The 57,671-nt window shown below is 65.1% G+C and carries 48 protein-coding genes, 4 pseudogenes and 1 riboswitch (2 of these 53 cut by a window edge); of the genes and pseudogenes, 18 read left to right on the top strand and 34 right to left on the bottom strand.

Annotated features, from left to right (window positions below; all coding sequences use genetic code 11):
• From pcaH to EAH89_RS15990, 6 genes are all read left to right on the top strand, one after another.
• Positions 1-317 carry the 3' portion of a protocatechuate 3,4-dioxygenase subunit beta gene (gene pcaH, locus EAH89_RS16015; RefSeq protein WP_140884694.1) on the top strand. The gene continues 430 nt to the left of window position 1, outside the view, so the window shows 317 of its 747 coding nt (coding positions 431-747); its start codon lies off the left edge, out of view; it ends in the stop codon at positions 315-317.
• A 1-nt stretch (position 318) separates the two neighbouring features.
• A complete protein-coding gene (gene pcaG / locus EAH89_RS16010) occupies positions 319-960 on the top strand; it encodes a protocatechuate 3,4-dioxygenase subunit alpha (RefSeq protein WP_140884693.1) in 642 nt (213 codons plus the stop codon).
• A gap of 1,298 nt (positions 961-2,258) precedes the next feature.
• Positions 2,259-3,074, top strand: a complete 816-nt coding sequence (locus EAH89_RS16005) for a cellulose synthase operon protein YhjQ/BcsQ (RefSeq protein ID WP_140884692.1) — start codon at positions 2,259-2,261, stop codon at positions 3,072-3,074.
• A gap of 59 nt (positions 3,075-3,133) precedes the next feature.
• On the top strand, positions 3,134-7,666 hold the full coding sequence (gene bcsA / locus EAH89_RS16000; protein WP_161993624.1) for a UDP-forming cellulose synthase catalytic subunit: 4,533 nt from the start codon (positions 3,134-3,136) through the stop codon (positions 7,664-7,666).
• A gap of 4 nt (positions 7,667-7,670) precedes the next feature.
• Positions 7,671-11,444 (top strand): cellulose synthase subunit BcsC-related outer membrane protein, encoded by a 3,774-nt coding sequence (locus EAH89_RS15995; RefSeq protein WP_140884690.1) that lies wholly within the window; start codon positions 7,671-7,673, stop codon positions 11,442-11,444.
• 1,503 nt (positions 11,445-12,947) lie between these two features.
• Complete coding sequence (locus EAH89_RS15990) at positions 12,948-13,274, top strand: 4-fold beta flower protein (protein ID WP_140884689.1); 327 nt, start codon at positions 12,948-12,950, stop codon at positions 13,272-13,274.
• 270 nt (positions 13,275-13,544) lie between these two features.
• On the opposite strand, the gene EAH89_RS15985 is transcribed toward EAH89_RS15990, so the two are convergent.
• From EAH89_RS15985 to argC, 5 genes are all read right to left on the bottom strand, one after another.
• On the bottom strand, positions 13,545-14,420 hold the full coding sequence (locus EAH89_RS15985; protein WP_140884688.1) for a TraB/GumN family protein: 876 nt from the start codon (positions 14,418-14,420) through the stop codon (positions 13,545-13,547).
• Between the two features lie 633 nt (positions 14,421-15,053).
• Complete coding sequence (locus EAH89_RS31295; RefSeq protein WP_161993623.1) at positions 15,054-15,287, bottom strand: transposase; 234 nt, start codon at positions 15,285-15,287, stop codon at positions 15,054-15,056.
• A 77-nt stretch (positions 15,288-15,364) separates the two neighbouring features.
• Positions 15,365-16,311, bottom strand: a protein-coding gene (locus EAH89_RS15975; protein ID WP_408906299.1) for an IS630 family transposase whose coding sequence is annotated in 2 segments (ribosomal slippage) — positions 15,365-15,970 and positions 15,973-16,311 — 945 coding nt in all. Because the reading frame shifts where the segments join, the coding sequence is not laid out codon by codon here.
• Positions 16,312-16,330: 19 nt separating this feature from the next.
• Positions 16,331-17,017 (bottom strand): IS5 family transposase, encoded by a 687-nt coding sequence (locus EAH89_RS15970; protein ID WP_140884685.1) that lies wholly within the window; start codon positions 17,015-17,017, stop codon positions 16,331-16,333.
• Between the two features lie 156 nt (positions 17,018-17,173).
• Positions 17,174-18,151 (bottom strand): N-acetyl-gamma-glutamyl-phosphate reductase, encoded by a 978-nt coding sequence (argC, locus tag EAH89_RS15965; RefSeq protein WP_140884684.1) that lies wholly within the window; start codon positions 18,149-18,151, stop codon positions 17,174-17,176.
• A 611-nt stretch (positions 18,152-18,762) separates the two neighbouring features.
• Here argC and EAH89_RS15960 point away from each other — a divergent pair.
• Both EAH89_RS15960 and EAH89_RS15955 read left to right on the top strand, forming a co-directional pair.
• Positions 18,763-19,116 (top strand): patatin-like phospholipase family protein, encoded by a 354-nt coding sequence (locus EAH89_RS15960; protein ID WP_206667573.1) that lies wholly within the window; start codon positions 18,763-18,765, stop codon positions 19,114-19,116.
• A gap of 108 nt (positions 19,117-19,224) precedes the next feature.
• On the top strand, positions 19,225-20,358 hold the full coding sequence (locus tag EAH89_RS15955; protein WP_140884682.1) for a M20 family metallopeptidase: 1,134 nt from the start codon (positions 19,225-19,227) through the stop codon (positions 20,356-20,358).
• Between the two features lie 122 nt (positions 20,359-20,480).
• Here EAH89_RS15955 and EAH89_RS15950 read toward each other — a convergent pair whose 3' ends face one another.
• The 8 genes and pseudogenes from EAH89_RS15950 to EAH89_RS33465 form a co-directional block, all read right to left on the bottom strand.
• On the bottom strand, positions 20,481-21,563 hold the full coding sequence (locus EAH89_RS15950) for a single-stranded-DNA-specific exonuclease RecJ family protein (RefSeq protein WP_140884681.1): 1,083 nt from the start codon (positions 21,561-21,563) through the stop codon (positions 20,481-20,483).
• A 328-nt stretch (positions 21,564-21,891) separates the two neighbouring features.
• A complete protein-coding gene (locus tag EAH89_RS15945; protein WP_194152339.1) occupies positions 21,892-23,985 on the bottom strand; it encodes an alpha/beta hydrolase domain-containing protein in 2,094 nt (697 codons plus the stop codon).
• A gap of 1,122 nt (positions 23,986-25,107) precedes the next feature.
• The gene (locus tag EAH89_RS15940; protein ID WP_241667046.1) at positions 25,108-25,602 is read right to left on the bottom strand and encodes a GNAT family N-acetyltransferase; all 495 of its coding nucleotides are present in this window, start codon (positions 25,600-25,602) and stop codon (positions 25,108-25,110) included.
• A 399-nt stretch (positions 25,603-26,001) separates the two neighbouring features.
• Entirely contained in the window at positions 26,002-26,646 is a 645-nt protein-coding gene (locus EAH89_RS15935) for a hypothetical protein (RefSeq protein WP_140884680.1), read from the bottom strand.
• Between the two features lie 443 nt (positions 26,647-27,089).
• Entirely contained in the window at positions 27,090-27,536 is a 447-nt protein-coding gene (locus EAH89_RS15925) for a hypothetical protein (protein ID WP_140884678.1), read from the bottom strand.
• A gap of 10 nt (positions 27,537-27,546) precedes the next feature.
• Positions 27,547-28,329, bottom strand: a pseudogene (locus EAH89_RS15920) (IS5 family transposase).
• A 68-nt stretch (positions 28,330-28,397) separates the two neighbouring features.
• The gene (locus EAH89_RS31770) at positions 28,398-28,760 is read right to left on the bottom strand and encodes a hypothetical protein (protein ID WP_162559126.1); all 363 of its coding nucleotides are present in this window, start codon (positions 28,758-28,760) and stop codon (positions 28,398-28,400) included.
• Complete coding sequence (locus tag EAH89_RS33465; RefSeq protein WP_408906298.1) at positions 28,724-28,864, bottom strand: recombinase family protein; 141 nt, start codon at positions 28,862-28,864, stop codon at positions 28,724-28,726. The genes EAH89_RS31770 and EAH89_RS33465 overlap by 37 nt, the downstream gene beginning before the upstream one ends.
• 33 nt (positions 28,865-28,897) lie before the next feature.
• On the opposite strand from EAH89_RS33465, the gene EAH89_RS32640 reads away from it, so the two are divergent.
• On the top strand, positions 28,898-29,083 hold the full coding sequence (locus EAH89_RS32640; RefSeq protein WP_241667045.1) for a hypothetical protein: 186 nt from the start codon (positions 28,898-28,900) through the stop codon (positions 29,081-29,083).
• A 48-nt stretch (positions 29,084-29,131) separates the two neighbouring features.
• Here the strand turns inward: EAH89_RS32640 and EAH89_RS15910 are convergent, their stop codons facing one another.
• The 3 genes from EAH89_RS15910 to EAH89_RS15900 all read right to left on the bottom strand — a co-directional run bounded on the left by EAH89_RS15910 (position 29,132) and on the right by EAH89_RS15900 (position 31,021).
• On the bottom strand, positions 29,132-29,809 hold the full coding sequence (locus EAH89_RS15910; protein WP_140884676.1) for a hypothetical protein: 678 nt from the start codon (positions 29,807-29,809) through the stop codon (positions 29,132-29,134).
• A 159-nt stretch (positions 29,810-29,968) separates the two neighbouring features.
• Complete coding sequence (locus EAH89_RS15905) at positions 29,969-30,547, bottom strand: histidine phosphatase family protein (RefSeq protein WP_140884675.1); 579 nt, start codon at positions 30,545-30,547, stop codon at positions 29,969-29,971.
• 135 nt (positions 30,548-30,682) lie between these two features.
• Positions 30,683-31,021: a YunG family protein gene (locus EAH89_RS15900; RefSeq protein ID WP_140884674.1), complete on the bottom strand. Its 339-nt coding sequence runs from the start codon at positions 31,019-31,021 to the stop codon at positions 30,683-30,685.
• Positions 31,022-31,365: 344 nt separating this feature from the next.
• Here EAH89_RS15900 and EAH89_RS15895 point away from each other — a divergent pair, with 344 nt between their 5' ends.
• Both EAH89_RS15895 and EAH89_RS15890 read left to right on the top strand, forming a co-directional pair.
• A complete protein-coding gene (locus EAH89_RS15895; RefSeq protein WP_140884673.1) occupies positions 31,366-31,557 on the top strand; it encodes a hypothetical protein in 192 nt (63 codons plus the stop codon).
• Between the two features lie 78 nt (positions 31,558-31,635).
• Positions 31,636-31,815: pseudogene (locus EAH89_RS15890) on the top strand (IS5/IS1182 family transposase); the annotation flags it as partial.
• A gap of 378 nt (positions 31,816-32,193) precedes the next feature.
• Here EAH89_RS15890 and EAH89_RS15885 read toward each other — a convergent pair.
• Positions 32,194-32,433 carry a hypothetical protein gene (locus EAH89_RS15885; protein WP_140884672.1) on the bottom strand — a complete coding sequence of 80 codons (240 nt, stop codon included), beginning with the start codon at positions 32,431-32,433 and terminating at the stop codon, positions 32,194-32,196.
• Between the two features lie 231 nt (positions 32,434-32,664).
• Here EAH89_RS15885 and EAH89_RS15880 point away from each other — a divergent pair, with 231 nt between their 5' ends.
• A complete protein-coding gene (locus EAH89_RS15880; RefSeq protein WP_194152337.1) occupies positions 32,665-33,396 on the top strand; it encodes a tetratricopeptide repeat protein in 732 nt (243 codons plus the stop codon).
• 132 nt (positions 33,397-33,528) lie between these two features.
• Here EAH89_RS15880 and EAH89_RS15875 read toward each other — a convergent pair whose 3' ends face one another.
• Positions 33,529-34,137, bottom strand: coding sequence for a hypothetical protein (locus EAH89_RS15875; RefSeq protein ID WP_140884671.1), 609 nt, complete (start codon positions 34,135-34,137; stop codon positions 33,529-33,531).
• Between the two features lie 171 nt (positions 34,138-34,308).
• On the opposite strand from EAH89_RS15875, the pseudogene EAH89_RS15870 reads away from it, so the two are divergent.
• Positions 34,309-35,678, top strand: a pseudogene (locus EAH89_RS15870) (transposase).
• Positions 35,679-35,771: 93 nt separating this feature from the next.
• Here the strand turns inward: EAH89_RS15870 and EAH89_RS15865 are convergent.
• Positions 35,772-36,275 (bottom strand): histidine phosphatase family protein, encoded by a 504-nt coding sequence (locus tag EAH89_RS15865; protein ID WP_140884670.1) that lies wholly within the window; start codon positions 36,273-36,275, stop codon positions 35,772-35,774.
• 270 nt (positions 36,276-36,545) lie between these two features.
• Complete coding sequence (locus EAH89_RS15860; RefSeq protein WP_206667572.1) at positions 36,546-37,289, bottom strand: metallophosphoesterase family protein; 744 nt, start codon at positions 37,287-37,289, stop codon at positions 36,546-36,548.
• A 140-nt stretch (positions 37,290-37,429) separates the two neighbouring features.
• A riboswitch (SAM-I-IV-variant riboswitch) is annotated at positions 37,430-37,537 on the bottom strand.
• A gap of 161 nt (positions 37,538-37,698) precedes the next feature.
• Between EAH89_RS15860 and EAH89_RS15855 the strand changes: the two genes are divergently transcribed.
• Both EAH89_RS15855 and EAH89_RS15850 read left to right on the top strand, forming a co-directional pair.
• Positions 37,699-38,148, top strand: a complete 450-nt coding sequence (locus EAH89_RS15855) for a GNAT family N-acetyltransferase (RefSeq protein WP_140884669.1) — start codon at positions 37,699-37,701, stop codon at positions 38,146-38,148.
• Positions 38,149-38,503: 355 nt separating this feature from the next.
• Positions 38,504-39,154: a transposase gene (locus EAH89_RS15850; RefSeq protein ID WP_140884668.1), complete on the top strand. Its 651-nt coding sequence runs from the start codon at positions 38,504-38,506 to the stop codon at positions 39,152-39,154.
• Between the two features lie 44 nt (positions 39,155-39,198).
• On the opposite strand, the gene EAH89_RS15845 is transcribed toward EAH89_RS15850, so the two are convergent.
• Both EAH89_RS15845 and EAH89_RS15840 read right to left on the bottom strand, forming a co-directional pair.
• On the bottom strand, positions 39,199-39,786 hold the full coding sequence (locus EAH89_RS15845) for a GDSL-type esterase/lipase family protein (protein WP_140884667.1): 588 nt from the start codon (positions 39,784-39,786) through the stop codon (positions 39,199-39,201).
• Between the two features lie 81 nt (positions 39,787-39,867).
• Positions 39,868-40,257, bottom strand: a complete 390-nt coding sequence (locus EAH89_RS15840) for a cupin domain-containing protein (protein ID WP_140884666.1) — start codon at positions 40,255-40,257, stop codon at positions 39,868-39,870.
• 246 nt (positions 40,258-40,503) lie between these two features.
• Between EAH89_RS15840 and EAH89_RS15835 the strand changes: the two genes are divergently transcribed.
• Positions 40,504-41,064, top strand: a complete 561-nt coding sequence (locus EAH89_RS15835) for a hypothetical protein (RefSeq protein ID WP_140884665.1) — start codon at positions 40,504-40,506, stop codon at positions 41,062-41,064.
• A gap of 129 nt (positions 41,065-41,193) precedes the next feature.
• Positions 41,194-41,541 (top strand): hypothetical protein, encoded by a 348-nt coding sequence (locus tag EAH89_RS15830; protein WP_140884664.1) that lies wholly within the window; start codon positions 41,194-41,196, stop codon positions 41,539-41,541.
• A gap of 337 nt (positions 41,542-41,878) precedes the next feature.
• On the opposite strand, the gene EAH89_RS15825 is transcribed toward EAH89_RS15830, so the two are convergent.
• From EAH89_RS15825 to EAH89_RS33100, 9 genes and pseudogenes are all read right to left on the bottom strand, one after another.
• Entirely contained in the window at positions 41,879-43,555 is a 1,677-nt protein-coding gene (locus EAH89_RS15825; protein ID WP_241667044.1) for a hypothetical protein, read from the bottom strand.
• 228 nt (positions 43,556-43,783) lie between these two features.
• Positions 43,784-44,185, bottom strand: a pseudogene (locus EAH89_RS33460) (TniQ family protein); the annotation flags it as partial.
• Positions 44,182-45,177 (bottom strand): ATP-binding protein, encoded by a 996-nt coding sequence (locus EAH89_RS15820; RefSeq protein WP_140884662.1) that lies wholly within the window; start codon positions 45,175-45,177, stop codon positions 44,182-44,184. The pseudogene EAH89_RS33460 and the gene EAH89_RS15820, both read right to left, overlap by 4 nt.
• Before the next feature lie 5 nt (positions 45,178-45,182).
• Positions 45,183-47,309, bottom strand: a complete 2,127-nt coding sequence (locus tag EAH89_RS15815) for an integrase catalytic domain-containing protein (protein ID WP_140884661.1) — start codon at positions 47,307-47,309, stop codon at positions 45,183-45,185.
• A complete protein-coding gene (locus EAH89_RS15810; RefSeq protein ID WP_140884660.1) occupies positions 47,309-48,001 on the bottom strand; it encodes a hypothetical protein in 693 nt (230 codons plus the stop codon). Before EAH89_RS15810 ends, EAH89_RS15815 begins: the two co-directional genes overlap by 1 nt.
• 101 nt (positions 48,002-48,102) lie before the next feature.
• On the bottom strand, positions 48,103-48,855 hold the full coding sequence (locus EAH89_RS15805) for a hypothetical protein (protein WP_140884659.1): 753 nt from the start codon (positions 48,853-48,855) through the stop codon (positions 48,103-48,105).
• A gap of 375 nt (positions 48,856-49,230) precedes the next feature.
• Positions 49,231-50,241, bottom strand: coding sequence for a nucleotidyl transferase AbiEii/AbiGii toxin family protein (locus EAH89_RS33455; protein ID WP_140884658.1), 1,011 nt, complete (start codon positions 50,239-50,241; stop codon positions 49,231-49,233).
• A gap of 109 nt (positions 50,242-50,350) precedes the next feature.
• A complete protein-coding gene (locus EAH89_RS15795; protein ID WP_140884657.1) occupies positions 50,351-50,950 on the bottom strand; it encodes a type IV toxin-antitoxin system AbiEi family antitoxin domain-containing protein in 600 nt (199 codons plus the stop codon).
• Positions 50,951-51,375: 425 nt separating this feature from the next.
• Positions 51,376-51,945, bottom strand: coding sequence for an IS110 family transposase (locus tag EAH89_RS33100; RefSeq protein ID WP_277753840.1), 570 nt, complete (start codon positions 51,943-51,945; stop codon positions 51,376-51,378).
• 180 nt (positions 51,946-52,125) lie between these two features.
• Between EAH89_RS33100 and EAH89_RS15785 the strand changes: the two genes are divergently transcribed.
• A complete protein-coding gene (locus tag EAH89_RS15785) occupies positions 52,126-53,163 on the top strand; it encodes a PDDEXK family nuclease (RefSeq protein WP_140884656.1) in 1,038 nt (345 codons plus the stop codon).
• A gap of 692 nt (positions 53,164-53,855) precedes the next feature.
• On the opposite strand, the gene EAH89_RS15780 is transcribed toward EAH89_RS15785, so the two are convergent.
• The 3 genes from EAH89_RS15780 to EAH89_RS15770 all read right to left on the bottom strand — a co-directional run.
• The gene (locus EAH89_RS15780) at positions 53,856-54,575 is read right to left on the bottom strand and encodes a hypothetical protein (protein WP_140884655.1); all 720 of its coding nucleotides are present in this window, start codon (positions 54,573-54,575) and stop codon (positions 53,856-53,858) included.
• A 110-nt stretch (positions 54,576-54,685) separates the two neighbouring features.
• Complete coding sequence (locus EAH89_RS15775) at positions 54,686-56,149, bottom strand: hypothetical protein (protein WP_140884654.1); 1,464 nt, start codon at positions 56,147-56,149, stop codon at positions 54,686-54,688.
• A protein-coding gene (locus EAH89_RS15770; protein WP_140884653.1) for an AAA domain-containing protein crosses the window boundary here: on the bottom strand, positions 56,146-57,671 show its 3' end. It continues 3,298 nt past the right edge of the window; 1,526 of the gene's 4,824 nt are visible here — the last part of the coding sequence; its start codon lies beyond the right edge, outside the window; it ends in the stop codon at positions 56,146-56,148. Before EAH89_RS15770 ends, EAH89_RS15775 begins: the two co-directional genes overlap by 4 nt.

Here is a 57,671-nt window from a genome sequence, read left to right as displayed (position 1 = left end):
ACTTCCGCACGGTCAAGCCCGGCCCCTATCCCTACCGCAACCGCGGCAACGACTGGCGGCCCGCCCATATCCACCTCTCGGTCTTTGGCACGGGCTTCGCGCAGCGCCTGATCAGCCAGATGTACTTCGAGGGCGACCCGCTGATCCCGCATGACAGCATTCTCGCCACGATCCCCGACCCCGCGGCGCGGGAGCGCCTCGTGGCGCGGCTCGACCTCGGCGCGACCATCCCGCTGCACACCCTCGCCTATCGGTGGGACATCGTGCTGCGGGGCTCCCGCTCGACCCTGTTCGAGAACCGGCTGGAGGGAAACTAGGATGGTGCTCACCCCCGACGCCCTGGGATACCTGCCCGAGACGCCGTCCCAGACGGCGGGGCCCTACGTGCATATCGGCCTCATCCCGCGCCAGGCCGGCTTCGCGATCTTCGAGGCGGACCTCGGCACCGCGCTGGTGACGCCGGAGACCAAGGGGGAGCGCATCCGCGTGGAGGGCCGAATCTTTGACGGCACCGGCGCGCTCGTCCGCGACGCCATGGTCGAGCTGTGGCAGGCCGACGCGGCGGGGCGCTACGCGAGCCCCGCGGACCAGCAGGGCGGCAAGGACGCCGACCCGGCCTTTCGCGGCTGGGGCCGCACCGGCACCGACTTCGCGACCGGCCTCTGGTTCTTCGACACGATCAAGCCCGGCCCGGTCGAGGGGCGCCGCGGGCACCGGCTGATGGCGCCGCATCTCAGCCTCTGGATCACCGCCCGCGGCATCAACCTTGGCCTCCACACCCGTCTTTACTTCGGCGACGAGGAGGCGCGGAACGCCGAGGACCCGGTGCTGAACATCATCGAGCAGCCGGAACGCCGGAAGACCCTCGTCGCGCGGCGCGAGGAGCGGGACGGCGTGCCGACCTACGTGCTCGACATCCGCCTCCAGGGCGAGGGCGAGACGGTTTTCTTCGACATCTAGCGCGCCCAGCCGTCGGCGACCCCGCGCGCCCCTCGCGGAAGGGGCGGCGTGCCGGTGAGCGAGCGGGGTGCCTCCCCTTGTCGAGGCATCAGCAACGCCAGACCTCGGGCGCACCCTGACCCCTGAAATCTGGACACCCTTCCTCAGCATTGCCTGTCATTGGGTTGGAGCAAGGCGTGTCATCAGCCGATAAGGCTTTGGACGCAAAGGAGCCTCCACGCGAGCCTCAGCCCTCGTCCTGCATCCTCCTTTCTGAACCTCGGAACAAAACCTGTGCCGGGCCTCGATCATCGCGCGGGTCCCCTCGCCGGGTCCGGCCAGCAGCGCGCCCGCCTCCGGCGGCACGGCGGGCTGGTGCGGCACGAGGACGCTCGTGTCCGCTGGGTTCGGGGCGCTGTGCCAGGGAAGGCGCTGGCCACCCGGCGCCGAGGAGAAGGTGCCGGGAGGCCCGGCGGCCGCGACTAGTTTAGGCGAGCGCTGCGGCGCACCCCGTGCGGTGCACGGCCAAACAACGGGCAGGGAAGGGTGGCCCTTAGAAGCAACAGCTTCAGAGGACAGAACCCTGGGGCGTCCACGATGGTGGTTGGCGGACCCTGCGAGGTCTTGTGCTGCCCTGGGGAGGGGCATGCCGGTGTGGACGTCGCCCGATGCGGTTGCTTCAAGCAGCAGAAGAGCACCAATCGCGCCATCGTGATTCACCTAGTAAACCTCGGAGAAAATCGTTACGATCAACCTTAAGTGGCAGCCAGCAAGGTTCACTCGCGCGTGGAAGACCCGATCAACCGCCTCCTGCGCACCTGCGGCCTGCGCGAATTTGTCTATCTCCGATACCCGCCCTTCCGTGTCGAAGGCGGCGCCGACCCCGTCGACGAACCGCTCGCGGCCACCGGGCAGGACCAGACGGAGGCCGCAAGTCCTGAGGAGGCGGCGGCGCCAGGCATCCAGCCCGGCAGGTCGGAGGGGAGGCCAAGCCGCACGGCGTCTGCTTCCGGGGCGCTCGCGGCTGGGCTTCCTGCTCCCGAGCCCGATCTCCCCCTCGCCTCCGGCGTGCTGCACGCCTTGCCGCTGACAGGCCGTCCGCCGCGGCCCCGACTCGTTCCGCTGCCCAGCGCTCTCTCCCCACCCCATCCCGGCCGGCGCTTCGCCTTGCTCGACGAGATTGCGGCCGAGGTCGCGGCACCCCGCTTCTCGCCCCTCGGCCGTCAGGCAGCGACGCCTCCTGCTTCCCTTGCGAATCCGCCCGCCGCCCGGCTTCGCGTGCGCCTTCGAAGGCCGGTCCGACCCCAAAGGGAAACCTGATGCCGCTCGTCGCCTTTGTCTCGCCCAAGGGTGGCGTGGGGAAGACCACGCTTGCCGCGAACTTGGCCGCGCTCCTCGCCGCCCGCGGCCACGACGTCGTCGCGCTCGACCTTGATCCGCAGAACGCCCTCCGCCTGCATCTCGGCCACTCCCTGCGGGAGGAGGAGGGCTTCCTCTCGGGCCTCGCTCAGGGAAGAGGCTGGCGCTCGGCCTTGCGGCCCACCTCCTACGGCGTCTCCCTCCTGCCTTTCGGCGCGACGGAGCCGCGGCAGGCGATGGAACTCGGGCGCCTGTTGCTCGATCGCCCGGAGGCGCTGGCGGACCCCGTGGGCGAGATGCTGGCCGATCCCCGCCGCGTCCTTGTCGTGGATACCCCGCCAGGACCGTCGCCGGCGCTCTCGGCCCTCCTCCCGTTGCTGGACGTCACGGTGGTCGTCCTCCTCGCCGATGGCGGCAGCGTGTCGCTCATTCCCCGCGTCGCCGACGGCACCTTCCTGGGTCGTGGAACACTGGCCGTGCGGGCAGCCAGGCAGGCCGTGCTGGCGTTGAACCAGCTGGAACTCGACCAGCCGCTCTCCGACGCCGTTCTCGACCTCGCCCGCGCGTCGATGGGGTCGCGCCTGCTCGGCGTGGTCGGGCGAGACCCGGAGGTGGCCGAGGCGCTCGCCGACCGTCGGCTGCCCGTCGAGATGCCGGGCGGCCGCGCCGCCGAGGATCTCTCCCTGCTGGCGGAGGGGCTGCTCGGACGCCTTGAGCCGCCGGCCCTCGCCACGGCGCACGAATCCGTTCTGCAGGACTGGAGGGCTCGCCAGTGACGGCCATGCGGATGACCGCGGCAACCGCCCGCCTTCCACTCCTCGGGCGCGCCATGAGAATGGCCAGCATCCTGTTGGGAGCCCTCGCCACGCTTTTCGTCGTCACCGTGCCGCTCAGCGGGGAGCAGCAGGTGGTGCTCACCCTGACCGGCATTGCCGCCTTCCTGCTCATCGGCCGATCGAAGTCCCGCCGCGCGACCGTGCTCCTCGTCGTGCTCTCCTTCGCCGTCACCTCCCGCTATCTCTGGTGGCGGCTGACGGAGACGCTGGAGTTCGAGGGCTTCCTGCAAGGCTTCCTCTCCATCGGCCTTCTTGCCGCGGAGTTCTACGCCGGCGCCCTCCTCTTCCTGTCCTACGTCCAGCTCACCTACCCTCTGGACCGCAAGCCCACCGCGCTGCCCCGCGACCCCGCGGACTGGCCGAGTGTGGACGTCTACGTTCCCTCCTACAACGAGAGCCTGGAGATCGTGCGGCCGACGGTGCTCGCCTGCATGAACATGGACTGGCCGCGCGACAAGATGAACGTCTATGTCCTGGACGACGGGCGCCGCCCGGAGTTCCGCGCGTTCTGCGAGGAGATCGGCTGCGGCTACATCGTCCGTCCAGACAACAAGGGCGCCAAGGCAGGCAATATCAACCACGCGCTGCGCCACACGGACGGCGACTACATCGCCATCTTCGACTGCGACCACGCGCCCACCCGCGCCTTCCTGCAGATGACGGCGGGCTGGCTGGTCCGTGACCAGCGCCTGTCGATGGTGCAGACGCCGCACCACTTCTACTCGCCCGATCCGTTCGAGCGGAACCTCGCGCGCAGCCGCCCCGTGCCGAACGAGGGGCTGCTCTTCTACGGGGCCATCCAGCCCGGAAACGATCTCTGGAACGCCGCCTTCTTCTGTGGCTCCTGCGCGCTCATCCGGCGCACCGCGCTCATGGAAGTCGGTGGCGTCCCGCACGAGACGGTGACGGAGGACTGCCACTGCTCCCTACGGATGCAGCAGAAGGGCTGGCACACCGCCTATATCCGCCTGCCGCTTGCGGCCGGCTTGGCGACGGAGCGGCTGGCCATCCATATCGGCCAGCGCATGCGCTGGGCCCGTGGCATGATCCAGATCATGCGGCTGGAGAACACGCCCTTTGCGCCCGGCCTGACCTGGGCGCAGCGGCTCTGCTACTTCACCGCCGGCTTCTCCTTCCTCTTCGCGCTGCCGCGAATCGTCTTCCTGACCTCGCCCTTCGCCTTCCTCTTCTTCGGGCAGAACATCATCGCGGCGTCCCCACTGGCCATCATCGCCTACGCCGGCAGCCACATGTTCCACGCTTTCGGCACCGCCTCACGCCTCAATGGGAAGAACCGGCACTCCTTCTGGTCCGAGATCTACGAGGCCTGCATGGCGGCGCCCCTCATCCTCGTCACGCTCGCCACGCTGTGGAATCCACGGAAGGGCAAGTTCAACGTGACGGACAAGGGCGGCCGGCTGGAAGAAGGCTATCTCGACGTCCGGGCCGTGTTGCCGACGCTTATTCTCCTTGGCGCACAGATCGTCGCCGTCAGCATCGGCCTTTACGGCACCCTCACCACGGAGCCGGGATCGCTCGAGTTCCACGCGTATCTCCTGAATACTCTCTGGACCACCCTCTGCCTGGTGCCCGTCTCGGCCGCCATCGCCGTGGGGCTGGAGCGCGAGCAGATGCGCGATCGTGCCCGCGTCGAGGTGAACCTGCCGGCCGAGTTGGTCTTCCCCGACGGGTGCCGCGCGACGGCGCGGTCCTCTGACATCTCCATGTCGGGCGCCCGTCTCCTCCTGGATCGCCCCCTCGGCGTCGCGGACGGCGACCGCTGCACCGTGGCCTTCGACCTCGGCGACGAGGTCGTGGAGGTCCGCTCCACCCTCCTCCACTGGGACGAGGGTGAGGCCCTGCTGCGTTTCAACATCGAGAACGTGGCCGACGAGGCCGCGATGGTGCGCGTCTTCTTCGGCCGCCCTGATGCCTGGCTGCACTGGGACCAGTGGCCGCAGGACCGCCCTCTGCGGGCGCTGCGCGACGTGGTCATGGCCACCAAGGACGCGGTCTTCCGCAAGTACCGTTTCAAGATGACGAAGGTCACCAGTCGCGTGAGCAAGCCAATATCCGCCGACCAGATTCGCAAGTCCGACGTGGTCCGGCCGAAGGTGCAGGTCGCGGCGCCGAGGCCGCGCGTGAAGGAGACCACCGCGGCAGCCCTCGCGCTGATCGCCGTGCTGCTGCCGGGCGTCGCCCGAGCTCAACCCCAGGCGAGCGCCGCACCTGGCGCGCGGGGGGCTCAGGTGCGGCCCTCCGCCGGCCAGCCCCTGGCGCTGCCGGCCACCCAGCCCTTTCCTGTAGCGGAACCCTCGCCGCCGCCCGTTCCGGGCGCTCCGGTTCAGGTCGCCCCGTCGCCGGCCGTCTCCCCGGCGCCTGCCGGCAGCGTGCGCGAGGCGCGGCTGACCTTCCGCGAGCTCGGGCTCACGGGGCCCATGCAGTTCCGCGGCACCGCGGACCTCCAGGGCGTGCTCTTCGGCCTCTCCCGCGACGAGGTGGTGACCGCCGCGCGGCTCACCGTTCAGGGCGGCGCCTCCGCGGCCTTGATTCCCTCCCTCAGCCAGATCGCCGTCACGCTAAACGAGCAGTTCGTCGGCAACATCGCCCTTGATCCGGCGCGGCAGGCCTTCGGTCCGCTGTCCTTCGACATCGATCCCGTGAGCTTTGCGGAGGTGAACCGGCTGAACTTCCGCTTCGCCGGCCGCTACGCGCCCGACTGCAACGACCCGCTCTCCGGCCTGCTCTACGCCAACATCTCCGACCTCTCGACCCTGAATCTGACCATCGAGCGCCTGCCGCCGCAGCGCGACTTGGCCCGCCTTCCGGAGCCTCTCTTCGATCGCCGCGTGCTGCGCGGCGCCCTCACCCTTCCGGTGGTGATCCCCGCCGAGACAGGGGTGCAGGGGCTCCGCGCTGCGGCGATTGCCGCCTCCTGGTTCGCGGTGGCGGCGGATTATCGCGGCGCCAGCTTCCCGGTGGATCGCGGCGTGTCGGGTCAGGGAAACGCGCTGGTCATCGCCGCCGGGCCGGACGCCGTCCCGGGTTTGGCCCTGCCGCGCTTCGAGGGGCCGACCCTGGCCCTGGTGCCCAACCCTTCCGACCCTTACGGCACGCTCCTCGTGCTTGGCGGCCGGTCGGAGGCCGAGGTCGCGCAGGCCGCGCTGTCCCTCGCCGCCGGCCGGGGCAGCGTCGGCGGCGAGGTCGCCCGCGTCTCCCCGCCCAGCCTCCTGCCGCGCGCGCCCTACGATGCTCCGCGCTGGTTGCCGGCGGACCGCCCGGTGCAGTTCGGCTCGCTGGTCGACCGCTCCGAGCTCCAGGCCTACGGCTACACCCCTGGCACGATTCGCGTGCCCCTCCGCACGGCGCCTGATCTCCTCACCTGGTCCGACCGGGGCATTCCGACGGACATCCGCTTCCGCGGCCCCAACGGTCAGGCGGTGGACGCCGCCGCGGCGCGCCTCGACGTGCTGGTGTCCGACAAGTTCCTGAAGTCGTTCCCGCTCGGCTCGGGCGAGCGGGTCTGGCCGCTGAACCAGTTGACCGGCTGGCTTGCCCCAGATGCCGCGGTGCGCAACGGCCGCGCCATGGTGCCCACCTACCTCCTGTTCGGCCGGGAGGAGCTGCAGATGCGCTTCGACATGCGGCCGATGAACCGCGGCGAATGCGCCGCCGTGCCCGGTGACATCCACGCCGCCGTCGACCCGGACAGCACGATCGACCTCACGCGCGCCTGGCGCTACGCGCGCCTTCCCAGCCTCGGCTTCTTCGCCTCGGCTGGTTTTCCGTTCACCCGCCTGGCCGACCTGTCTGGCACCGCCGTCGTCCTGCCGGAGCGGCCGAACACGCTCGAGACCGGCGCCTTCCTCGACACCATCGGGATGCTGGCGGCGAATGTCGGCCTTCCCGCGACCGGCCTGACCGTCGTCTTCCCGCCGCTACTGCATACGGTGGCGGCGCAGGACCTTCTGGTGATCGGGACGCTGGGGCGCCAGCCCGCGGCCGCGACGCTCCTCCGCAACAGCGCCGTGACTGTGCAGAACGACCGCCTGACCATCGCGGCGCCGGACGCGCTGGCCGACATCCGGGCCCTCTTCCTTGACCGTCCGGGCGCCGCCGAGGTCACCCGCGCCTCCGCCGCCCTCGCCGACCTTGGCGAGAGCGTCTCGGTGCTCGTCGCGGCCGAGAACCCGCTGACGCCGGGCAAGTCCCTGGTGGCGATGCTCGGCGCGACCCCGGCGGCGCTGTCGGATGTCGTCGCCACGCTGCGCAACCCCGAGGCGGCGGCCCGCGTGCAGGGCGATCTCGTCATCATCAATGGTGGTCGTGCCACCGGCTATCGCACTGGCGCGACCTACGGCGTCGGCAACCCGCCGCTCTGGCTGCTGCCCTACATCTGGCTTGGCGGCAGCCCCTGGCGGGTGGCGGGACTGATGATCGCCGCCGCGCTGCTGCTCGGCCTTCCCTTCTACTGGCTCCTGCGACGCCGCGCGGCCATCCGGCTGCGTGCCAGAACCCCGAAGGAGCTTTGAGGCGATGAGCCATCCTCGTCGGGCGTCCCTGCGCGCCACGCTGCACGTCACCCTGGGCACCGCCCTTCTCGCGGCCTGGCCCGGCCTGTCGGCGGCCCAGCTTCCCCCCACGTCGCCCGCCGCGGTGGAGGTGCTGGTCCGCCAGGCCGAGCGCTGGCTCGCGCAGGACCGGGTGGACCTCGCGACCCCCGTGGTGGAGCGCGCCGTGGCCGCTGCCCCGGACAGCGCCTCCGTCCTCTCGGTGGCCGCGCGGCTGGAGGTGGCGCGCGGCAACCGCGACGCGGCCAACACCTTCCTGGCCCGCCTCCGCGCCGTCGGCGCCACGCCCGAGCAGCGCTCCCAGGCGGAGTCCGCCCTGCGCAGCGCGACCATCGACCGCAACGCCATCGGGGAGGCGCAGCGCCTCGCGCGCGAGGGCCGGGCCGAGGCCGCGGTCCAGCGCTATCGCCAGGCCTTCGGCGCCGATGGCCCGACGGACGCCTTTGCCCAGGAGTACTACCAGACCCTTTCTGGAACCGAGGCCGGCCGCGCAGAGGGGCAGCGCGGGCTCGCGGCCCTGGCCGCCCGCCCGGGCGCGACCGACCGGACGCGCCTGGCCTATGCCCAGAGCCTGACCTACAGCGCCTCCACCCGCGACGAGGGCATCCGGCGGCTGGCCGAGCTGGCCGACCGCCCGGAGGTCGCGCAGGAGGCGCGGCAGTCCTGGCGCGCTGCCCTGGGGTTCTTCGGCAACAGCCCCGCGGCCGCGCCGGGCATCGAAGCCTACCTCCTGCGCTTCCAAGACGACGCGGAGCTCCGCCGCCGGCTGGAGGCGCTGCGCGCGGCGCCGCCTCCCGCTCCGGCCGACCCGAACGCGGCGGCGCGGCAGGCCGCCTTTGCCCGCCTCGATTCCGGTGCCCCGGCGGAGGCCGCGCGAGCCTTCGAGGCCGTTCTCGCCGCCAACCCGGGCGACGCGGATGCCCTGGGCGGCCTTGGCGTCGTGCGCCTGCGCCAGGGCAACCAGGCGGAGGCTCGCCGCCTCCTCGAACGCGCGGTCGCGGCCGATCCGTCCCGGGCGCCGCAATGGCAGCGGGCGCTCGATGCTGCCTCCTACTCCACCGATCTTGCCGAGGCGGGGGCGCGCCTGCGCCGGAACGACCTCGAGGGTGCCGACGCGGCCGCCCGGCGCGCCGCGCTGCGCGAGGTGGACGACCGGTCCGATGCGGAGGCCCTGCTGGGCGAGCTGGCCTTGCGCCGCAACGACGCCGCGGGCGCCGAGGCCCGCTTCCGCGCCGCGCTCAGCCGTCGCCCGGGCTTCGGCGTCGCGCAGCAGGGGCTGAACGCGGCGCTGCGCGCCCAGGGGCGCCCGCCCGCCTTCGCCCTGGCGGAGCCCGCCTCGACCAGTCGTCCCGCCACGGGGGCCGCGAGTCCCGAGGCCAATTCCTACCGTGCGGAAGCCGCCCGCGTGGCCGACCCCGCCGCGGCGGCCGCCCTGCTTCGCAACGCGGTCGCCGCGGCGCCCGAGGATCCATGGATCCGCCTCGACCTCGCCCGCGCGCTCCGCCGCCAGGGCCGCGGTGCCGAGGCGCGCGCCGCGGTCGAGGAGCTCGCCGCCCGCTCGACGCTGCCCGACGCTTCTTACGCCGCCGCCCTCTTCGCCGAGGAGGACAACCGCGTTGCCGACGCCGATGCTCTCCTCTCCCGCGTCCCGGCCAATCGGCGCAGCCCGGACATGTCGCGCCTGGCCACCCGCATCCGCGGCCAGCGCGACGTCCAGGCCGCCGCCGCCCTGCTGCCGCTGAGCCCCGTTGAGGGGCGTTCCCGCCTGCTCGCCCTCGCGGCTCGCCCGGACCCCACGGGCAGCACCGCCGTGGCGGTGATTCGCGCCTTCGGCGAGGCGAACGACCGTCCGGGCGCGGCGGAGGCCGCCCGCGTTGCCGTCGCGAACCGCGCCTCGGGCGGTGCGGCCGCGCGAATCGCCATCGCCGGCGCCCTTCTCGGCGCCGGGCTCGACGCCGAGGCCACGGCCCTGGCCGCCGAGGCGGAGGGGGCGGGCGCCACCGCCGAGCAGCGGCGCGACCTCGCCCAGCTTCGGGCGGGCGTCGCCGTGCGCGCCGCCGACCGGCTGAACGAGGCCGGCTCCCAGGCCGACGCCTTCGAACGCCTGCGCCCCGTCCTTGCCGAGGACCCGAACAACGGCGATGCCCGCCTCGCGCTCTCCCGCCTCTACCTCGGCGCCCGCCGCCCGGAGGAGGCGCTGCGCGTGGCCGAGGCGGTGCTGGTCCGCGATCCCCGCAACCTCGATGCCCGCCGCACGGCGATCGAGGCGGCCCTCTCCCTGGGAGACCGCTCGCGCGCCGAGGGCCTGCTGGCCGCCGCCCAGGCAAGCAGCCCCCGCGATTCCCGCGTGGCGCTGCTGGAGGCCCGTGTCGCCCGTGCGGCCGGTGACGAAACCCGCGCCCGCCGCGCGCTGGACTTGGCGGGCAGCCTTCGCAGCGCGGAGCTCGGCGGCAGCGCGCGTGCCAGCACCGTCGCCGCGCCGGGGGCGATTCCAACGCCTGGCCTCTCCAACCCCTTTCTGCGCACCGCGTCGGGTGCCGGACCTACGTTCACCGTGGCCCAGTCCAGCGACCCCGTCTTGCGCGGCATCCAGGCCGAGGCGGACGCGCTGCGGAACGAGGCCGGCACGCTCCTCGCTGGCGGCATCGCCGCGCGTCTCCGCTCCGGTGATCCCGGCCTCGATCGGCTGCGGGAGCTCGGCGCGGTCTTCCAGGCGGAGATCTCGCCCGGCACACTCGGCGGGCGGCTGACCGGGTCGGTGCAGCCCGTCGCCATCGACTCCGGCTCGCCGAGCGCCGACGTGCAGGCGCTGCGGCGGTTCGGGACGAATGCCCTGAACACCTCCCTTACCGGCAGCGCCGCTGGCCTCGCGCAGCGGCGCGACACCAGCGCTGCCGGCGTCGCGCTCGCCGTCAACTACGTGCGGGCGGACTGGCTGAAGCTCGACATCGGCAGCACGCCGCTGGGCTTCCGCGGAAGCAACGTCGTCGGTGGCCTCGAACTGTCGCCCGCGTTGACGGATCGCCTGCGCCTCCGCGTCGCCGGCGAGCGGCGCGCCGTGACGGACAGCCTTCTGTCCTGGGCGGGCGCCGTGGACGACCGCACCGGCGCCAGCATGGGCCCGGTGATGCGCACCACCGGCCGTGCCCAGCTGGAGGTGCCGATCGGCGCCGGCTTTGCTTACGGCGGCGGCGGCTACTCGAGCTTCGAGGGCGACAACGTCGCCAGCAACACCCGCATCGAGGCCGGCGCCGGCGTTTCGCTGCCCATTACCAAGACCGAGAGCGGCGAGCTGACCGCCGGCGTGGACCTCGTCTATCTCGGCTACGACCGCAACCTGCGCTACTTCACCCTCGGCCACGGTGGCTACTTCAGCCCGCAGCAATACACCGCGCTGAACATTCCCGTGGACTACCGGGGCCGCGCGGGCGATGTCCGCTACCGGATCGGCGCCACCGCGGGCTACGCCGCCTACCACGAGGACCGGGCGCCGCTCTTTCCCAACAGCCCGGGCCTGCAGGGGCAGGCGGAAGCGCTGGCTGCCGTGACGGCCGGCAGTGCCTCACCCGTCAATGCCTTTTACCCCGGCCAGTCGCAGAGCGGCTTCGTGGGTGGTGTGCGGGCCGAACTGGAATGGGCCATCAACCCCGCCCTGACCCTCGGAGGGGCCATCCGATACGACAAGGCGGCCAACTTTGATGAGACGCGGGTCCTTATGCGTCTCCAAAATCGCTTTTGACGAAGCGTCGCACGAACCTTCCCCTAGCCGGAGGGCGGATAGGGGAAGGGGGCCGCGGCAGGAAGGTCGGAGCGTCGAGGAGCACCTGGTGGGGCGTTTGCAGGCGGGTACCCCACCGCTCAGTTAAACGGATGCACAGTTATAATCGACCTCTATCAACTGAGCGCCTCCCCATCGCTGCTTCATGGGTGAGACGAGATGAAGGGCAGCACGAGACGACACACCTTCCCTCATGAGTGCCATACCTCGAACCCGCAAACTTCACGAGCCATGTTGAGCAGAAATTCGCAGTCACGAGCACATTTCCATAACATCGAATTTTTTTGAAGTACTTATTTTCTAGTATGAGACAACGCTGGATGCCGAAAGCGAACTCAATTCAACTTGCATTAAGTTAATGATTTTTTGCTGCTACTATCCCAATGACTTGCCGTGTCAATGACAAGCAATGCTGTTAAGTGTCACGCGTTGCTGTTCTCTACGAAAATGTCAGGGGGGCAATAAGTTGATCCCCTTCCCACCCCCGTAACCCGTTGCAAAAAAACGAAACCTACTCCAGGCCTAGGATATCGTCTCCCCCCTGAATGATGAGCTTACAGCGGGTTTGCCGCCCATAAGCGGGTAGAAATCATCAGGCGTATGGAGGGCGGCCTCTGAATACTCGGTCACCCGGCAGCGAATACTGAGATCAGGGCGTCACCGCCATCAGGGACGCCTCGCTTAGTTCGATGGTGCCCAGAACCGTCGATGCAAGCCAAGATTTCAGCTTTCGTATGGACGGCACGCTCTACTCAACGGAGGTGCGGGCTGCACGATTACGTTTGGAACGGACGTGTACGGTGAGGGGGCGCCTAATGGACTGGCGGGACCGCCTGCACGGAGTGGCGGACGGAGGTAGCGCCTTCTAGGTCGTCATGGATGACGGGCGCGACGGCTTTTCTAAGGGAGCAATTCAGATTGCGGTAACGAAGACCGTCGCTTCTCATTTCAAGGGGAGGCCGAGGTGATACCGAGAGCTTGCAGGGCGCCGGTGCGGCGCTGATAGACGCCATACATTAGAGAGCGCCTCCGCCAAGGTTTTCAGACGTTGAGGCGCAGCAACAGCTGCATGCTCTCGCTGACCAAGGCTGCGGCTTTTTTTGAACTAGACGACTGGCGAATAGAGAACGGCTAGGTGAGCTTGACTTCGGGTATTTCAGAGGCGGTCACGTCATCTGAATGGGGCGGCGCGCCATTTTAGAATGCCAGAAATCTGGCAAACCGGTATGATCGGAAGCCTGAGTTTAGTTTTGTCAGGTTGTATCCTGCACGCGCTAAAAGCTGGACTGACAAGGAAGAGAGCCTCCTCGAGTGAGCTACCCAGGATTGCGCTCCCTCCCCCGCTTGAAACTCGGGGGAAGAGCTATGATATCCGAATTTGAACGTTACTACCGGCGTTGCTAGATCGGCAGGCGTTGGTGTTCGTTCTTGCGATGCTGCTTGTTTCTGAATTCGGAGCGCAAGATGACTGATTTCCTGTTTGACTCATCAGGTAATTGGATCGCATTCAGGCGGAGCTCCAAGGATAACTATGTTTTTGGCAAGGACGGCCAGTGGATAGGCTGGCTACCTTGGAATGAAGCTGAAGTCGTAGACAAGGCTGGTAAGTACCTTGGCACGATTGTCGGCAACAGATTGGTTGCTTTTGGCCGTCCATACCGCGGGTACCCGGGATACCCAGGTTACCCGGGATACGCTGGATATCCCGGTTATCCGGGTTTTGCTGGCTATCAACCTTTGCCGCCAGGTGCCTCCGATGTTAGCAGCCTCAAAAAAGGTCGAGACGACTGATGTAGAAAAGGGAATCCGATTCTGCGCTACGCAAACTGGTCTGTCGTAGACATCTGCTTCCTCTGACTAAAAGATACTGTTTGGTGCTAAACCGACGGATGTCGCGTCCTTCAATGGTAAATTCGTCACGCACGAAGAGTGGACGTGGTCGCTTGTATCAAGTTTTTTGCTCCTCTCCCGCGGGCATCACATCTCCTGAGAGTTGCGTCCATGCTTTGGTGGGCCGCTAAATACCTAAAGGTGCCGCTCCGACGAACGTTGTACTTGATTTTACGGAGTAGGAGGCCGCCCCACTGCAGGAATCCGGATGCTCTCGATTTGATACCCTTTTTTGCTGAGCAGGGCAGGCAACCCGTTCTCCCCACACAGGTGCGATGCTCCAACCATAATGACGGCCTGACCCTCCTCCAGATATCGTTCAAGCACCGGCATCCAGTGAGCGTTGCGCTCGGAGACTAGCCGCTGCTCGAAGAGGTCCCAATCGGCAGAGCTGGCGAAGTTCTCCCGAACCAACCCGCAAATTCCCTCGTAGTCCCCTGTGTTCAGAAACGTGGTCAGCCTTGCAAATAGATCGCTCCCTTGGGAGGAGAGAATGCGCCGTACGTTGGAAATGAAAATTCGATCGGGCAAGGCGGCACGCTGCATTGAGGAATCCTGTGTTCCCTCCAGGCTATCGAGGGGCACCCCACGGGCAGCGGCTGCCTTCTTGAGCCAACTCTCGACGCTGGGTTGTCCAGGCGTGGGGCAGAGTGCCGCGAAATCGGCCGTGACCCGGATTGGTCCCGAGAGAGCAAACGATGTGACGACCTCGATGTCTGAAGGGGTGGAGTTCTGCGGTAGATGGCATTGTACCCGGGTGCGCAGAGTTGCTTTCTCGCCCTCATCAAGGATGGAACCCAAGGATATCTGGGGTGACAAGTCGGGCGGGGGGCCACCAGCGCGCGGGGGCAGGGGCCGCGCCAAGAGATCGCTCGCCACGACCAATCGCAGGGCCTGCTCCACCACTACGGGTAATGGAAGCGGAACGCGGTCGTCTCCCTGGTGCATGGTTCCCAGCAGCAAGCTGGTTCCGCCGTCGGGCGTGGTGATCTGCAGAGCCGGGTAGTCCACCCGCTGAGCGTGAATAGGCGTCATTACGGCGAACACGAGCAAGAAACCTAGCGAGGTAAGGGAGTGTCGCACTGGTCTACTATCTGCCTCCGGTCATCAACCGGACAGTGGCAGACGCGTCCAGTTCTGCCTACGACATCGTCTTTATGTTTCGACAACCGCTTGTTAGCGGTCGCGGGTTAGCTCAGGTGGCACCAAACGCCGCGCTGGGATTGCTGATGTTTTCGGCAACCATGTCCGAGTCAAAAAGGTTCGCATACAAGCTGTGGGGCTCCCCAAGATGCTGCTAGTTGGAGAGAAGTCGCGTGATCCCGACGTCCCGTCCCTCTTTCAGCGATGACCCACTGAGTGGTCGCCAGAACCCAGTGCCGGAGCAAGACGAGAAGATCCGGGACGCCCTTCGCGCCGTCGCCCGGCATTTCGGCTTATCGTGGCTTGCAAAGGCCCACGGACCCGCCCTGCTCCAACAGCTGTGGTCCCGAAAGGACACCCTTTCGAGAATTAACTCGCGGCTGTCGGGTTCTCCCTCTTATGAGATCTGTGCGCGGATGTGCGGGTAGGCGACGGTTACCTGCTTTTCCTTGTGTTGGGCGCCGTCTAGGCGACAGGTGTGCCCGAATGGCAGCGTGGTGCGGCCTGCTGGCGTGATCCAGGCAGACTCCTCCTGTCTCAAGCGGCAGCGTGCAGCAGGGTGACCGTGCGCCGGAGATTGTAGGCGATGGCGGTGAGACGGGCTTGCAGTCCAGCTTTGGCCAGACCGAGCCACCGCATCCGCCGCAGGCCATAGGAGCGCTTGCAGGTGCCGAACACCTTTTCAATCCAGCAGCGTATGCGCCGGACCCGGGCGTTGTGCTTCTTCAGCCGGGCGAGCGCCGCGGCCCCGCCCCAGGTACCCGTCTGCACGACCTGCGGGATGCCGCCACGCGCACGGATTGCTTTCCAAGGCTTGTCGCCGTTGAAGGCACTAGAGCTTTTCCATCTTACTCGAACGCGTAGCCTGAGTTGGCGAGGTAGTTCCTGCACTCGGCTGGGGTGAAGTTTCCGAGCAGTCGGCCGATGGTGGTCCAGAGCGCCTCTCGGGTTCGGGCGGCAGCCTTTCGGAGCAGCGCCTTCAGCTTGGCAAAGGCCTGCTCGATGGGGTTCAGGTCGGGGGAGTAGGGCGGCAGGTAGAGCAAGCTGGCACCGGTGGCGCGGATCGCCTCACGCACACCGGTGACCTTGTGAGCGGCGAGGTTATCGAGAACCACGACGTCGCCCTTGGAGAGAGTGGGGGCGAGGAACTGTCCGATGTAGGCGAGGAAGGCCTCACCGGTCATCGGGCCGTCCAGCACGAGAGGCGCGACAAGGCCGGTGCTGCGCAGGCCCGCGATGAAGGTGGTGGTGCGCCAGTGGCCATGCGGCGTGGTATCGACCAAGCGCTCGCCCCGTGGTCCCCAGCCGTAGCGGCGGATCATGTTGGTGGCCGCGCCGGTCTCATCGAGAAAGACGAAGCGCTCGGGGTCCATGTAGCGCTGCCAGACACGCCAGTGGTGTCGATGGGCCGCTACGTCGGGCCGGTCCTGCTCCGCCGCCCTCAGGCTCTTTTTTTATGCGACTGATCGAGCCGCTTCAGCATGGTCCAGATTGTCATCAGCGACACAGGCGCCACGCCGCGCTCGATCAGGGCTGCCCGGATCTCGGCCAAGGTGATCCCCTTCCGGCTGGCCGTCAGCTCCCGCAGGAACTCTTCCTGCCCGGCCAGCAACGGCTTGCGGTAGCCGCCGATCTTGGCAGGAGCCGTGCTGCCGGTCTGGCGTACTCGCCGCACCAGCTTGATCGCTGCCGACGCGCTGACGGCGAAGCGGGCCGCTGCCTCCCGTGCCGAGGCGCCCTCCTCCACAGCCCGAACCAGGCGCTTGCGCAGGTCCTGTGACAGGGGTGCCGTCATCACCAGCCTCGCTGCTTCATCAACAGCGTCGAATCAGAACCCACGAGTCCATGCAAGCTTGAAGTGCTCTATCGGCATAGACGTTTCCCGCCTCGGGCGGCAGCACGGCTTCCAGTTCGGCGGCGTCATGGATGTTGGCCGTGGTCACCTCCAAGCCGCGGATCAGGCCTGCACCTTCATCGGTCGCCACATGCGCCTTGTAGCCGTGCACGGGCTTGCGGCGGCGATGCCCGGCCCAGCGCGCCTCTTCGTCCTTCTGGATGCTGGCCGAGGGGATCAGCGTCGCGTCCACCAGCGTGCCGGTGCGCACCATCAAGCCCTTGGCTTCGAGTTGGCGGGTCACCGTCTCGAACAGCCCGCGGCCGAGGCTGCGCCGCACCAACTCCCGCCGGAACCGGACAAAGGTGGTGCGCTCGGGCGTCGGCTCGTGGGCAGCGAAGCCGCAGAACCGGCGGAAGCTGGTCCGGTCGTCCAGCGCCTCGGCCAGCTTCACGTCCGACAGGTCATACCAGGTGGCCAGCAACAAGCCACGGAAGAGAGCCAGTGGTGGCCAGCCACGTTCGCCCTTTGCCGCCGCCGAGATATCGACCAGGTGACGATCTATCTCCGTCCAATCCAGCAACGCGGCGAGTTCCACCAGCGGCAGTGCCGCTCGCGGCTCGGCCCGTGCGATGAGATCTTCCTGACCGATCCGCCGCCGCGCCATGTCGACCTCCCTCGTCTACACAGGCAGTGAATCAGCCCACGTCGCGCCGGGTCCACACACATCCGCGCACAGGTCTCATCACAGAGGATTGGTCTCCCCATAACACCAGTCGCCGCGGCAGATGATCGCCTCTGGTGTTTCGCAGAATAGTGCGGCTCATGGCCAAACAGGCAGGCCATCCAGACCCGTCGTTTCCGGCAGGCCGCACATCAGGTTCGCATTCTGCACCGCTTGGCCTGCTGCTCCCTTGCCAAGGTTGTCGACCACGCCCATCGCGATCACCAGGTTGCGCTCCGGATCGGCCGCATAGCTCACGAAGGCGAGGTTCGAGCCGGTCGCCCACTTAGTCTGCGGCGGCTTCTCGGTCACGCGGACGAAGGCCCGCCCCGCGTAGAAGTGCCGCGCCGCGTCCAAGCATTGACCCGTGGTGGCGCGGCCGCGGCAGTAGATGGTGGCGAGTACGCCACGGGTCATCGGCACCAGGTGTGGCGTGAACACCAGCCCTGCCGCGCTGCCGCCGTTTAGCCGCCCAATCGTCTTGGCCATCTCGGGCATGTGGACGTGCTTGAGCAGACCGTAGGGCAATAGATTCTCGTTGCTCTCGGCATAGCCAAACCGGCTGTCGGCGCCGCCCCGGCCAGCACCGGAGATGCCAGTTTTCGCGTCGACCACGATGTTACCGGGCTCAATCAGCTTGCTGGCGAGCAACGGCGCCAGTGCGGTCAGCGTTGCCGCGGGGAAGCAGCCAGGGTTAGCAACGCGGGTATGCCCCTCAATTTGAGATGGCCAAACGTCGGCCAAGCCGTAAGCCCAACCCTCGACGTAACGGTGGTCGCCGCCAACATCGACGATCTTCACGGCGCCAGGAACGCGCGCCAGCGCCTCGGCCGAGGTGCCCGTGGGCAGCGACGCGAAGAGCAGGTCAAGCCTCGGCAGGGTCATAGGGTCCCACTGCTCAATCACCAGCTCGGTCAGCTTGGCTGGTACACCGGGGAAGCGGTCCCCCAAGCGGCTACCTGCGCTACCGTCGCCCGCGGCGTAAACCAGTTCGAAAAACGGGTGGCTCGCGATGAGGCGCATCGCCTCACCTCCGCCGAAACCACTGATGCCGACGATGCCGACGCGAATGCTCATGGTGGTGTCCTGCTGCTGGCGTAAGGGCAAAGAAAAACCCCCGAAGCCGGGGGCTGCGGGGGTTCGGAGATGCGGGCTGATGCCGCCTCTAGGTGGACCGCTAAGGGGCGGACCTCACCGGGGAGGGGGCCTTTCTGCACGCAGCCATAAAAGCCGCCGCTGAGATGCAGCGACGGCGTCGGTTCGCGGTACAGAGGCGAGGATTACCCATGGAGCAGACGGTAGTAATCCGCCTGAACATCTGTCAACCAGGGTTTGTAGTTGTGCTCCCACGCCGTTACGGCTGCTCTGAGGCCAATCAGAACTCGGCGTACGCCACGGAGATCTGCTTGTCCGTGTACAATTTCTGATTCATGGCACCGCTCCTCTCCTCTCCTTTGAGGCTTGCAGTGCCCGAAAAACTTGCACCTCTAACGGACCAGTTTAGAGAGGCAGGGCCAGAATCTCCTTGGTGTCGCCTAACCCCAAGAACCGTCGTTCGGCGCGTCTCGCCCTCGTCTACAGCCGTCCAACATCTTGACGATCAGCCGAGCCTAACCGCACGACACCTGCTGACGAAGCCTGCGTTCTAAACGCAGACGTGTTAGCAGGGCGAGTTGGGGGGCTGGGCATTGACGGAGCTAGTTGAAGTAGAGGGTGGTTCTTCTGCGGAGGCGCTGGATCCGGTCGTCGCACCTCCGTCCAGGCACGCGCTTCTAGTATTCGAGGGAGGTGGCGCGAAGGGGATCATCCACATCGGTGCGCTACGGGCCCTGGAGGATCCCCGCTTCGGCCTGAATATTGTCGGCACGGCTGGAACTTCTGCGGGATCCATCGCGGCTAGGCTGGTCGCGGCGGAGTTTGCGTCGAAGGAGATCATCGACGCTGAGGGCAAGACGAGCGTGCTTGGCTCCGTTGGTATGAGCGACGTGACCTTGTTGTTCGGGCCAGTCGGATTAGCCGACATAGACGTTTGCTTCCTCTGATCTGGCTCGGCTCGGCCTGGGTTCTGGCCTTCGCGTTGTTCCTGTGGGCTGCGGTCACGAGCACGCTGAGCTAAGAACAGCACCACTCACTTGAAGGCGGAGCTGTCCATGCCCGAGAACATTATTTCTCACGACGCTGTCGCCCTGGCCCAGCGGCTGGTCCGCTTTTCATCTCTCAACCCGCCGGGCGACGAGAAGCCCTGCATTGAGTTCCTGGCACAGCTTTTGGCTGGGATGGGTTTCTCCGTCGAGACCCACGAATTCGCCCCTGGCCGCCCCTCTGTCATAGCGCGTCTTCATGGATTGCCGGGGCTGAAGCCCCTGGCTTTTACCGGACACCTCGACGTCGTCCCTGTCGGTGCAGCGAAGTGGACGTTTCCGCCCTTTGATGGCGTGATCGTCGATGGTCTGCTGCATGGTCGTGGAGCTTGTGACATGAAGTCCGGCGTGGCCGCCTTCGTATCGGCGGCGGCGCGGCTCCTTAAAACCGGAGTTTCGCTCCGGCGGGGGCTCGTCTTCGTCCTCACGGCTGGGGAGGAGACAGGATGCCAGGGAGCGTTCGACCTGGCACGGCGCAATGTTCTTGGCGAGGCAGAACTCCTTGTCGTCGCGGAGCCGACGAGCAACCAGCCCGTCGTCGCTCACAAGGGCTCACTTCGTGTCGGGGTGACCGCCCGCGGCAGGACCGCTCATTCCTCGATGCCGCTGGAAGGCGAGAGCGCGATCTCGAAGATCGTGGCCTGGATCTCACGCCTCGAATCTCACCGCTTCGAGAAGGAACACCCGCTGCTTGGTAGTATGACAGCCGTCACAACGACCATCAGCGGTGGGCAGAACATCAATTCGGTCCCCGATATAGCTCGGTTCACCGCCGACTTCCGAACCCTGCCGGACGACGACCACGGGAGTATCTTGGTTTGGCTACAAGAGCTGTTCGGTCCCGAGGCTCAGCTCGAGGTCATCACCGACTTCAGCGGCTTCGCTACCGATCCGGACCACCCAGCCATCGTTCCTTTGCTTGCTATCCTTGCTGACGGCTCCGGCGCGCCTCCGACTCCACTGGGTGCACCTTACTTTACCGATGCATCCGCCCTTGTGCACGGCTTTGGCCATGTGGCGGCGGTCGTCATCGGTCCTGGTCACCCTGCGCAGTGCCATAAGACAGACGAGCATTGCCCCATGAGCGAGATAGAGCGAGCCAACGGGATTTACGAAGCACTGATGCGGCACTTATGCACCTGAATATGGCGCAGCATGGAATGGGGTCAGGTTGCGTGCTGCGCGATCTACTTTCTGAGCATAGATCAGCGCCAGCGCGCGCTCCTGTTCTCGAAAGCGACGGCAATCGCGTGCTGCGGCGGCGCTTACGCCCGGGACCGGGAGGTAGCCACATCAAGCACGGTGGCTTCGGCGCCGAAGCCAAGCCCAGTGATGAACGCGTTCCAGTCCGCTGGCCTCAGCGCTCCGCCCGTCGCCTGACGGTGGCCAGACCCGTACATCTCGTCCGCGCCCGGTGGCCGGTGCTCTGCCAGGAACCCGATCAGGTCGCGGTCCTCACCCGAGCGCACGGCGAAATGCACCCAGCCCGGCCGATAGCCCGTATTGGCCGCCATCACGATCTTGTCCCACAGCCGCCCCCGCCATTGCTGGGCGATCAGGGGATGAATTTGCGTGGGTGACGCAAACCGGATCAGGGCCACCTCGCCCCGCACCAGGGGTGCGACCCGGCGTGCCGCCTCCAGCTCGCTTTTCACTTCCGCTCGCGCCGCCAGCACGGCCGCAGCCTCCGGCCACTTGTCCGACAGCACATCCTTAGGGCCGCCCGCCGCCATCAACAGTCTCAGCGCCGGGGTGGCATCGCCCGATGCGCTACGCCGCGGCGCGTTCACCAGCGCCGCGGCATCCCGCAACGCGGTCACGCCGAAGCGCCGTGCCGCCTCCATTTCGAGGAACCCGGCCTTCTCGGCCATGTCTCCGATCAAGCCCAACGCCGCCAGCCACAGCCACGGATCCACATCCGCCACCGCCCCAGCGCACCAGAATGCCAGCAGCGAAGACGTGGGGATTGGATCCTGCCCGTGGCCGCTGATCACCGTGGCACCGGCGGGCGGGTCGCCCGGGACATGGTGGTCCACCACCACGGTGGGCACGCCGGGTTTCGGCAACGCATTCCGCACGCCCAGATCGGTAATGATCACTCCCCCCGCGGGTTCATCCGCCAGCTCCGCCCTCATCGCGTCCGACCAGGGGCTTTCGCCTCGGCCCACGATGCGCGTCCGCACCGCCCATCCTGCCTGCCCGAACGCTCGCGCGAAAAGAGCAGTGGCAGACAGGCCATCCGCGTCGTTGTGGCCAAGGATCCAGACCGGCTTGGTTCGATCGAATCCCTGAATGGCTCTGGCGAAGATGGCGGCAGTTTCGGTACGCGCGGCGTCGGGACAGGTCATTCGACCATAATGCGTCGGTCGCCCGCGGGTTTGTTCGGGCTCGCCCTACCAGGCGAATGGGCCTGAGCTTCGGCAATTCGGCACCATGGCGATCACAGGCGCCGTCGCGCCCTGTGTCGACTGCTGCGACAAGATGCCGCTTCGCGCTGGGAGCGGCCAACCTTCCCAACCACGGCCACCTCCATCTTCGCACGGCAGCCGCTCAAGCACGGTCGTTCCGCCAACGCCCTCCTCCGGATGTTCCGTTGCGCGCAGGATGCCAGCTGGCACATGACAATCTGTCAGGTCCGGAGCGGCGGCGGGCATGCCCGCCTGCTCCACCGTCCATTCAGCCGCGGCAGAGGCGTTCCGTCACCGCGCGACCCGCCTCGTCGGCCGCGGCATCGGGCAGGTTGCGGCTAGCCGACGCCTGCCGCATCAGCCGGTCGCCATCGGCACGCAGCAGGAACCGTGCCGCGACGTCGTGCCGCACGGCAGCCCGCACAGCGCAGAGATAGCCCTCCTGGCTGCCGTAGCGCTCCGTAAGTGAGGGCCGCGGGTCGCCGCTTGCCTCACGGTCGGCCAGGGTGCGGGCGAAGGGGATGTAGCCCCCCGTAAGCCCACCGCCGCAAGGCTGCCCTCGGAAGAAGCCGCCCGCCACCACGTTCCAGCCGGTGTAGGTGCCGAGTGGCGCCTGGTGCAGAACCGATGGCACCCCCGCCGTCTCGTTGCCGTCCGCGTTTACCTTCGGCATCACCGCCGGGATGATGCCCCGGATGCCGGGCGGCTGGCGCGTGATGATGCCGGAAAAGTCGTTGTAGTTCAGCTCGGCTCCGAAATCGTAGTCCATCACGCCCACCGCCATCCCATCGGGGCGCGCTGCGCCGGGAATGTGGGGGAAGCCCATGGCCTCCGCCGTATTCACGGCAAGCTGTCCTTCGCGAAGGGTGGGGTAAGCGCTCGGCGGCGGTTCGGTCCCGCGCACCACCCACTCCACCAGCGCGACCTGGAGAGCGTTCATCGTCTCGGTCTCGGGGTTTGGATTTCGCGGCATGATGCAGCCGGGCGCGGAGACAGGCGCAGGCGAGAAGCCACCCTTCTTGTCCCCGTCATGCGTGGTGCCCGGAAAGTAGTAACGGCGCACGTTGGATGGGAGCGGGAGGTCTCGTCCGCCAGACGTCCCCGTCAACGCCGCCGTCATCAGCCTTGCATTGAACTCGGTAGCCCCGAAGGTCTCGAAGATCTGCGGGCAGGTGTCCGTCGTGCGGCAGCGGTCCAGCAGCCCGGCGGCCGTCCGGCCACGTGCCGTGTCCTCGGTGCGCTCCCACCACAGCACGCCTTCGCCGCCCGGCTCATAGAGGGTGCCGCTGCCGCTCGGGATGCCGAACCGAACATTCACCGCAGTCAGCCGCCCGGCGATGTGCGGGTTGGCGCCGTCGAAGACGCGGCGGCCCGCCTCATCCCGGTTGAAGCCAAGGTGGAGAAAGGTCTTCAGGGCGTTGCCGGACTGCGAGATGCCCTGAGTGACTGCGTGAGTGATCCGGCCCGCCACCGGGTTCACTGTGCCGTTGTCGTCCTGCACCTCGTAACGGAAAAAGGCCGCAACGTCCCGCATCGCGGCAAGCCCGACACCGAGCACCTTTGGGTCGCGTGCCTCGTAGGTCAGCTCGTAGAGCAGGGCGGGATCGAAGCCGTCCCTAAGGCAGAGCATCCGCGGGTTTGGCGTGCCGGGGAACGGCGTGCTCGTGCAGTCCGCGAAGGAGAAGTCGGAGGAGGGCACCTCACGCACCCCGCCCACTTGCCCGGTACGCGTCTCCGACGCTTTGGTAACGAGCCGGGCGCGGGCGGTGTCGAGCGAGGCGGCGTCGTACGGCACAGCCGCGCCGAGCACGACCAGCGGGCGAGATCGCGTGCCCGGGCGGGAATCGGCCATGCGCGCGATAACCGGCCCGGTGATGGGCGAGCCGTCCGGGTTGGTGGCGGTGGGCACCTGCACCGCCCAGTTGCGTTCCGTCTGCGCGAGGTCACCCTGCCAGCCGCTGATGAGGGCTACATGGCCGAAGTCGCCGGGGCTGGTGGCACCCTCGCCTAGCTCCACCGGCGCACCGCGGTTCACCAAGTCGTACCAGAGGACGCCGCTGGCGCGCGCCATATCCGCGGGCTTAGTGAGGCTGAACCGAGCCACGTACTCCACGTGCCCGCTGGCGTTACGGGGTGCCAGCCGCAGGTCCGTGATGATGGCGTTAGTTGGATCCTGGGGATCCAGCTCGCCGAAGGCGCGGCCGCTCAGGCGCAGCTGTGGGATCGTCCCGCCGACAGGTTCGGTCTGGTCGATGGTGATCCGGGCAACGCGCGCTGCGGCGTCCGGCAACTCCAGCACGCCCAGGCCCGCGAGGAGGGCCATAAGAAATCCTGCCCTGTTGCCGAGGCGCGAATAGCCCATGGTTTCCTCCATGTTTCTTGCGGTCAGGAGGTCACCGACAGCCACCGGCGTCAAGCCGGAGGAGATGCCTCACGATGGAGGAAGCGCCGCCCGGTAAAGCGTCTGGCATCCATCCTGTCGCCAGTTCTTCATCGGTAAGCCAATGCGGCTTCCCAGTTCGCCACCAGCACGGACCCCGTCTCGGACTCCGTAATGAAAACTGTTTTACCTTCCAGTCCGAAAGCAAGATTGGTGGTCGTCGCCCCTTCGAAGGATCGGATCCGTGCAATCGGTTCACCCTGTGCCGAGAGCACGACGACAAAGCCAAACGAGGGGTAGATGGCATCGCACCCGGGTGCGCAGAGTCGTTTTCTCCTCCTCATCCAGGAGGGAGCCCAAGGACATCCTGGGTGACAGGTCGGGCGTGGGGCCGCCAACTCGCGGCGGCAACGGCCTTGCTCCGAGATCACTCTCCACGACCAAGCGCAGGGCCTGCGCCACCACTACCGGTAATGGAAGCGGGACCCGGTTATCTCCCTGGTGCATGGTTCTCAGCAGCAAGCTGGTCTCGCCGCCGGACTTGGTGATCTGCAGAGCCTGATAGTCCACGGGTTGCGCAAGGACAGATGTCATTGCGACGAACACGAGCAAGAAACTTAGGAGGGTAGGAGATCGTCGCACTGGCCTGTCTTCTGTTGCCGGTTATGGAACTGACAGTGGCAGACGCACCGAGTGCTGCCTACGACCCCGCTTCCCTGTTCGGGTAACAGTTCGTTGCGCTTCGCATGTAGGTTATGCGGCAGCACAAAAGCCTCACCGAGGTTGCTGATACTCTCGGCTGCCTGTGGTTCGGATCAAAGACGCCCGCATGAAGGTTGTGAGCCCTCTTCAAGCCACGGCTCGTCTCAGAGGCGGCTTCGAAGGCCTATATCTGGCTATGGCTCCACGAGCTGCAGCAGTTCCTGCACCACGTGGTGCCTCGTTCCCATGCCTATGTAATGCGACTTCGGTCCCCACCTCCTTCCGGAGACTGACAGCCCCTTAGGATCGGGTGCGGCCGGAGGGCTACCCCGGCCCGTCTAATCGCCGGGGGGGTGCACAACAGACGTTCGCTCCCCACCCCGGGTGATCATGCTCAGAACATTACAGGCGCTTACTCATGTAGACGGTGATGCCGAGATGTGATGTCTCCTCCCGATCCACCCGATAGCCCACTCGCTCATAAAGTTTCAGGTTCTCGGTAAAGCAACCGTTCGTGTAGAGGCGTACCTCGTCCATACCCAGCGACCGGGCAAGATCCTCGGCGTGGGCCAAAAGGGCACGCCCATATCCGTTTCCTTGGTGGACGGCCGATACCGCGACGTTCACGATTAATAGGTGGTTCACCTCAGCACGCATCTCGATTAGTGCCACCAGTTCCTCCTGCAGCTCCAGCAGGTCCACAAGGTGGTCTTTGACAGCCGCGTCATAGTCGGCGGTCATCGGCTTCGGCTCTCGCCCGATGACGGGGACCCATTTCGCGTAAGCCTCGCGCGTGAGGCTCCGAATAGCTGTAGCATCGCCCGGAGCTGCCCGGCGTAGCGCCGATCGGATCGCCTCAGAGGAGGCTTGGCCTGCCAGTTTCAAGCTTTGCTGCACGATCTTCTCCTGGGATGAATGCAAAGAAAAACCCCCGAAGCCGGGGGCTGCGGGGGTTCGGAGATGCGGGCTGATGCCGCCTCGAGGGTGGGCCGCTAAGGGGCGGACGTCACCGGGGGAGGGGCCTGTCTGCACGCAGCTACGGAAGCCGCCGCTGAAGAGCAGCGACGGCGTCGGTTCGCGGTGCGGAGAGGAAAGCCACCCATGGGGCGGACGTTAGTAGTCTGCCCGAATAGCCGTCAATGAGGTTTGCAGTCATCCTCCTGCCCCGCTAGGGCCACTATGGGTCCAGGCTGTTAAGCATTCGACGACGGATAGCGGATCGCAGGTGTAGAAAATTGCGGTACAATCGGAGCGCCGATGTACCGGCAGTGAGCTAAGGGACCATTAATCTGTTTGTCATGGTGCGCCCACGCTGCTTTGCGCTTTCCTCTTTGTGTTCAACAGATCTCTTAGTAATTCCCTGACTAAATTTTCGTAGCGAGTAGCGTCGATCTTGGTAATATTGTTGTTGTGAAAAGCCTCGTTGCGCAGCTCTTTGAGTTTGTTGAACCGCGTGCGAAGGCTCAGCACACTGTCCAGCAAATCCTTCATGTCCGGCGATCGCCTTGCGTTCTCCAACAAAGAGTCGGTATTTTCTGCAAAAGCTTGTTCGACCATGTGATAAGCAACAGCAAGGCGCCTTAGCGGTGTATCGTCGGTAGGTGATGGTTTTTGTTCCTGCCGATAGTGATCCGGTTCGAGGGAGTCATCTACTGGAGGGGACAGCTGAGCACTGGCTGGAGCCGAACCATAACCTTGTTCACTAGGCTGAGTTGATCCTGCCACCGGGCCGGACACTACACCCGTACCTTCGATTGCGAGATTTGCTTCTGCTTTGTCCAGCTCCCTAGAGAATTCTACTTCTCCGCCGAACATCTTGGCTTTGACCAGCTTACCCAAAGCTCCAGTAATCGGTCTGCGGTATGTGAGCAGAATGATTAGTGCCGTGGTTGGCCATGCCAGCGCGGCAATCACATGACTTGCGAACGTGAATTTGTCCACGTGGATTTCCTATCCAAGGCTAGAGCCATGCGGCGCGCAGCGCTTCAGCGGACAGAAATTCGAAGTTTTCAACTTTCGTTGCGGGAGATTTTCAACGGAGGGTAAAAGTACAGGTGGTTTGGTAATAGCTTGCAACCTTAGACATGTAAACTTATTTTGTAGTTCCAAGCGGCGTTGTTGCGTAGATTTTGCGGATAGGCTTGCGTGAGCAAGGCACCGACGCAGGGCGAGCGCCCTACGACGCGCTATCGAACTCGGAACTGGCGAGAGTACGACAGAGGGCTGATCGCCCGCGGTGACCTGAGCGCCTGGATCTCGTTCGATTTGAATTGGCATGACGCCAAAAGGACGGGGCGGCGGGGTCGGCCTCAGGTCCTCACGGATGCGGCGATCCGAGTGCGCACTAGATATGTTCAGCTGGCAAGCCCGAGAGCTAGGGCTTGTTAGCGGCTGACGAGCTTTGCCGATGGTCGGGAGGTGCGGATGCGCCCCAGGTTGTCGACGATCCGGGGCCGTGCTCCCGGGTTGCCGACGTAGGTATCCGTCGCAGTCCGACCATAGACGTCCTCAACGGTGACGACAAAGGTTGCTGAGGCCCCATCGGTGGAATAGCGCGCTCTAAGCTGCCGAAAGGCAGCCTCCGACACATGGTGCTTTTTGCAGAGGTCCGGCAGCGCTTCACGAAAGCGGCTGATTGCTTCATCCAAGGTTGTGGAAACTGGGCCGCTGGGTGCTGTCCCAGCGAGGAAATCCACGTCGATAAAGCCCTGCGGACTGCTCCCTGCCTCTCCGAAGACGTCTAACTCGTACATGCCGACGAGTTGGCTATAGCCGCTCGCGAGAGAGTCGGCGACGTTGTGGGCAATGGATCGCAATTCGCCGAACCGCATGGGGGTTAGCCTACCCTCCGGGCTGGCTCTTGATCCAATCCATTGTTGCCGCGAGGTGGAGAACGCCGAGGAAGGACGAGGCGGTCTTCTCATAGCGTGTGGCGACGGCGCGCCACTCCTTGAGTCTGCTCAGAGGCGCTCGACGCGGTTGCGATTGGTGTAGATCCAACTCGGACACGTGACCGGGGCCTCGTTGCTTTTCGATGGGATGGCGGGGCGTGCGCCGAGGTTTCAGACGTGCTCGCGGAAGGCGTGGCTGGAGTAGCCGCGGTCACCGACGACCCAAAACGGCACGCCGGGGAGGGTGGCGAGGAGGGGGATGGCATGTGGCAGCTCATGCGCCTGCCCTGGCGCAATCGAGAAGGAGACGGCGCGGCCTGTGCTGTCTGCGATCACGCGGACCTTGGTGCCGCAGCCGCCCCGAGATCGGCCAAGCGCCTCACGCTTGTCGCGCTCCGACCCTGTCGCGCCTTTTTAGCCGCCCCTGCTGCCTTGGCGTGGGCCCGGATTGAGGTGCCGTGGAGGAAGGTATGCCGAGCCCTACACCTCGCTCCTGCGCCATCTTCAGAAGGCGCTCCCAGACACCCAGCCGCGACCACCGGATGAATGTCTGCGCCGCTATCCACCATGGTCCCTCCTCTGCGGGGAGGGCTCGCCACTTCGCTCCACTGTTGTGCCGCCAGAGGATCGCGCCGATGGTTCGGCGCAGGTGCTGCGGCGGCACCTTCGCACGCGGACGGCACGCCTCGACCAACGGCTCCAGCACCGCCCATTGCCCATTTGTCAGCGCCATCGCGTTCTCCAACAGCCAGAGAACGCAGGCATGGTGCATTGGATTCACGTGCTAACGGGCCCTAGAAGTCATCCCAAACCCGAAGAATAAACAGCTTTTACTTCTAAGCAAATCAGGTGGCCATCGTCGTCAACATTCAACCGAACAAGAATACCGTCCCGTCCTCGGCGAATGTAATGGTAATATCCTCGGAGTATTGGAGAATACTCTAAGTTCCATCCTTGTTGGCGGAGTGCGCTCTCGATTGCTACTCGGGATGAGCCGAGCGGAAGTTGTTCCCTTAACTCATCCTCGATCCTCCGCGCTTCCATGGTTAGAGACGGCTCACGCGAGAGCCAAGACCAAAGTGGCAACACCACCACAGCAACACCGATGCTGACGACGTAGCGCCGCTTCATTTTTCTGTCCGGAACCGCCTCGGCGGCGCCCACGAGCCATCCAGCCGACCCAAGAGGCGCTGCACTTGGCGGTGGGACCACTCCCCGCCTTCCCTCGTGGCGATCCCGGCCTCATTGAGGGCGGCGGCGATCTCCATGGTACTGGCCCTCGTCAGCCGCAGCCGCTGGACATGCCGGACTACCTTCTGCGCGAACTCGGCGGCGGCGGCGGCGGCGGCGGCGCGGCGGGCCGCATTGGCCTGCGCGGTGGCAGGAAGCCGGGCTTCGAGCCGCCGGACCTTCCGCCCGAGCCGGGCGATCTCGGCCTCGGGCTCCGCGACAAGCGCCCGGAGGCGCTGGACCTCCGCGCCCATTAGGCGGCCACGCGCGCCAACAAGGAGAGCTTCTTCCTGCACCAGCCTCGTTCAGACGCTCATCGAGAGCAGCCCGAGCGAACCGGCGACCGCACCTGCACCGGACGGCGAGAGGATGCCTTGGAGCGTCGCCAAGGCCGCCCCAGCATCAGAGGCGGCGCGGGCAGCGTGGGAGGGGATCGTCTTCCAAGTCTTCCACGCCTCACCGTCGCGAGTGCCGACGAGCGTTCCGTCCTCCTTCGCGGTGACGGCGTAGACCGAGCCCCCGGATTTGAAGGTGAAGTCCCTCACCTTCAGCGTGCCCGGAGCCTGCCCGGTAGCGGCGGCCTGCTCATCGGTCACCGGCCGCACGTCGATGCCGCTCTCGCCCAACTGGCGACTGACGTAGGACACCGAGTAGCCGACCGCCTTATCGGACTCAACTTTCGCAGCAGCAGCCTTTTCCTCGCCAATGTACTTAGCAAGGCTGGACCACCTAAAACGAGCTATGGCATCTGCCAGTTCGTTGTGGTCCCTGACCGCCTCCACAAGCGAGTTGACGCGCTGCTCCGCCGTCCTGTCGCCGGGGTGGGAGACAGCGGACAAGGTGCCCGGGCTGATCGAGATCACCACGGCGGGCGACGGCGGCGCGGCCGAGGGAATGGAGGGAGCCGCAACGGCGCCCGCCGAGGCTTGCACCGCAAGGCTGGGCTGCGGAACGACCGGGCTCATCGCGGCGATGGTGGTCACGACACAGGCTCCTTCCAGCCTATCTTGCGAGGCACCGGGTTAAGAAAGGGTCACTCCGCCTTCCTGCCTTCCAGAGGCGTGAAGGTCCGCTCAGGGTCGCCTGCCGAAGTACCCTGCTCGACCGGAGGCTAACGCTGGGTGGGGTGGCGAGCAGACTTTCTAATCTTCGATCAACCGCCAGCCGGATAGTAAGGCTCGGGTCTTCCGGTCGAAGGAGTAGACGCACCCTCCTCCGGCACCGGGCTGATCCTCGGCGCGGCTGATCGGCACGTTCTTCAGGTGGCAGAGCAGCAGCGCGCCAACACCGCCGTGGGAGACGATGGCGATGTCCCCATCTCCGGGTGCCTCCGCGAGGATGCGCTCCACCGCGGCGACGATCCGGCGCTGGGCATCGACAGCACGCTCCCACCCTCGCACGCTCTCCTCCGGGTGCGCAAAGAAGAGGTTGACCGTTGCCTCGAACTCCGCTTTGGGCAGGTAGCCCGTAGCCGAGCGGTCATTCTCACCCAGTTCTGCGACGATGATCGGCAAGAGGCCGAAGCGGTCCGCTATCAGCCGGGTGGCATCCGTGGCCTTGCGCTCGGCGCTGCTGAACACGGCTCCCAACCCGCTCATCCAGGGCTGCTCCAGCGCCAGGCTCATCCGGTGGGAGCCCGCCGGGGAGAGCGGCCACTCCGGCACCGGCACGGATGGATCGATGACGACTTCCGGGTGCGTGATGAAGTGCAGGAGGGGCATTGCGGTCCATTGGCTTGGTTCAGCAGAGATTGTGCCGTCTCTGAGGGAGACGACACCAGCCGCGCCTGAAAGGTCTGCAAAGGATCGCCTGCCGCGGTACCCTGCTCGACCGGGGGCTAACGCTGGGTGGGGTAGCTAGCGGACCCTATAGAGTGCTTCTGCTAGCGCCTCGTATTGCCCCGGTGTCGTGTCGGTCAGGGCATCGTCGCGCCCGGTGAGCGTGTCGTCATAGCTGATAGGCTGGTTGAACTGGCTTGCAGTGAAGTCGAATCGTTCACCGTTGATGAGATTGTAAAAGTGCCAAGCATCCCCGACGCGGGTCTTGGCAAGTTCTCCGCCAAGATGATCCTGTGCGACGAGGGCAGTCACACTGCATTGGCCGCTAGCAGGGTTCGCAAGACTGTAGGTGCTGGCCGTGTCGAGCGACCAGCATTGACCTATCAAACGACCGAAATCCGCTGGATTGAGGCGCATGATACGAGCTTGGCAGCGTCCCTCTAGGACCGCAAAGGGTGGAGGCTGTGTGGAAAGACGTGACGAGCGGCTTCTCTGCCTTGAATTGGCAGCCAAGCTGCGTCGCCATGGTATCGTCTGGCCTACTGAAGGATTTAGCTGTGCCGAATGGACCTGAGCGGGCAGAGATGTGGCGGTCGTTCATCGCCGACCGTTGTGGTTACCCTGCCCCCGATCGGCTCCGTGCCCAACTAGCAGTCGCCGAGTTCCACTCGTTCTGTCCTTGCGGCTGCAACAGCTTTGATGTCCGTATCCCGCTTAGCTCTGATGTCCCGCCCCTCACGGAGCCGACCGGCACAGGAGGCATGTTCTTCGAAGCTGACTTTGGCCTCGCTTCAGGTGACCGCCTGGAAGTGCTCTTGTTTGTTGACGGATCAGGCAATCTTTCCTTTGTCGAAGTGAGCGTGAACGTCAACAGTGCCCCGGTCCCTGACGAGATACACCTCCATGGTCCTGCTCAGCACGGGCATGTGTCGGCCAGCCTGCTCCAGGATTAACAGGCACAGCACCTTGATGCTGATTCTCAGGCGCAAGACGGCAAGCTACCCTACTTCTGCGAGATCAGGAGATGCACGGTGGCGCGCTACGTCGAGGGCTGGAACCGGAACCAAAGCTTTTTGCTGCCCGAAAGCGTTGACGATTACCTGGGCGAGGACAATCCCGCGCGGATGGTCGACGTGTTCGTGGATGAGCTAGACCTTGCCGAGCTGGGCTTCGGCCGCGCCACGCCCGCCGACACTGGTCGCCCTGGCTACCAAGGCCTTAATAGAGGAAAGGCATGAGATTACGGTGGTGATCCTGCCGGTGATGGGTTGTCCGAGTTAGAGAGCAGACTGCTCAACAATCGCGACGGGAAGACTGATGGCTACTGAGAAAAGAGATCAGTTGGATAAGGAATGGAGCGACAGAGTAGCTGGTATTGTGATCGCAACTCTAGTCGCCGCGAGGCCCCAAATCCTTTCCCTGACCGAAGATGAGATGCTTCGCTGCGCGGAGATCATCGCGGAGGAAATTCGCGTCCGCTTGGCTCTGGGAGACCGACCAATAGGGCAGTGACCGGAGGCAGGTTCCATGACCTGAACGCAAGGAAGCCAAAGTACTTCAAGGGGAGCTTCTTCCTGCACCAGCCTCGTTCAGACGCTCATCGAGAGCAGCCCGAGTGATCCCGCCACCGCACCTGCACCGGACTGCGAGAGGATGCCTTGGAGCGTCGCCAAGGCCGCTCCGGCATCGGAGGCGGCGCGGGCAGCGTGGGAGGGGATCGTCTTCCAAGTCTTCCACGCCTCGCCGTCGCGGGTGCCGACCAGCGTTCCGTCCTCCTTCGCGGTGACGGCGTAGGACGAGCCCCCGGCCTTGAAGGTGAAGTCCCTCACCTTCAGCGTGCCCAGAGCCGACCTGGATCAAGAGCCCCTCAACGTCGAGCAGTCCGCCGAGAAAAACCTTCTTTCACGCCCGCTGGCCGGGGCGGCGCGGGAAAACCGCTGTCCACGATGATGCCGGAGGTGATGGTTGTTCCAACGCACACTCGGCCAAATCCGGACCACCTACGAGCCGATCCAAGTGAGTTCCACCTGGATCCCGCAATCAAGGTCTATGCTCTCAACATGAGGATCAAGGTCAGAGATGCAGCAGGAAGCATGACCCGACATAGGTGGTTCAGGAACACGGAGTGGAGCGAGACCATCGAAGAAGCATTTGCTGATCGCCTTGGCCGAGCAACGAAGAAGGCTGACTACCTTCGAATCCAAGCATCCTATCTGACGAAGAATTATCCACAGGTGGCGCTACGGCTTCTCGACCAGTATTTTGCTTTGGGAGAGGATGCCGCGCATGCTCAAGCTCATGTTCAGCGTGCTGAATCTTACCTCGTCCTTGGTGAGGTTCGTGCGGCGGTGGCTTGCTATGAAGCCGCCCTTGCAAGGGAAGGCTTATCCCCTAACCTCCTAACGCAAGCCTATGTTGACCTTCCGGTTCTGATTGCCACTCAGTGTTTAACTGACTTGTACGACCGTGCACTCAACATCTTGGATAGAAGCCGATCTCGGCCGACTTTTCCGCTTGAGCAATACCGATGGAACGCGGCTCGTGCGCTGATCCTGAAAGAACTTGGAGATGCCGGAGAGGCGAAAGCGGCTGCCGAACGGGCGCTGGTCGCAGCGGCGAAGGAGATGTCCGGCTTCCGTTACCAAGCTCATCTCGGATTGGTGCAGCAGCTTGAGGACGACCTGGGTAGCAGAGTTCGAGCTTTTGCTGAGAAGCCCGACAAAACGTCCCTCCGAGGTCACCTGCGTCGGTTGATGAGGAAGGCAGGTTCAACAGGGTCCAGCAAAGGCTAGAATGACCTGAACTCAAGGAAGTCGAAGGACTTCAAGGAAAGCTTCTTCCGGCACTACCTTCGGTCAAACGCTCATCGAGAGCAGCCCGAGCGAACCAGCGACCGCACCTGCACCGGACGGCGAGAGGATGCCTTAGAGCGTCGCCAAGGCCGCCCCAGCATCAGAGGCGGCGCGGGCAGCGTGGGAGGGGATCGTCTTCCAAGTCTTCCACGCCTCGCCGTCGCGAGTGCCAACGAGCGTTCCGTCCTCCTTCGCGGTGACGGCGTAGGACGAGCCCCCGGACTTGAAGGCGAAGGACGCCACCTTCAGCGTGCCCGGAGCTTGTCCGGTGACGGCGGCCTGCTCATCGGTCACCGCCCGCACGTCGATCCTGCTCTCACCGAACTCCCGACCAAGACGGGTCGCCGAGTAGGAGAGGTACTTCATGGAGGCCATCTTTTCGGCCTCGGCCCTTTCCGGGCCAGCGATCTCAGCGAACTTCTTCCAATCCATCTGCGCCACGGCGTCGGCGATGTCGTTGTGCGTCTTGACCGCCTCCACCAGCGAGCTGACGCGCTGCTCTGCCGTCTTGTCGCTGGGGTGGGAGACGGCGGACTGGGTGCCCGGACTGATCGAGATCACCACGGCGGGCGACGGCGGCGCCGCCAAGGGAATGGAGGGAGCCGCAGCGGCGCCCGTTGAGGCTTGCACAGCAAGGCTAGGCTGCGAGACAACCGGGCTCATCGTGGCGATGGTGGTCACGACACAACTCCTTCCAGCCTATCTTGCGAGGCACCCGGTTAAGGAACGGTCACTCCGCCTTCCTGCCTTCCAGAGGCGTGAAGGTCCGCTCAGGGTGGATTGTGTTGAAAAAGTTGGTTGAGGCGACGGGCCAGGACTGATTCAGTTCTCCGGACGGCGGAGAGCATGGCGATGATGGGCGAGCGGCCGGTGCGGCAGGAGGCTTTGTTCTACGGTTTCAGCCTGGAAGAGCACGTCCCCGCCGATCATCTGCTGCGCAGCATCGACCGCTTCGTCGAGCTGAGAAGCATCCGCCAGCACCTCGAGCCCTTCTACAGCGCCATTGGCCGCCCCTCGATCGACCCCGAGCTGACCATCCGCATGCTGCTGGTGGGCTACTGCTGTGGCATCCGCTCGGAGCGGCGGCTGTGCGAGGAGGTCATCTGAACCTTGCCTATCGCTGGTTCTGCCGCCTCGGCCTGGACGGCGCCGTGCCCGATCACTCGACGTTTAGCAAGAACCGGTACGGCCGCTTCCGCGACAGCGACCTGCTGCGTCAGCTGTTCGAGGCGACCGTGCGGCGCTGCATGGCCGAGGGCATCGTGGGCGGCCAGGGCTTCGCGGTGGACTCCAGCCTGATCCGGGCCGATGCGCACCGGCAGAAGGGCGTCGCCAGCCGCGAGGAGCTGGACCCCGAGAGCACCACCCGCGCCGTGACCGAGTACCTGACCGTACTGGACGATGCCGCATTCGGTGCCGCCACCGAGGTCGAACCCAAGTTCATCTCGCCGACCGACCCGGCAGCGCGCTGGACGGCCGCCGCCGGTGGCCCCGCCTGCTGCGACAACTATCTGATCGACGTGGAGCACGCCGTCATTGTGGACGTGGAGGCTACCACGGCCGTGCGCCAGGCCGAAGTGGGCGCCGCGCAGACCATGCTGACCCGCACGGCAGAAACGTTCGGCCTGTGGCCCGAGCGCCTGGTAGCCGACACCGGCTACGGCTCGGCGGCCATGCTCGACTGGCTGGTGCACGAGCAGGGGATCGAGCCGCACATACCGGTGTTCGACAAGTCGACCCGCAAGGACGGTACGTTCAGCCGCTCCGACTTCACCTACGACCACGAGCGCGACCTCTACGTCTGCCCTGCCGGGAAGGAGCTGATGCACTACCGGCGTCAGTTCCAGCAGCCTCGGGTCGGGGTCGAAGCCGAAGGCCTCATGCGCTACCGCGCCACCAAGCACGACTGTGGGCCCTGTGCACTGAAGGAGCGCTGCTGCCCGAAGCAGTCCGCCCGTAAGGTTCTGCGCTCCATCAACGAGGGCGCCCGGGACATGGCGCGCGACATCGCCAAGACCGACGCCTATGCCGTCTCCCGATGTAAGCGAAAGAAGGTCGACATGCTGTTCGCCCACCTCAAGCGCATCCTGCGCCTCGACCGATCGCGGCTGCGAGGCCCGTGTGGCGCCCGCGACGAGTTCCACCTCGCAGCCGCCGCCCAGAACCTGCGCAAGCTCGCCAAGCTGATCCCCACCGGCGTGCCGTCAGCCCTGCCAGGCTGATGCGCGAGCAGCCTTCGGGGCGGTAGCCAATCAAGGCGGCAGGCTCAGCCGGAAGGCAGCAGCGCCTTTTTCAACAGCATCGGTCGCGACTGATCATTCACCAGGGCGGTTGGTATAATCTTCAATCAGGCGCCAGTCGGAGAGTAGGGTGCGGGTGTCCATATCAAAGGAGTAGACACATCTTCCTCCTGTATTCGGCTCCTCTTCGGACCGGCTTATCGGCACATCATTGAGATGGCAGAGAAGGAGCGCCCCAACCCCGCCGTGGGAGATGACAGCGATGTCCCCGCTCTCGGGTGCCCCGGCGACGACGCGCTCCACCGCGGCGACGATCCGGCGCTGCGCATCGATGGCTCGCTCCCACCCACGCACGCTCTCCTCTGGGTGCGCGAAGAAGAGGTTGGCGGTCGCTTCGAACTCTGCCTTGGGTAGATAGCCAGTCGCCGAGCGGTCGTTCTCACCCATTTCCGCGACAACCACCGGCGAGAGGCCGAAGTGATCCGCCACCAGCCGAACGGCATCCGTGGCCTTGCGCTCGGCGCTGCTGATCACCGAGCCCACTCGGCTCAGCCAGGGCCGCTCCAGCGCCACGCCCATCCGGCGGATGCCCTCTGGAGACAGCGGACAGTCCGGCACCGGGATGGACGGTCAATGACTGCTTCCGGGTGTGTGATAAAATGCAGCGTGTGCATAGCTATCCACTGGCTTGGTCCAGCGGTGATCATGCCGTCATCGAGGCGGATTGCGCGAGATGCACTCGGAAGGCCTGCAGCGGGTTGGACCGGCGTTAGGTGCCCGACTGGGCCTCAAGTCAGGTAAAGTGGTGAGCAAGCTCTCCGTGACTCGTCAGCATCACCCTCGCATCTCTTAAACCCGCCCTGTCGCTGTCCAGCGTGCCACGCTCAGCTTGCCATTCATCCGTGCCTGCTGCGCTGCGTGGTCCCATTCGTAGGTGACGGCGCGTAGGTCGGCCGACCATGCCCCACCTGGCTCGCGCGTAACCATGGCATAACGGGCGTGCGGCGCTCCGGTCTCGATCGCGTGCGGGACTGGGCTATCATCCGTATAGGCGGGCATCCCGACGCTGCCGGGGTTCACCACCGTGACGTCGCCGATCCTAACAGCGCGGGGCACGTGCGTGTGGCCGCACAGGACGAGGCATGCGGAGCCGATGCCTGCCAGCCGCGTCAGAATCGCGTCCTCAGGAGCGAGAACTGCCTGGCCGCTCCCCACGTCCTCGAGTAGGTAGTCGAGATCGCCGCCAGCGGGGCTGCCGTGGCAGGCGAACACCTCACCATCAGCAAGCCGCAAGGTCGTCGGCAGAGTTCCAATCCAGGCCATGTGCGCCGCCGACAGCAGAGGGCGTGCGAAGGCGACCGAACTGCTGGCGTCATCGCCTTCCAGGAGGTTGCGTTCGTGATTGCCAGCCAAGGTTGGGCATCCCAGAGCGATCTGCACGTCGGCGCTGCCTACTGGGTCGAAGGGATCGGTGACCAAGTCGCCCAGGTTGACGACGAGGTCGGGTGCTTGTGCGCGCAGGTCAGACAGCACGGCTTCCAGGGCGAGCAGGTTGCCGTGGGCGTCAGCGAGAACGGCGATGCGCATCAGCATGGCTTCCGGACGAGGATCGATGCGGTCCCGCTCAGACTTTCGGCATGCCGGGCCGGGCTGTGACTGAGGACATCGAAAGAAGTTTGAGTTCCGCGTGCCACTCCACCCTCCGTTGCACTAAGCAGGGCAGACGCGGTGGCTGTGACCCGTTTGGTTGCCGGTCTGGCCACATCCCCCCTCGCGGAAGCGCCACCTTGCCTGGGCAGGTGGATTGGCGTCGGGCGTCTACCCAACTCTTGATGTGATGCTGCTACTAAACCGCTCGGTGCGGCTTCGCAATTTCACCAACCTTGGTGGATAAGATGTCTGCTCGGGGGCACCTGCCAAGGTAGCCTCCCGGCCGCAGGGCTCTCGCGCCGGGTGGAGTAGCTTGCAGACTTCGCCTGTCCGTCTCTGTAGCATCCGGCTTATGTCTGAGCCTGATATCCGTCCTGCACGTCTGGCCGACTTGCCCGGAGTCCTTGCCCTGTACGGCTACTTGCATCCTGATGAATCACCGGCAGAGCCTGCCGCTGCTGAGGCAGCTTGGTCGGCTCTCCTCTCATCGAGCGTGACCATCCCCTTTGTGGCGGACGTAGGAGGGGTGCTCGTGTCGTCCTGCACGCTCGCGATCATCCCCAATCTAACCCGTGGGGCTCGACCCTATGGCGTCATAGAGAACGTCGTGACCCACGGTGACCATCGCAGGACCGGCTTAGGTCGCGCCGTGCTTCATGCTGCGATCAATCGGGCATGGAGCGCCGACTGCTACAAGGTCATGCTCGCGACCAGTTCGAGAATGGAAGCTACATTGGGCTTCTATGAAGCCGCTGGGTTCCAGCGAGGAGGGAAGACCTACTTCGAAATTCGCCGACCATAGGGCTACTTGGGGTTAGCCCGACGACGGCCCCCCTGCTCCTTGCGGCGTCATCACCATTGCCGCTCGTCCGTCAGCATGCTGACCAGCAGCAGGAACGACCAGTTCGCGATCTAAGAGCCTGTTTGAGCGGCCCTCAGCCGTCCGCCCCCATCTTCTCCTAAGGTGAACACCGTGAGCTGCCTGGCGGGGCGGAAGGGTGGGAGAGATGTGGACGGGTTGAGCCGCAAAGCGGATCAACCATCGGGCTCGCCATGCGGCGTGCCTGAAACAGGTAGTCTCTTGGCATGCCGTGCGGGAGGTGGCGCGCTGGCTGGAGCGTGCGGATTGACCGAGAAGCGGCGGAGCAACGCCGACGGTGGCTGTCGTGCGGGCAATCGCCTGGCACCTTCGGGTGGGCGGCGGGTGGCGGGCGCTGCCATCTGGAATGCCGACGGTCTATGGCTGGTTCCGGCGCTGGCAGTCGTTGGGCTTGTTCGAGCGGATGATGCACGATCTGGCACAGCTACGCCGCCGGGCTGTGGGGCGCAGGCCGCAGCCACGGCTGGCGATCATCGACACACAGACGGTGAAGTGCCTCCCCGTGCGCGGGGCGTGCGGCTATGACGCTGCCAAGCGCGTGGCGCTGGTCGACGCGGAAGGGCACTGGCTAGCGGTCGCCGTGGTTCCGGCCTCTGTGCAGGAGCGGGACACACTGACTGCACTGGATGACGGCAAAGCGGCGTGGCCGAGATTGCGCGTGGCGATCCTCGACGGCGCCTTCACCGCGGAACGCTGTCAGGTCTGGTCCAATTTGCACGGCATGCGCCACGAGATCGTCACCCGAACGCCAGGACAAAAGGGGTTTGCGTTGCTGCCGCGACGCTGGGTCGTGGAACGCAGCTTCGGCTGGCTCACCCACTGGGATGGCCTGCTACGCGACCGCGCAGGGCGCCTGGACGTGGCCACCGCCAGGATTGAGTGCGCGGCCGTCTTCGCCGCCACCGAAGCCTTGATCAATCCAGCATAATACCAATCGCCCTGGTGGATGACCGCTCAGGGTGGTGAGTGGACCTAGACCACCCACTCGCGCCAGGGCTGCCAGTGAAGGATAGCATCGTAGATCAACGCGTAGCCGCCGCGATTGGGGTGAATGCCATCTCCCCGCCGCGCTTCATCCCGCCAGACCTCCACGCCCGTCAGGCGAGGGAAGATCGGCAGGAAGGGCACGGATAGCTCCTGGCAGATCGGTCCCAAGCGGTCGGACAAACGTCCCACCCTTTCGTTCATGGATGCTTCACCGGTACAGGGCGGGCCAATCATTAGGGTGGGCCGCGTTGCCCGAGCCCGTGTCAGGAGCGTGCGCGCGTTTGCCAGTGATTGCTCCTCGGGCACCCGGGGACGGCCATCTTCTAGAACGCAGTCGTTCACTCCGAAGGAGAAGACTAGGCGGCCATCGTGCTCGGGCGGAAGGCGTGCTGCGGCCTCACCTTCCCATCGACCGGCTATATCACCAGAGGTATTTCGACGAATACCGAGGTTGTACATCGTGACGTCGCGACCGCGCGACCGTGCCTCGGCGCAGAGACGACCGGGCCAACCCAGGCAGTCATCATCGCCCGTGCCGTTCACGAAGCTATCGCCGAAGAAGCAAATCCTCATGGATAGATCATGAACGCTAGGCCATGCGCCGCAAGTCTAAGGACCGCTAAGGGTGAGGCTAGCAGTAGCCCTACGAACTGATTAGGCGGGCGGCAACTCAAGGCCATTAGGTAGCGAGATCCAAATAACAGTCTGCGCCTCTTGGGAGTGGCGTGACAGATGTCCCTTGCCGTGCGTGTCCTCTACCAGCACGAAGCTACCAGCTTGAACGTGGCGCACCTCTCCATCGCTCGTCTCGTATTCTACCGAACCATCCAGCCGAATCGGAAGCACCGGGTCCGGGACCCTGTGCCAAGCAACCTCGCGCATGCCCGCTGGGATATGGGTGATGCGGACGCGAGACGCCGGATAACTGGTGGTAACGTCGAACGGCACAGCATCAGGATGAACCGACCTCTTCGTCGTTGGCAATTCGACTTCGTCGAAGTGCGACTCCCCATCGGCGCTGGCGTAGATGCGCAGGCACTTCATCGCGGCTGAATCCTTCTGGTCTGCCCCGCTGAAGAGAAGCATGCCCCGCTGGCAACGAGCCGGGCAACCCCGCTGTTTCGGTGCAAGACTCAGTTCTGGGTCGGGTCCAAAGATAGCTCCCCCTGCCGGAGATAGCGCTGGGCAGGGTGGGGAGCGGTCCTTTGCGGCCGTAGGGTCAGGACGCAGTTGTCAGGACGGAGCGCCGATATGAGACGATCCCTAAGGCTCGCAGCCGCGGGTACTGCGATGTGGAGGCTCGTCGAGCGCCACACCGGCAGCGTAGGTTATAAGGCAGGAATTAAGGCAAACGGACTTGATGCTGTTCCCCCAGTTATTGACTGCTCGGGCTGGGTCGCGCTGCTTCTCTCCACAGGAATGGAGGCAGTGAACGTCACAACAGGCGCTGAAGCGTTCAGCGCTCAGGATTTCACCGACGTCCACACGTGGTCGGACCGCATGACCGAGGTGCTTGAACGCCGGTCCGGTTCTATCCTGGAAGGTGGCGAGATCGGCCTCGATACTCTTCCGCCCTACGCCACGGTAGGGCTGCAACAGGGTGGCGGTGCTTGGGCCGCTAATCACCCTCGTCCTCGCGGGATCACGCATGTCGTTCAGATCGTCCGCCGTCCGGATGACGGTGTGCCATTCGTCTCTGAGGCCCAAGGATGGTCCGAGCCGCGCGGCCTCCGGCTGATGTCTCTGGCAGACTGGCTTGATGCAACACAGCTGTATCTCAAACCGGGAAAAGCTTGGGCTGTAGATGCCTTCGCGATGCAGCAGGAGCAAACACACGGCGGTCGGACGTAAGTCTGCTCCGGGTCGCCTGCCGCGGTACCCTGCTCGACCGAGGGCTAACACTGGGTAGGGTGGTGAGCAGGCGTTGCACCGATATTGCTCGCTCCTCCACAGTTCCGCTGGTTTCTAAGGAGCGATCCAATGCGCCTTACATCGCAGGACATCGGCAATGGTATGGCGTGGATTGGTATTTTTGCTCTGATCGCCCTCGCCTTCTGCGTCGTGTGGGCGCTGGGCTTCCCTGGTGTTCTGATCCTTGGCCTTCTCACCACCATGATCTGCGTGCGGGCAGAACTGTCCGACCATGCGCCAACCTGGGGGCGGGCGGTGTTTGAGGCCCGTGGGGTGAAAGGGCGATCACCAGAGGAGCGAGCCGCTACTCAAGAGGCCGAAAATCGTAACCGGTCCCCCATGCGCTATTACCGGCGATGCGGCTGGAGCCTTGTCGGCATCGGTTTGCTAGGCACCGTCTGGACCTTTTGGAGCTAGCCAACCGCTTGGGCTGAAGGACTGCTCTGGGTCGGAACCGGTTAACGGCCAAGGCGGTTAGTATAACACCGCTCAAACAGGCTCTAAGAGCAAGCTGCCTACCACTGACTGTCACTCGCGCGATCCGTGCCAAGTCAGAAGTCCTGCCACCCCCCACCAAGAATGGCCATGCCAGCCGGGATCGGAAACTCGCAATGAGCCTCCGCGTGACCCGCTTGTGCGGATAGGAAATTGAAGAAAAGGTCTGGTCCGGAATCAGATATCGGCTCCGGAAGCTAGGGAAATCGTAAGCAACAACCATCCTATCTCCATAACAGGCAACACAGTCTTCAGCACCTTACGGTGGAACTGGTTGGTTCTCGGTACCCGTTGAGAGGCTAGGCAACCACTTCTGCCTGGAGCGCATCTGTTCATCTCGCACCCGTCCCTGGCCATCCGCGGCGAGGAAGAACAGCGTCCGCGGCTTTTCACCCCCTCCAATGATCTTCCGCGCTTCCAACCAGGGCAGCAGAATAAAAGAGTTTCCCTCGGCCAGGGCGAGCGCTAACCAAGCCTTCCGCGCTCCATCGAGACTCTGCCGCATGGCAAGGCTGAAGCGAAAAGCATAGCTCGCCCCAATGCGTGGGCTACGGCCCACCATGACCTGAACCAAGGTGCCTGTCTCGGTGTGGAAAAGCGAACTCCGAGCCCGTTGAAGTGGGACGCCCAGATCCTCCGCCACACATTCACCAACCCGCCAGGTGAGGTCCGCAGACTTGGCGGCGCGCTCCGACGGACTGCTGGCACCCTTCTTAACATTCAGCTTCGAAAGCAAATCTTCCGTAATGACGTCCCTAGGGTAAATGGCCGTCCGGGCCTCGAAAAGTAGGGGCTGGATGCCATGGAAAGCTAGGCGATGAGTCGCCCAGCGCGGAGTTGTCGCTGCGCGCTCTGAGATCTCGGTCGCCGTCGTGTATTCCCTGCGGAAGTGAGCAATGCCTTCGGAGGTCACCCGGCTACCCGCCTCCAGCGAGCCCGCCCGCCTCTCCGTGGGTAGCAGCCCGGCGCGCGCCCATGCGCGCACGCTTCGGCCATTCTCGCCGAGTTCGGCGGCAACTTCCAACAGGTTGAGGGTCGACCGTTCTGCCGGGAAAGCCGCTGCGACGTCACGTTGATCAAAGAGAAACGCGCTGAGGCCCACTGCCTTCCGAGCAAGGCCGCTCGGCCGAAGGCGGCCGTCTAGTACAGCTCGGAGGAGATCTGTTGTCGCGCGACCTCCACCGCACCGGGAGAACGAGAGGAGCTTGGCTCCGGCTCGGGCTGGGGTGAGCCTACTCTTCACGCGAGCAATCAGCCCCTCAATGCTCGATTTGACGAACATCCGCTGAACAGTGATGCGCTCTCCTTCGGGTAGGATCTCTAGGACATCGAGCCCCAGGATTCCGTCAAAGGCTTTGACGCCTACTCCGAGGAGCGCAAAGGCTTCCTCCTTTAACAGGGTTGCCGCCTTCCTTGCCCGGAGTTCCTCTACGCCTCGGGCATTCAGGAGAGACGGAACTCCGGCTCCAACCGGTGCGACCGCATACAGGTTCTCGCGCTCGGCGAGATCAATCATCGTCTGGGAAGATACATCCAGCAGATCCGCGGCCTCGTTCCTTGTCATGTAGCCACCCCGCAGCACCTCCGGGTCGCCATATCGGACCAATCCCCTGCGCGTGGTCCGAAGACTGGGCTGCGCCGAGAGGTATTGGCCGAAGGCATCACGAAGTGGCCGTGCCCATTCCTCCGATGACGTCTTTGACAGCCATTCTGAGAAACCGCCGAACTCCCGTTCCAAACCAAAATGCTTGCCGCGGTTCTCGGCCCCGACCCGCATCTGGTCCAGTGCAGAATGGAAGCCCTGCGGCCAGTCCTGAAGGGCGGCCCATCCAATCTCCATCGTCCCCGCAATCCGGTCAGGGTCACCGGCAACGAAAGAGCTCGCGTAGCCCAGACGGGGGCGTCCCAGCACGAAGGTGCCGACCGCGTGAGCCACCTCAACCGTCCGACCAAAGGGGAGGCCGCTTCCCTCCAAGGTTGCCCCGCTACCCTCTGATAGGAGGTCCAGCAACCCGGTGGAGCAGGCTAGCTGTACCGGACGACCACCGTAGACATGCGAGCGGAGGTCGTAGCGGCACTCCCGTGAACCGCACCGCTCAAGCTCGCTGCCTCTCCAGTAGATTGGCTTACTGCAACCCGGGCAGTTTCGGAGAAGGGGCTGAGCATGCCGCGGGCACGCCGTGATTACCCCGACCTGCCACCAGTCTCTGTGGTGCAGGCTTTCCGCAAGACAGGCAGAGCACGAGCGGCGCGACCGGTGGGGAAGATAGTTCCGCCCGACCTCAACACCGCGAATGGATGCCATCCGGTCAGACGGTCCCCATGCGCTCAAGCGATCCAGGGTCGCGACGGAAACACCCAGCACCGAGGCGATCCCCTCCGCAAGCCTGGGAGCTGGCCTGATTGCTGCCAAGGTCTCGAGCCAGGCGTGAGGGACCTTCGAGCGCTTGAGCACCCTCATAGGAGCCCGGAAGTGGTAGAGCCGGGCACTCCGCATGATGAGCGAGGACAGGCTCTCGTCCTCGAAAGGAGGCAGGGTGCGGGGCAGGGCTCGAATGCCCGTCATTTGCGTCGGCCCCGCCCACGCGAGGAGGAGCGCTCTGCCTCCCCAGACGGTGTCTTCCTGGCCTCCTCCTCGAAATTGTCCATGCCGATTGGATTGAACCGAAGGGACTTCCAGCCCGCCCTACAGTCCTCTACCGCCTGCCTCAGGATTGGCCGGGTCAAACAGGAGTGACGTCGCTCGCGGGCAAGCTGGCGCGCGTGGGTCAGCAACTTTTCAAGAAGTCCGAACCGCCCTCCCACGGCATAGCAGATCTGGCGGGCTAGACTGACCTCGCCAAGGCCAGAGAGCGTCGGCATGGACAGCTCACTGTCGAGCACCGAGAGCACGGCGGCGAACTCCTCCATGTCCCCTGGATCGTCCCAGCGGTGTGGGACGATCCTTGGCATCGGCAGCAGGCGGCCCTCCAGGAACTCATTGCGTTCCAGAATGTCTGCAAACCGCTCATACCCGATCAGAGCAATGGGGCAGGCGCGAACGTCCAGGAGGCGGGAGAGCCATTGCGCCGCCTTCTGTTCGACACGCAGGGTGTCGGTGTCCACCAAGTTATGGACCTCGTCAAAGATAACGAGGTCGTACAGCCCACTCTCCAGGTTCTCGATGACACGGTTGCCCTGCTGTCCCTTGTCTCCAAAGGTGGGGTCGGGATCACCCATGGCCTCCAACGTCTGGCTAGCGATGTTCATAAGTCGCGTTTGGGGCTCCAGCTCCAGGTAGAGATGCCGGATAGGCCGACGAACGGCGTCGGTAGCACCGTTCTCCATCCGGTCCTGGACATTCCCCTCGTTGCAGCGCGTGAGGTACTCGCGGAAGATGCTTGTCTTCCCACAGCGTGCGGGCCCAAGCAGCGCGACACCCCAGGCGTGATTTGTGGTCCGCCGCACCTCCATAAGGGCATCCAGGCGGCGAAAGACTGCCCTGGTCTGCTCGGTGTCCACGAACGTGCGCCCGAGAGCCTCATCGGGGGCGTCGTCGTCGAGGAAGATGTCCTTCATGGAGATTACTCCTTCCGCTTGCGGCGGGTGGTGGATGTGAGGGAGCGCTGGGATGCCGTGAATTCCGCTGGTGCCGGAACCGATGCCGAGGCCGCTGAGGCCGCTGAGGCCGCTGAGTCTGCCCTTGCTACGACTTGCCGGGGCAGCTCCGCGTCGATCAGGCTCTGCAGATCCTGACCAGGATCTGGTGCCACAGCAGGATTAGCCCTCGGATCGGAGTTACGGCGGGCATCCTTCAAAAGACGTTCACGCTCGGCCTCAGCGCGCGCGCGGTCTGCAAGTCGGTCGCTGGCCGTAGCCTTGCGCCGGTTCTCGTCCAGCTTTTCGTAGGTCCGCTCAAAGTCCGGATCCCGATCGCCGTACTCCTCTGGGTTGGCGTTCCGCAGTGCGCGCGCGAGGAGGTATTCCTCTAGGCTGCGGCCCTCCACCTGCTTTAGCTGGCTCCGTTTGACGTAGGCAGGGCGCCAGTGTTCCTCGTTGACATCCGTGACTGTGTCGAGGAACTCGATGGCCTCGAGGTTTTCCCGGTTAATCCGGATGACCACCTCTCGCACTCGATCGTGCTTCGGCACCATCCTCAGCCGGACAACATGCTCCGAGGTATAGAGCAGCCCAAAAAACTCAAGGCCATCCTTTCGCAGCGTGCGGGCAGTCACGAGTGACAGCGCCCCTTCAATGTCCGCGCGGGTCCTCGGCAACGGGAAGGGGTGCTCGCGGGCGCTCTGGTGCCAAAGCCTATTCGGGGTCATATCAATCCCCTTATGGTGGCGAAACTGGTAGTCCTCGACGACCCACTCGAGGAGTTTGGCGTCAATCTCGACCACGGTCGCAACCGCGACCTCCTCGGGGGGCTGTTCCTTGTCCCGATCGTAAATGTTGGCGTAGGTCGTCCCAGGAACGATGTGGAACACTTGCCGCGCAATGGTGCCAAAGAGGCGCTCGACCACGCCCTTGTACCAGGCGCGCAGCACCGGCATTGTCCGATGGGCAATGCCTAGCCGCGTCAGTGCACGCTTGAAGGCGTGAGAGTTGTAATGCTTGCCGTTGTCCACGTGTACGGCAATCGGGCCGCCCTCTGCTGGCCAGCGACTCTTGATGTTCGGGTATTTTGAGAGCCACTCCTCCTTGGGGAGCATGGCCCGCCGCATGACCTCCATTGCCGTGTGGGTATCCGGCGGCGTGAAGGAAAGCACGAACGCCATGATCATCCGCGTGTGACGATCGATGACGACCGTCAGCCACGGGCGACCAATTACCGTCACGCCATCTTCGGCGAGGCAGATCAGGTCGATCTTTGTGTCGTCGATCTCCCAGACCTCATTGGCGTGGGTAGTGACGATGCCCGAGCCGATTCCGCGCCAGCGCTCACGCGCGACCAGGGGTCCTTCTCGATGGTAGTCGACCGTAAAAGGGCAGAGCCGCGCCACAGCGTCGGAGGTCGCATCATAGCTTGGCTCGTTCTGCTGCGCCTCGGCCGAGAGCTGCTTGTTGGTGGCTCGAACTGCCTCGCCGATAGCGCGGTGCAAGGCGGCGATGCCGCAGCCATGCCGAACGAGATATTTCTCGTCGATCTGCTCGGCGATGATGCTGCGGATGGTCTGCGTGAGACGCGGGCGACGGTTACCCTTTCGCCTATGCTGGTTCACGACCGCGTCCGGATTCTTTCCACACGCGAGATAATCGGCAATCCGCCTCTTCAACTGTGAAGCGGAGACCGGCGCTTCCGTCCGGCCGACTTTGGCCAGCTCGGCAACGCGGCGAGCGTGTACAGTCTGAATAAGCGGACCGAGGTACCGCTCGGAGCGCGGCAGCTGTGTTAGCTGCCATTCCTGGATGTAGTCGAGCCAGCGGTCGGCCTCGTCCAGGGTCTTTGGGTCGGCGCTGTCCATCGTGGTCCGGGCACGGGTCGCCTTATCGGCCTCACCGACGGCGAGGTTCGCGTCGATATGGTCGACGAGGCGGTTCTCGTAACGTGCGGTCCGGAGGTCCTCGGAGGAGAGCACCACAGGCACTCCGTCCGGGCGCTCAAAGATGTGCGTGGTTGCAGCGTCACGGGCACGCTTGCGAAACACGATGGCTTGGCCGTCGTAGCGGAACCAGCGGCCGGGTTCGATGAGGAGGGAGGCGGCCATTACACGGCCTCCTTGCGGGGAAGGGACACGCTACAGGCGTTGAGCGATGCTCCGTTAAGCTGGAGAACGAGGCGGCGCCGCATGCCGAGCACACAGGCCATTGCGACGACTTGGTCGCCATCGTCGTGATCTCGCCGGAGATGGCCGAGCGGAGTTGGCCCAGGTTGCTCAGCAAGGTAACCGATTAGGGAGAAGACATCGGCTTCGGTGAAGCGGGTTCCACAGGCGCGGCGGATCTCGCGGGCAACCCGGAGACGCGGATCCCCACGTAGCACCGGTTCAGACATCTGGATGGATTGAACGCCCATGGCATCGAGCTGCGCCTTCAGGGCGGCGTCGAAGCCCAGGCGCTGGCGGTCGTCATGGTCATCGGTATAGACGATGTCCAAGACGGCACGACGGCCGCCCAGGAGGTCCAAGCCGATTGCTGGCCAGTAGGTGAAACCAACACCCCAGTCAGGGCGAACCTCAACCCCCAAAGGATAGGCTGAGTAGTCGACGACACCATGCATGACCTCCAGGAGGAGCATGGCGTTGTGCTGCGCCGCAGTGGTGTGGCCCACGCCGCCGGGATGTTTTTCGCTCGGCAGCGTGCCCCGTGAGCCGCGATGCTCCGTGCGCCGCACAAAGGCAGGGATGAGGTCCGGGGCAGGGGGCGTGACCGGGGCGTAGAGCGGAAGGGCAAACGACACGGGGCGGTCCTCTCGGGACAGGCTTCAAATCTCCCAGGCGGGAGCGGGCAGCACGCGGAAGGGAAACCCGTATTCGGAGGGTGAGCGCGGAAGCTTGCATGTCAGCGATCCTCGGAAAGGGTGCTGTCGAACGCGCCGGAGGTCGCGTTGGAGAGAGGCAACATGATGGGCGTGCTGCCGGTGATCGGATGGGCGCCGATATCCAGCGCAATCATCCCTCGTGCGACGAAACCGAGCAGATCGGCGGACCGTAGCTCGAGTGCCTGTGCCATCCCCGCAAGTGTCGTACCGCCCCGCTTGGAGAGGGCACGAGCAACATTCAGGAGGTGACAACCGGGCGGGGCGACACCAGCGTGACGATGGATTGCGCGCGCGTTCTTCAGCGCGGGTTCCCGGCACAACCAATGGGGCTGTCGCACCATGTAGGGGATTCCAACCAAGCTGAGCCCACGGGCGAGGGCGCGCAGGCGCTGCAGGCGCTCCGCTCCGGGATGGATCGATGGCTTGATTTCCCAGAACTCGGGGCGCCCGTCACGCCGAAGGACTGCAATGTCTGGATAGGCGGTCCGTGCCCGGCCGTCGTGCTCGAACCGGACCTCGACAGCGTTCGGTCGAAACGCGACCACGCTCTCGAGTACGTCGCAATGGAGCATTGCGAGCCACTCCAGCCCGGACTCGGCTCGGAACGCGCAATGCATCTTCCGGCTTGGAAAAGTGCCGACCACGCTCCTGTGGGAGCGCGACGACATCGTCCGCGCCGCGTCGCCCCGACGGATTGCGTCCACGACTACCTGCTGTTGAGCCAGCGCGTCGCCTACAAAGCGACAGTCGACGATGTGGGTGCTGGAGCGCATACTTCCTCCTGTCCGCCTCCAGGTTAGGAGGCGGTCCCATTGAGATCTTGAGATCGGAGGCGACGTATTCGTGTACCGTCGATCGCGGTGGATCACGCGTCAGCGGGCGCGGAGTTCACCGAGAGTCAGAGGGAACATCGGAGTGATTGACGTCGCCATGGCGTGGGTGAAGGGGACCGCGTGGGGCGGTCAGGCTTCACCCGCGCGCTATGGCCGTCCGGAAGAGACGCGCGTCGACAGCCCGATCGAGATCGGGGGTCTTAGCTCCGGCGAGGGCGAGGGGCAGCGTCATGCCGAAGGGGATGTCATGGATCCTAATTGTCGGCAACAACCATGAGAGGGGGTTCCCGAAAGTTTTTTGCGTGGCGCCGACCTTCATGGGGGTGCCCTCCCGGACCCCGCGGCCGCTAATGCGTCTGGGAATAGGGGGGCGGGACGGTGCACCTGGGAAGCCGTGCTCTTTGTTTGGGGCTCAACCCACCCAACCGCTGGCTGCCAAGACCCGGCCACTTCCTGGTCTTGGCGCAGAGCTGCCAGAAGCGGCTGGAGGAAAGCCCTGACCCTGATCATTGTCTGCGCTAGCCCGGCGGCGGGCCAAGCAGTGCCGCAATCACGCTCGACGGTCATCCATCCCGCTCGTGCGTTGGCGTCCAGACGCCCCGGATCAAGTGCCGCCTCCCAGTAGCCCTCCTGGGCCAGCATGCGGGCGGCATCACGTCCGTTGAACACGGCTGCCATTGTCTTGAGGAGAGAGGCTCCGTCGAATGGCAGGCCGTCAGCCAGTGTTCTGAGGTCGCGGACGTCCTTTGACCGCGAGTGATGAGGACCATAGGTGACGAGAAGCGCTGCCTTCTCGGCGACCATCTCGTCAGGTGTACAGGTTGCGACCGGTGCGCGGCTCCATTCGGACAGCGTCCGGCCCAGGTGACGGAATTCGACTTCCGGCTCAGGCTGCCGGGCGGCGGTGACGTTGACCCGGATCGGCAGGGTGGCGGGCCCGAGATGCCCTTGGAGGGAAATCCGTTGTAGTGGCGACCGGCGCTCCTGGTACGTCGCTATACGGGCACTGTACCAGTTGAGATGCAGACCTCCCGCGAGGTGATCCCCGACGGCTTGCCGGAGGATGCAGATGACCTCACTGGCTGAAGAGCGCTCGAGGTCGACCAGGTCAACGCCCCAGGTCGGGCGCGTTAGTTCTCCGAACCAGACACCCAGACACCAGGCTCCATGGAGCGGGAAGCGTGCAGCGAATGGAGAGCTGCCTAGCGCGGAGATAAAGCTTTCGCCGACAAAGCGTTCGAGGACGCCAGTCGCCGAGAGATTCCTGAGCCGTGAATGGCGGAGCAAGGCATTGTAGGTAGAGGCTCCCTCGTCACGCGCTGTCATGGCCGCAGCCCTCCCGACTGAGGAGGGTGCCGAAGCTGCAGGGAAGGGGGGGAGGCGGGCTTGTACAGGTTGCGATGAGAGGGATGGCCTGAGAACCACCTGCGGGGCGTCACGGCTGCACCGCCAAGGTGGTAAGGACGATGTCGAGGATTTCGCGCGACTTCCGGGGCATCCCGACTGCTTCGGCGATCTCGGTGACGGAGGTTGAGGTTCCTCCTGCGGCGAAGAAGCGAGCTGCTGCCCTTGGCCCGATGTCTCTGCCGCTCAAGTGGCGCTCGTATCGGACGAGATCCACCAATGTCCTGGCGGCATTTGTCCGCCTGACAGGGACGCCGCAGACCTCCTTTACCTCAACGCCGATGTCGAACGCTCCTTCGTAGCTCCAGCGGAGAGTGCGGCGGGGTGGGCCATCAACCCTTGCGGCGTGCACGCGCAGCGGCAGGGCAATCCATGTCACTGGTGGAGGATCGTCCAATAGGTTGTTCATCCATGCCGCACTGAGCATGCAGACAACCGCTTCCGGCATGCGCGCACAGGCCGCAGCCAGGGCAACCTCCTCTGGAGAGGAGGCCCCGCGCACGAGGTGATAGGTTCCGCGATCGGCACGCGCGATCACGCCCGCTTTGAGGGCGTTCGCAATCGCCTGCGGGCGTACCCCATTCGCCAGGAGGTCCGAGGACCTCCGGACCGAACCGTCCGCTAACAGCATCTCAAGTCTCCTTTGCTGCGGAATGCAGCAATTGGGAGGCTGCCGAGATGAACTCTCTCGAGTCGAGTCTTTTTTTACATCGGAAATTCTATGTCGCATCCCAGCTACATCATGAGAAGGCAGCCCGCCTTGGTTGTGCAGCGCATCCAGGGGCCACGGTGACCTGTTCCATCATGAACGATTGGAGCCATGTGGGAACAACGATCGTCTGGACGGGGCAGGCCTCGTCAGTATAGCAAGGCGCTCCATGCATTTTCTAATCGGATGCGTGGAGCTGCTACGTCCGGCTAGCCGTCCTACCGACGTGCAAACGGTAATTGTGGGACGTGAATTCCTTGCCGCGGGAATACGTTGAAGGATTCCCGCTACAGGAAACGTTGGCCAATCCTTGGTAGTTGTGAGGGGCGTTGAAGCTCCTATAGCGGTCAAGGGGTCGCTATAGCCACCTGGAGTGGAGGGGTCGGGCGGCAGAGATACCCGAAGATCTCGCGTGCCACATAGCGCTTGAGGCAGCGGATGATCTCCGGCTTACTCTTCCCCTCGACGGTGCGGCGCCGGACGTAGTCGAGGGTGGGCTGGTGGGCCCGCATGCGGACGATGACTACGCGGTAGAGGGCGGCATTTGCTTGGCGGTTGCCGCCGCGATTGAGGCGGTGGCGGGTCGTCTTGCCGCTGAAGGCAGGGGCGGGACAGGCGCCGCAGAGCTTGGCCAGGGCTGCCTCGGAGTGGATGCGCTCGGGGTTATCGCCGACGAGGATGAGCATCTCGGCCGCGGTGCCCGTGCCCATGCCGTGGGCCTGCAGCAGCGCGGGTGCGAGGCTCTGGGTCAGCTGACCGAGGCTGGCATCATGGCCCCTGACTTCGGCGTCGAGGGCTGCCCTGAAAGGGCAGGATGCCGTCCATGGGGAAAAAAGAGCACTTTTGCGGCAGATGTTCAGAAGAACTTCGTGCCCTAGGCGCCGCCTTGCTGGATTGATCCCGGTTCGATGGTGCACATCGGATGTACCGTCCGCGAGCCCAAAGAAGTTCGGACTGCCACCTCAACGGCAGGCCGTCGGATCTGACTGGCAACTGCGACGTAGGACAGGGCTTGCTTGCTGGACCGGCCGGGTATCCGGCCTGCTGTAGCCTGCTACAAGCCCTCTGTCGCAGGCTAGCCGCCGGGGTCCGTCCGAATGCTCATCCACATCACTACTGATAAGGCAGGCGGCGACATTCTCCCTATGGAAGACGTCGAGCCCGTCACCTTCGCGTCGCTCGCTCTCCAAGAGGCGCACCTCGAGGAGTTCCTGAGGCAGCACATCGAGCTGCTCTTCGAGGACGACGAGGAGCGATCTCTCCTAATCGTCGGCCAGCAGGTCAAGAATGCCCAGAACGCGCGGAACGACCTTGTCGCCCTCGACAGCCGGGGCAACCTCGTCCTGATAGAGGTTAAGCGCGATGCCAAGGACATGGTGGCGAGGGCCGAGGCGCTGGAGTTCCAGGCCATCCGCTACGCCGCCAGTCTGGCGACCATTGCCGACCCCGATACGCTCGTGGAGAAGCTGTTCGCCCGCTACATTCGGAAGCACGCGGACGAGTTCAAGCTCGGCGACTTCACGCCGGAGGAGATGGGCCGCCGGAAGGTAAACGAGTTCCTGGCCCAGAACGGCGCTAGCGCCTCCTTCAACAGGCAGCAGTCCATCATGCTGGTCTCCTCCTCCTTTGACGCCCAGACGCTGTCGGCGGCAGCTTGGCTCAGCTCCAACGGCATTGAAATCGAGTGCCTCTCGCTCAACCCAGTCCGGATCGGTGGGGATGAGGGCGCCCTGTGCCTGGCCGTGGAACGGCTGGTCCCGCTGCCGAAGGTCTCGGACCTCCTGGTGGGGTTCACCTCCACGTCGGAGACTGGGGTGCCTATCGCCGCGGGCACCACGAGGAGGCAGCGCACGAGCAAACCCAAGATGGCCCAGCTCATCGAGTGGGGCATCGTGAGAAAGGGCCAGATCCTATCAATCAAGGGGCATCCGGGGTCCGAGGCGACGGTCCTCGGCGCCAAGAAGGTCTCCTTCCAGGGCCAGGACATCACCTTCAACGAATGGGGTCGGATGGTGACCGGGTGGTCCGCCGTCGGCATCTACCTGCAGACCGTGACTGAGGAGGGGCGCTCGTTAGATGATCTGAGGGACGAGCACATGAAACTTGAGCAGCAGCACGCGGCCGCCAGCGCCTGAGTGCGCCTTCGGGACGCCGCCGTTATCCCTCGGCTACCTGGCAGACACATCGGAAGCCTGGGAGATCGAGGCTTACGCTTCGGCGGTGAGAGGCCACATGACCGCCGCGGCCCACACGGAGGCTGCCCTCGGCTCTCAAGGAGAACCTCGTGCCTCCTGGTTTCGACCTCCTGGAAGGGATGAGTGGCCTGACCGAGGCTCCGTCCCCTCGCCTGTAGATCTCCTGCCCCCTGGCAGGGCGTGGTGCTCCGGCGCTCTCGCGCTGGAGCACTGCCGTCGGCTCTCCTAGGCCGCGCGGATACCAGCGAGGAAGCCGTGCACCTTTGCCCGGAGGTCTTCGGAGCGCCGGGAAAGCTGGGCGCTCACATCCCGCGTCCCGAAGACGCGCGGCGCCAACCTGTGACCGCGCCGCTCCCGATCACTACGGTTGACAAAGCGGGATCAGAGGAAGTTCGGGGGCGTACGACTTTCCGCCGTACGCCCCCGGAAAGGTCGCTGACTGGTCCCCAGCTACACGATACTCTCCCCTTACGGGACTGGCCTCGTGCCACGGCGCTCGCCCAGACCAATGCCTCCCCCAAATTCCAATAGGTTAGGCATCCTATGTTTAAGGACCGTGAGGCGTGCGCACGGTCCGCGGACGTCGCCATCCACCACCGAGAGGTGGCGTGTCATGCTCTGCGAGTCAAGATCTATTGAGGTCCGACGAGCGCCAGCCCGGTTACGGAGACTGGCCCGAACGCCTCCCGGAGCGAGAGCGCCGAATCCCTTAGGGTGCTTCCGGTCGACGCGGAATCGTCCACCACCAGGAAGCGGAGGCCGCTGGGCAGGGTGGTTCCTGGCTTTGCCTCCACCGTCCGAAAGTATTCCCTTACCTCACTCGGCAGCGCCTTCACCGCGATTTCAAGGTTCGGATCCAGCTTGCGAAGGCGACCGAGCGCTCCGCGATACTTGGCTTGCCGCCCTCCGGGTCCCGTGCCAGGGAGGGGCGCGCTACCGAGGACCGCTCCGATCGTCCTCTTCCGGAGCGCCTCGACCAGCATCGCTCCCGGCCCGAGAAGCCCCACCGCGAGACGTGCCAGGCACAGGGGAACACCGGAGGAGGAGGGAGCCGGAACGACGACGTCGAACGAGCCGGGAGCGAATCGGCGTGCCGCGATGGCGAAGCCGCGGCGTTGCAGTTCCAGAAGGCTCCGGGACTCGACCTTGTACCCCTTGGTGCCTTTGAGCGCGTACATCAGGGGAATGCCGTCCTGGGCATCGCCCCTGAGGCTGCGACGGAAGACGCACTCGACAATCACACTGTCGCCGACCGAGAAGTTGTAGCAGCGTCCACCCGCATCGGTGACCAGCCTCCGCTCGTGGGCATCGGTCAGGGTGACCACCTTCTGAGGCGATATATCGAGACCCAACCCGGCATTCCTGTGCAGCGACGGGACCTCCGATACAGCCAACCGCCGTCGGGCGGGAGAGGCCGCAGTGCCCTACCGTCCAGGAGCCGCGCCCCCGGTCGGGCATCCGCTCAGGCGAGCAGGCCTCGCAGCAGCCGGATCGGGTCCGACCTCGACGCCCGCTGTCGCCGCGTCCAATGCCCCTTGGCGCCCTTGAGGCAGTCGAGGAGCACCCGCTCGACCGAGGTCACGAGGCCTGGTGCCCCTGTCCACATTCCCGTGCCGACGGGCAGGCCCTTTGCCTCCTCAGGCCGATGCACGAGGACCAGCGCCCAGATCTTGGGACGAAGGACGATCTCGAGAGCGCCGGGCAGCGACCCGCCCGTCAAGGAGATCACGGCATCGAAGGTATGGCGCGCCTTACGCTGGACGGCCTCGGGTCCGAGACGCTCCTCCCGGGCACGGCAGAGAAGGATCGCTCCGTCCACGCTGTGTGCCGCCCTCCGGGCCAGGTCCGCGCCGAGATGGGCGAAGGCGGACCCCACGCCCCATAGCGGCATCGACGGCCGTAGCCAGAGCAGCGGGGCATCCGGAAGGGCGACTTCGCCCTCGCGCTCGACGGCCGCCTCCATGAGCTGCTGTCGGACCTGAGGGGATATGGCGGAGCCGCAGAGCAGCACCGTTGGCATCTGGGCATCCTCAATCCTCGGCTGGGAGAGCGTAAGCCTCGCCCACTGCGAGGGACGATACCGGGAGAGATGCTTCGCAAACGGCAAGCCTGTGGCCTCGAGGCATCTCAAGGCGAGGTGTTCGTCCCCGGGGGAGGGATCGTCCCCCACCTCCCGCCTGACCGCTGTTATCAGCTCGTCCCTTGAGCGCTGTCGTCCCGTCCGCTCGAGGTCGGCGAAGTCCAGGTCGACCCAGCTGGCCGGGCCACCCCCGAGCCGGACGGGTATGGTCAGCTCGCGCCGGAAGATCGCCTTCGGCTCGACCTCTATTACGGAAGGCTGCTTGGGCAGGGGAAGCTCTGGATTGAACTGTGGACGTCCGTGCCAGAACTCCGTGAAGTTTCGCTCGAACGCCGACCTTGCGGCCTGGGCGCCGTTGGCCGCGCGTTCACGCTCCCGAATCGAGAGGAGCGGAAGCGCGGCCGCGGGATGGACCTTGCCGAGCGTCGGATCCAGGAGGTTGAAGGAGACCTTGTCGAAGGCGACCGTCTCGACCTGCAGCGAGGGAGAGGACAGCATTGGGGTGTCGTGCTCGTCGTCCGTACCGGTGAAGGCCCGTACCGCGGCACGACCGAGCGAGAGGCGGCCGCTCCGTTCTGCCACGAGTTCGCTGTCGGACAGGAAGCTCAGGAGCACTGACAGCTCGGTCGCGTTCCAGCCGAAGAAGGCCTGGAAGTCCTCCATCCGCATCGGCTCGGCCATCCTGAGGAGACGGAGGGCAAAGTCGTAGGGCGCAGGCAGGCGTTCGCCTACGATCGCTTCATATCGGATGCGATAGTTCTGGCATGGAAGACCGAAGGACAGCGTGTCGACCTCCACTCCTTCAGCCGGGAGATCGCTACCAAGGCGAAGGACGCCGTCGCTCAAGACCGCACCGTCGAGGCCGGAAGTATTCTCCGCTGACGCCACAGGTACCGCGCCACCGGCAGGAGCGCGTTGCCTTCGAACGGACGTTCGAACGTCGAGAGGGAGCCGACGATGACGAGGCGTTCCATGGCCCGCGACAGGGCCACGTTGACCCGTCGGAAGTCCGAGGCATGCGCCAGGGGGCTGACGCTGCCCCGGTGGCCGGTCACCCGTCCGGGCGCATGGCGCACGAGGGAGACGATCACGATCCTGTTCTCCTTGCCCTGGTAGGAATCGATGGTGTCGATCCGGACGAGGCGACCGAACTCGTCGGACCAGTCCTCCGCTTCGAAGGCCGCCTGAAGGGCCTTTTTCTGGGCGGCGTACATCGCGATGACTCCGATCGCGGGCTCGTCCCTCTTGAGCTCGCCCGCCGCGGACACGGCTCCCCAGAATCCGCCCTGCCTCGAGAGCTCCCGAAGCAGGTTCATGACGATGCGGACCTCCGTCGCATTGGACCGGCTGAACCCACCCGATTCGCGCCTGTCCCGCACGTTTGACTCGCGCGACGTGTCGAGCCAGACGGCCTCCCGATCGAGGGGGGCGGGGAGCCTGGCGTAATGGGCGGGTGGTGGTCCGCGGCCATCCTTCAGCATGATGTCCGGGTAGAAGCAGGCGGAGACCAGCTTCCGGATGGCGGGCGCCATGCGGTACTGCCGCCGCAGGCGCTGGCCCGACGCGCTGCCGTATGCGGACCGGAACGCCCTCTCAAATTCGCTCGTCGCGAAGACTTCGTGGGCGGTGCCCGGAGCGTCCACCAAGCCGAGCCGCTTGGCGGCGAGTTCCGCCACCTCTCGTTCGTAGAGCGGAGGGAGCTGGCGATGGTCGCCGACGAGGATCGCTCGCCGTGCCGATTGCAGCGCGACTGCCAGCTCGCCCGGGTCGCACCGGGCGGCCTCGTCGATAACGACTAGGTCGAACTCGGTACCGACCACATTGATAGCAGGTCTGCCGATGCCCACGCAGGTTCCGACCACGACCGATCGCGTCCTGGTCAGGAACTCCTCCATGCCAGGACTTCGGCCCGCGAGCGACCGGGACCATTCCCACGACAGGCGGATGACGCCGGACAGCCTCGCCACCGCGTCGAAGTCGTCCACATCGTGACGGCGCATCAGCTCGCGGACGAGGGAAGCGAGGATACTCCCTGTCGCCGTCGGCAAGGTGGACGTCCAGCGACTCGCGGCCCCCTCCAGGGCCTTGGTCAGGGACGCGAGAGTCCGCTCCGTGACGGAGCGATCCTCGGCATCATCGACCTCCAGGTCCGCCCGTCGCCGCTCCAGCGACTGCTCAAGACGCCCAACGGAGGACTCCAGTTCGACGAGTTCGCGGCAGAACCCCGGTGGAAGACCGAAGTCCGCACCGATGCGGATCACCCTCCTGGCCGTCCGGGCCGACAGCGACGCGTCGAGTCGCTCGCGGATCTGGTCGGCATGGTGGGGGAGGAGCGCTCCCGTGAGGCGTTCCGCCTGACCCACCCTGA

The organism is Muricoccus nepalensis (assembly GCF_006438825.1).
In the GTDB taxonomy this organism is placed as follows: domain Bacteria; phylum Pseudomonadota; class Alphaproteobacteria; order Acetobacterales; family Acetobacteraceae; genus Roseomonas; species Roseomonas nepalensis.
This window is presented reverse-complemented; position numbering and strand designations above follow the sequence as displayed.

Bases quoted from the DNA above. Each gene is read 5' to 3' on its own strand.
- pcaG (WP_140884693.1), top strand. From the start codon at position 319: ATGGTGCTCACCCCCGACGCCCTGGGATACCTGCCCGAGACGCCGTCC.
- EAH89_RS16005 (WP_140884692.1), top strand. From the start codon at position 2,259: ATGCCGCTCGTCGCCTTTGTCTCGCCCAAGGGTGGCGTGGGGAAGACC.
- bcsA (WP_161993624.1), top strand. From the start codon at position 3,134: ATGGCCAGCATCCTGTTGGGAGCCCTCGCCACGCTTTTCGTCGTCACC.
- EAH89_RS15995 (WP_140884690.1), top strand. From the start codon at position 7,671: ATGAGCCATCCTCGTCGGGCGTCCCTGCGCGCCACGCTGCACGTCACC.
- EAH89_RS15990 (WP_140884689.1), top strand. From the start codon at position 12,948: ATGACTGATTTCCTGTTTGACTCATCAGGTAATTGGATCGCATTCAGG.
- EAH89_RS15970 (WP_140884685.1), bottom strand. From the start codon at position 17,017: ATGGCGCGGCGGCGGATCGGTCAGGAAGATCTCATCGCACGGGCCGAG.
- argC (WP_140884684.1), bottom strand. From the start codon at position 18,151: ATGAGCATTCGCGTCGGCATCGTCGGCATCAGTGGTTTCGGCGGAGGT.
- EAH89_RS15955 (WP_140884682.1), top strand. From the start codon at position 19,225: ATGCCCGAGAACATTATTTCTCACGACGCTGTCGCCCTGGCCCAGCGG.
- EAH89_RS15950 (WP_140884681.1), bottom strand. From the start codon at position 21,563: ATGACCTGTCCCGACGCCGCGCGTACCGAAACTGCCGCCATCTTCGCC.
- EAH89_RS15945 (WP_194152339.1), bottom strand. From the start codon at position 23,985: ATGGGCTATTCGCGCCTCGGCAACAGGGCAGGATTTCTTATGGCCCTC.
- EAH89_RS15925 (WP_140884678.1), bottom strand. From the start codon at position 27,536: ATGCGGTTCGGCGAATTGCGATCCATTGCCCACAACGTCGCCGACTCT.
- EAH89_RS33465 (WP_408906298.1), bottom strand. From the start codon at position 28,864: ATGGAGATCGCCGCCGCCCTCAATGAGGCCGGGATCGCCACGAGGGAA.
- EAH89_RS32640 (WP_241667045.1), top strand. From the start codon at position 28,898: ATGCCGGACTACCTTCTGCGCGAACTCGGCGGCGGCGGCGGCGGCGGC.
- EAH89_RS15905 (WP_140884675.1), bottom strand. From the start codon at position 30,547: ATGCCCCTCCTGCACTTCATCACGCACCCGGAAGTCGTCATCGATCCA.
- EAH89_RS15900 (WP_140884674.1), bottom strand. From the start codon at position 31,021: ATGCGCCTCAATCCAGCGGATTTCGGTCGTTTGATAGGTCAATGCTGG.
- EAH89_RS15895 (WP_140884673.1), top strand. From the start codon at position 31,366: ATGTTCTTCGAAGCTGACTTTGGCCTCGCTTCAGGTGACCGCCTGGAA.
- EAH89_RS15880 (WP_194152337.1), top strand. From the start codon at position 32,665: ATGAGGATCAAGGTCAGAGATGCAGCAGGAAGCATGACCCGACATAGG.
- EAH89_RS15865 (WP_140884670.1), bottom strand. From the start codon at position 36,275: ATGGGCGTGGCGCTGGAGCGGCCCTGGCTGAGCCGAGTGGGCTCGGTG.
- EAH89_RS15860 (WP_206667572.1), bottom strand. From the start codon at position 37,289: ATGCTGATGCGCATCGCCGTTCTCGCTGACGCCCACGGCAACCTGCTC.
- EAH89_RS15855 (WP_140884669.1), top strand. From the start codon at position 37,699: ATGTCTGAGCCTGATATCCGTCCTGCACGTCTGGCCGACTTGCCCGGA.
- EAH89_RS15845 (WP_140884667.1), bottom strand. From the start codon at position 39,786: ATGAGGATTTGCTTCTTCGGCGATAGCTTCGTGAACGGCACGGGCGAT.
- EAH89_RS15840 (WP_140884666.1), bottom strand. From the start codon at position 40,257: ATGAAGTGCCTGCGCATCTACGCCAGCGCCGATGGGGAGTCGCACTTC.
- EAH89_RS15835 (WP_140884665.1), top strand. From the start codon at position 40,504: ATGTGGAGGCTCGTCGAGCGCCACACCGGCAGCGTAGGTTATAAGGCA.
- EAH89_RS15830 (WP_140884664.1), top strand. From the start codon at position 41,194: ATGCGCCTTACATCGCAGGACATCGGCAATGGTATGGCGTGGATTGGT.
- EAH89_RS15820 (WP_140884662.1), bottom strand. From the start codon at position 45,177: ATGAAGGACATCTTCCTCGACGACGACGCCCCCGATGAGGCTCTCGGG.
- EAH89_RS15815 (WP_140884661.1), bottom strand. From the start codon at position 47,309: ATGGCCGCCTCCCTCCTCATCGAACCCGGCCGCTGGTTCCGCTACGAC.
- EAH89_RS15805 (WP_140884659.1), bottom strand. From the start codon at position 48,855: ATGCGCTCCAGCACCCACATCGTCGACTGTCGCTTTGTAGGCGACGCG.
- EAH89_RS33455 (WP_140884658.1), bottom strand. From the start codon at position 50,241: ATGACAGCGCGTGACGAGGGAGCCTCTACCTACAATGCCTTGCTCCGC.
- EAH89_RS15795 (WP_140884657.1), bottom strand. From the start codon at position 50,950: ATGCTGTTAGCGGACGGTTCGGTCCGGAGGTCCTCGGACCTCCTGGCG.
- EAH89_RS15785 (WP_140884656.1), top strand. From the start codon at position 52,126: ATGCTCATCCACATCACTACTGATAAGGCAGGCGGCGACATTCTCCCT.